The sequence below is a fragment of the Micromonospora sp. DT48 genome, from assembly GCF_049844495.1.
In the GTDB taxonomy this organism is placed as follows: Bacteria; Actinomycetota; Actinomycetes; order Mycobacteriales; family Micromonosporaceae; genus Micromonospora.
In genome coordinates, this window is sequence record NZ_JBNCLE010000010.1 from 111742 (window position 1) to 168988 (window position 57247).

Consider the following 57247-nt stretch of genomic DNA (forward strand, 5'->3'; position numbering starts at 1 on the left):
GCGGTGGGGGCTCGATCCCCACCCCCCCCCCCCCCACGCCCCGGCCGCCCCCCCAACCCCGGGGTGCATCATGCGTTTTGGGGGGGGAGCGCGCGCGACCCCCACCAAAACTTCTTGATCGACGGGTCGAGGGTCAGGCCAGCCGGGTGGCGCCGGGGGCGGGGGTGACGGTGGTGACGGTGGGTGGGGTGAAGGCGCGGGTGGCGTAGGCGGCGGTGACGGCCTCGCTCACCCGGTCGGACTGGTCTGCCTCGACCAGGGCCAGCACACAGCCGCCGAAGCCGCCGCCGGTCATCCGGGCACCCAGTGCCCCGGCGGCCAGCGCCGCCTCGACGGCGGTGTCCACCTCGGGGACGGTGATGGCGAAGTCGTCGCGCATGCAGGCGTGCGAGGCGGTGAGCAGCGGCCCGATCTGCCGGACCTGCCCGCCGCGCAGCAGCGCGACGGTGTCGAGTACCCGCTGGTTCTCGGTGACCACGTGGCGGACCCGGCGGCGGATTTCGTCGTCGGGCAGCCGGGCCAACGCGTCGTCGAGACCGGCGGCCGGCACGTCCCGCAGGGCGGGCACGCCGAGCAGGGCGGCTGCCTTCTCGCAGCTGGCGCGGCGGGCCGCGTACTCACCGTCGGCGTGCCGGTGCGGGGCACGACTGTCGATCACCAACATGGCGAGGCCGGCGCTGTCGAGGTCGAAGGGGATGTGTTCGACCTGTTCGGTGCGGCAGTCGAGGAAGAGCGCGTGCCCGCCGCGGCAGCGGATCACCGCCGACTGGTCCATGATGCCGGTGGGCGCGCCGACGTAGTGGTTCTCGGCGCGCTGGGCCAGCCGAGGCTGCCCCTCGGCGGGCAGCGTCAGCCCGCCCAGGTCGACCAGCGCGGCGAGCACCGCGGCCTCCAGCGCGGCGGAGGAGGAGAGCCCGGCACCGAGCGGCACGTCGGAGGCGACGGCCAGCGAGACGCCGGGCACCGGGTGACCCGCCTCCCGCAACGCCCACACCACCCCGGCGACGTACGCCGCCCAGCCGGCCACCCGGCCGGGGTTGGTCACCTCGTCGACGCCGAAGCTGACCGTCTCGCCGGTCAGCTCGGAGTAGACCCTCCAGCGTCCGGGCTGCTGCACGGTGGCCGCCACGACGGTCCGCAGCGGTAGCGCGAAGGGCAGCACGAACCCGTCGTTGTAGTCGGTGTGCTCGCCGATCAGGTTGACCCGGCCGGGAGCCGCCCAGCGGCCGGCGGGTGCCTCACCGTACGCGTGCTGGAAGCAGGCGGTGGCGCGCTCGGCCACCTCGTCGCGGCGCGCGGTCATCGACGGTCCAGGATCTCGGCCCGGTAGAACGCCCAGGCGTCGGTGACCATGTCGTGCAGGGTGGGCTTGCGCGGCTGCCATCCCAGCTCGGCACGGGCCAGGTCGGAGGAGGCGACCAGTTCGGCCGGATCGCCGTCGCGGCGGGGGGCCATCTCGACCGGTACCGGCTGCCCGGTGACCTCGCGGACGACCTCGACCACCTGCCGGTTGGTGAAACCGTTGCCGTTGCCGAGGTTGTAGATGCGGTGCTGTCCGGCGGTCGCCGCGTCGAGGGCCAGCAGGTGGGCCTGGGCGAGGTCGGAGACGTGGATGTAGTCCCGGACGCAGGTGCCGTCGACGGTGGGGTAGTCGTCGCCGAAGAGTTGCAGCTTGTCCCGCCGACCGGCGGCCACCTCCAACGCGATCGGGATGAGGTGGGTTTCCGGGTCGTGCCGTTCACCGAGGGCGACGTCACCGTCGAGGTGGGCACCGGCGACGTTGAAGTAGCGCAGCGAGACGGCGGCCAGACCGTGACCGATCGACTCCGAGGTGAGCGCCATGTCGGCGGCGAGCTTGGTCGCTCCGTACGTGTTGGTGGGTGCCTTGACGGCGGTCTCCGGGATGGGCAGCTCGGTGGGGTTGCCGTAGACGGCGGCGGTGGAGGAGAAGACCAGCCGGGGCACGCCCGCGGCACGCACCGCGTCGATCAGCGCCAGGGTCCCGACGGTGTTGTTGTGCCAGTACCGTTCGGGGGCGACCATCGACTCGCCGGCGGCGATCAGGGCGGCGAAGTGCAGCACCCCGTCGAAGCCGGCCTGTGGGGTGAGCACCTTGGCCGCGTCGTGGATGCCGACCTCGACGTGGGTGGCCTCGGGAGCCAGCGCGACCCGGTGACCGGTGCGCAGGTCGTCCAGCACGACCACCTCGTGCCCGGCGTCGAGCAGCATCCGGGTCACCACGCTGCCGATGAAACCGGCCCCGCCGGTGACGAGCAGTTTCACGTCGCTTCCTCCTACCTGGCCGGTGCGGACGCGGCCTCGTGGTGGTCACCCTACGGGGCGTGGCTGGCTACCATCACTGCATGCGGGCCTCGCGTCGGCGCACACCCCGGCGGCGTGGCCACGACCTGCACCGCCGTCAGCCGGGACCGGTGGCCCGAGCGGTGGCCCGGGTCGTGGTCCGGGTCGCCGACGGTGCCGTGCGGCTCGTCACCCATCTGCTCGGCGCGGGACCGGCCGCCGGTCGGGAGCGGATCAGTGAGGCGGAACTGCGCGACCTGGTCGCCGCCAACACCGTCCTCGATCCGGTGGGGCAACGCATCATCGACGACGTGTTGGCCGCCGGTGCGAGCCTAGTACGCGAGGTGATGATGCCCCGTACCGAGGTGGTCTTCCTCTCCGCGGCGCTGACCATCGCCGAGGCGGAACCGTTGGTGCGGGCGGGACCGCACACCCGCTATCCGGTGGTCGACGGCACCCACGACGACGTGGTCGGCGTCGTGCATCTGCGTGACCTGGTGCTCAATCCGGACCGGGAGCCGGGCACCACGGTCGGGCAGTTGGCCCGCGAGGTCAAGCGCCTGCCGGCGAGCAAGCGGGTGCTGGCCGCGTTGACCGAGATGCGCCGGGAGGGGCATCACCTGGCGGTGGTGGTCGACGAGTACGGCGGCACCGCCGGCATCGTCACCTGCGAGGACCTCATCGAGGAGTTGGTCGGCGAGATCCACGACGAGTACGCGGAGGCGCCCGAGCCCGCGTACACCGGGTTGCCGGCGGTGGTGGACGGTCGGCTCAACCTGGCCGACTTCGCCGACCGCACCGGTGTCTCTCTGCCGACCGGGCCGTACGAGACGGTGGGCGGGTTCGTGATGGCCGCGCTGGGGCGGCTGCCGGCGCCGGGCGACGAGATCCCGGTCGGTCCGGAGCCGGTGGGGGCACCGGCCGGTGGCTGGCTGCTGCGGGTGTTGACCCTGGAAGGCCGGCGGGTGGCCCGCCTCGCGGTCACCGTCGCGCGGCTGCCCGAACAGCGCCGTGAGCCGGTGGCGGCGGCGGACCGGAGCCGACCCGCCGGCCCGTCATGACGTACGCCGGGCGTAGCTGACAGAATTGTCGGCATGTCCGACGTTCCGGCCCGCCCCCGCGTCTTCTCCGGTATCCAGCCGACAGCCGACTCGTTCCATCTCGGCAACTATCTCGGCGCGGTGCGGCACTGGGTGGCGTTGCAGGAGTCGCACGACGCCTTCTACTGCGTGGTGGACCTGCACGCCATCACCGCCGGGCACGATCCGAAGGTGCTGGTCCAGCGTTCCCGGGTGGCCGCCGCGCAGTTGCTCGCGGTCGGGCTGGACCCGGAGCGTTGCACCCTGTTCGTGCAGTCCCAGGTGCCGGAGCACACCCAGTTGGCGTGGGTGCTCGGCTGCCTGACCGGGTTCGGCGAGGCCAGCCGGATGACCCAGTTCAAGGACAAGTCGCAGAAGCAGGGCAACGAGCGGTCCAGCGTCGGCCTGTTCACCTACCCGATCCTGCAGGCCGCCGACATCCTGCTCTACCAGGCCAACGCGGTACCGGTCGGTGAGGACCAGCGGCAGCACCTGGAGCTTTCCCGGGACCTGGCGCAGCGGTTCAACTCGCTGTTCGGTCGGACCTTCACCGTGCCGGAGCCGCACATCGTGAAGGCCACCGCGAAGATCACCGACTTGCAGGATCCGACCGCGAAGATGTCGAAGTCGTCCTCGTCGCCGGCCGGCATCGTCGACCTGCTGGAGGATCCGGCGCGTTCGGCGAAGAAGATCCGGTCGGCGGTGACCGACACCGGTCGGGAGATCGTCTTCGACGAGGCGACCAAGCCGGGGATCTCCAACCTGCTCACCATCTACTCGGCGTTGAGCGGGCGGGGCATCGACGACCTGGTCGTGGCGTACGTCGGCAAGGGTTACGGCGACCTGAAGAAGGACCTCGCCGAGGTGGTCCGGGAGTTCGTCAGCCCGATCCAGCAGCGCACCCGCTCGTACCTCGACGATCCCGCCCAGTTGGACAAGCTCCTCGCGGCCGGTGCGGAGAAGGCCCGCGCGGTGGCGGCGCCGACGCTGCGTACCGCGTACGAGCGGGTGGGCTTCTTCCCTCCGGTACGTGGTGAGTGACCGCTCGGTCGAGGGCGGCGGTGTGGGCAGGCGTCGATGGCCGAAGGGGTGGCGCGGAGCGTGGATCAGGGGCCCGGAGCACCGGTGGCCGGCGACAGCGTCCAGATCGGCATCGCGGTCGACATCCCGGAGCCGTGGGGCAGCCTGCTGACCCGGCGTCGGCTGGAGGCCGGTGACCAGAACACGGTGCCGGCTCACGTCACCCTGCTCGGGCCGACCGAGATTCCGGTGAGCGCGTTGCCGGCCGTGGAACGGCACCTCGTCCGGGTCGCCGCCGAGCACCTGCCGTTCACCCTGCACCTGCGGGGTACCGGCACGTTCCGGCCGGTGACCCAGGTGGTCTTCGTCACGGTCGCCGCCGGCATCAGCGAGTGCGAGCTGCTCGCCGCCGCCATCAACGCCGCTCCGCAGCTACGCCGGGAGCTTCGGTTCCCCTACCATCCACACGTCACGGTCGCCCAGGATGTCGCGCCGGAGGCGCTGGACCAGGTGTACGAGGACCTGGCGGACTTCTCCGCGATGTTCGAAGTGGATCACTTCACGCTCTTCTCGCACAGCGGACAGACCCGCTGGCAACCGCGCCGCGACTTCCGACTGGGCGGCTGAGCGTCGCCGTCGGCGGTGTCGGGTACCTCTGACACGCGACGACGGATCGGCGAGGATGACGACGTGAACGTTCTGGGTCGGGTCGAGGCGGCCGTCGACCGTCGGCTGACCGCCGTGCGTCGCCGCTCCCCGGCCTTCAGCCACCTGTGGCGTGCCGGGGTGCTCTACACCGATCTGCAGGGCGGTCGACTGGCTGCCGCCATCGCCTACTACGGCTTCTTCGCGGTCTTCGCGCTGGCCCTGGTCGCGTACGCGATCTTCGGCGCGATCCTGGAGGACAACGACGAGGTGAGCGCGGCGGCGGAGGAGTTCCTCGGCGAGAATCTGCCGTTCCTCGATCCGGCCCAGGTCGCCGACAGCAGCGGCACCGTCGGGCTGGTCGGCCTGTTGATCCTGGTGTTGACCGGGATCGGGTGGGTGGAGGCGATCCGGTCCTCGCAGCGGCTGATCCACGGGCTCAACCAGCATCCGGGCAACCTGGTGGTGCGCCGCCTGGTCGACCTGGGTGTGCTGGTGGTCGTCTTCGTGCTGCTCGGTCTCTCGGTGGCGGCCGTGGACGCCCTGGAGTCGTTGCTGCGGTTCCTGCTGCGCAGCACCGGTTCGTTCGCGCTCACCACGGTCAGCGCGGTGCTCAGCGTGCTGGTCAACGCGGTGTTGGCCACGCTGTTGCTGGTCGCGGTGCCCCGGGTGCGGATGAGCCGGTCCCGGCTGCGGCCGGTGGTGCTGATCGTCGCGGTCGGCATTACCCTGCTCAACACCGTCGGTCGTTTCTGGGTGGGTCGGGTCGAGCACAACCCGGCGTACACGGTGGTGGCGACCGCCGTCGGGCTGCTGGTCTACCTTTACCTGCTCAACCAACTGGTGCTGTTCGGTGCCGCGCTGGCGGCGACGAGCCGGCACGGCCGGACGGTGGACTTGGCGGTCCGTCCCCGGCCGACCGAGGTCGACGTGGACGCCGATCCGGGTGCGCCGGGTGGGGCGGGTTGACGCGGTGGGAGGGACAGGCGTGCAGATCTCGATCGACCCGGGTTCGTCGGTGCCGCCGTACGAGCAGGTGCGCGGGCAGCTCGCGGAGCTAATCGGGGATGGTCGACTGCCGGTGGGCGCGAAACTGCCCACCGTCCGGCAGTTCGCCGCCGACCTGGGCTTGGCGGTGAACACGGTGGCTCGCGCGTACCGCGAGTTGGAGGCGGCGGGTCTGCTGGAGACCCGTGGTCGGCACGGCACCTTCGTCGCGCCCGGCCGCGATGACGCGGTGGACCGGTTGCAGCGGCTGGCCGCCGGGTACGCGACCGAGGCGACTCGGTTGGGTGTTCCGACGGACCGGGCGCTGTCCCTGGTCCGGGCGGCCCTCGACGCGGCACGGCCGAGCTGAGAGCAGGCCCGCGCTTCTGGGCCGTCGGCAGGGCACCTCGACGGTGGGATGCGCGGGGAAGTCGCACCCGGGTCGGGCGGGAAACCACCATGATGGGCCCGTGGGGGCACTTGTGACGCTGGACCTGCCGGACGACTCGCCGATGCTGGACCTACCGTGGATCATCACGTTCGGTCCGCTCGACGACATCGACGAGTGGGAGGCGGTGGTCTGCGGCCCGTACGAGCGACCACACGCGTTGGCGTTGGCCGAGGCGGTGGTGGCCGAGGAACAGTTCATGGCGGTGGTGGAGCCGCTGGTGCCGGCGGTTTCGGTGGAGCAGATCCGCAGCGAGATCACCGCCGCGCAGTCCGCCGCCGCCGAGGCAGCCCGGATCGACCAGGCCGACCTGTACGGCGACGTCGAGGACGTCGTCGACGAGGAACTGACCGAACCCGACCACCCGGCGGAGCCGCTACTTGCGCCGAGCGAGGCCGAGCTACGCGCGGGCTTCCGCCGCGTGGCCGCCCGCCTGCCCGGCGCGACCGAGTGAGGACCACCCGGCGCGCGCCCGATCAGGTCACTGTTCGTGCGTCCAGGCGAGGGTGATGCGCAGCTGGCTGATTCGCCAGCCCGCCGAGGTACGCACGGCGGTGCAGGCCACGCGTACGCCACTGGTCTGGTGCGGTGGCGCGCCATCCCGGTAGCGGTAGACGAGCTGGTTGGCGCTCGCCTCGGCCTGCTCGCCGTTGACGTGCACGAGGACGTCGCCGTGCACATGCAGGGTTTGCTCGCCGGCAACCTGGCTGCGCTTCAGGTAGGAGGCCACCTCGTCGAGACCGTGCAGCTGGCCGCCTAGCGGGGAGTGCACCACGACGTCGGGGTGGTAAACGGTGTGGACGTCGTCGTAGCGGCCGTCGTCCAGCAGGTTGGCCAGCCGGGCGAACAGCTCGGCGATCTCGATGCGGTCAGTGGTCAGGGTGGCGGTGGACACCAGAGCCCTCCTTGATGGTGACTCCAACATTGGTGAAACCAACATAGCGGCAAATGTTGGAGAGGCCAACACATTAGGGTGGGTGTCATGGATGACGTTCCCCAGCGCTTGACGGTGAAGCCGAGTTGGCTGATCACCCAGCTTGCCGTGCACACCCGCCGGCTGGTGTCCGACGGCTTCGCGGCAGCGGGAGCGCGCGGCTACCACTACCGCATCCTGGCCGCCTTGCACGAGTTCGGGCCGTCAAGCCAGGCGTTGCTCGGCCGCCGCTGCCGCATCGACCGCAGCGACGTCGTCGCGGCCGTCAACGAACTGGTCGAGCTGGGCTTCGTCGACCGGATACCGGACCCGGAACACGGACGGCGCAACCGGGTGACCCTCACCGAAGCCGGTCTGCGGCAACTGCACCGCATCGACGGGGTGCTCGACCAGGTGCAGGACGAACTGCTCAAGACGCTGTCGGCGACCGAGCGGCAGACACTGAACAATTTGCTCAGCCGGGTGCTCGCCCAGCACGAACCGAGCTGACCACCGGTCGCCGCCGTGACTCGACGACACAGAGTGGCCGGTGCCCGGGGGATCGCCCCGGGCACCGGCCACCGTCGCACCCCCCACCACAGGGGTCTTGCTCAGCCGCCCGGCGGCGCGTAGCACGCCGGACGGCCGAGTCGATGGGTTTGTACCCGTTCAGGACCGCTCGAACCACACCGCCGCGTCCACCGGCAGCAGGTGCCCACCGTCGCGTTCGGTCAGCGTCGCGCTGGCGACGAGGGGAGTGCCGTACCCGTCGATCGCCACCGGCGCGTCGCTGATGTTCACCACGCAGGTCAACACGGTCTCGTCGGCCCGGCGCTCGAAGGCGAGCACTCCCGGACCGGTCTCCAACCAGGTGATGCCGCCGACACCGGCCAACGCCGGGTGCTGGCCGCGGATCCGCAGCGCCGCGCGGTACAGCTCCAGGGTGGAGCCGGGTGTGCCGGTCTGCGCGGCCACCGACAGGTCACGCCAGGTCGCCGGAGCGGGCAGCCAGCTCAGCTCGCTACCGGCCGGGCCGAAGCCGTACGGCGCCAGTTCGCCGCTCCACGGGATCGGCACCCGGCAGCCGTCCCGGCTCTCACCGGTACGCAGGAAGGCCGGGTCCTGGCGCAGCTCGTCGGGCAGGTCCAGCACCTCGGGCAGGCCCAGTTCCTCACCCTGGTAGAGGTAGGCGCAGCCGGGCAGGGCGAGCATCAGCAGCGCGGCGGCCCGGGCCCGGCGCAGCCCGATCTCCCCGTCGCCGTAGCGGGTGACGTGCCGTTGCCGGTCGTGGTTGGACAGCACCCAGGTGGTCGGTGCGCCGACGATCGTCGACTCGGCGAGCGCCGTGTCGATCACTTTGCGGAACGAGTCCGCCGACCAGGTGGCGTCGAGGAAGTCGAAGCTGAAAGCCTGGTGCAGCTCGTCCGGGCCGATGTAGCGGGCCAGTCGCTGCGGGGTCTCGGCCCACGCCTCGGCGACGGCCATCCGACCACCCGGGTAGCTGTCCAGGATGGGTCGCCAGGCGCGGTAGATCTCGTGCACCTCGTCCTGGTCGAAGTAGGGCAGCCGACCCTTGCCGAGCAGTTCGGACTGGCGTCGGCCGGTGGTCATCGAGCTGAATCCGACGTCCGGCAACCCTTCGGCCTTGATCATGCCGTGGGCCACGTCGATCCGGAATCCGTCGACGCCACGGTCCAACCAGAAGCGCAGGATGTCCTCGAACTCGGCGCGTACCTCGGGGTGTCGCCAGTTCAGGTCGGGCTGGGCCGGGTCGAACAGGTGCAGGTACCACTGACCGTCGGCAACCCGGGTCCAGGCCGGGCCGCCGAAGATGCTCTCCCAGTCGTTGGGGGGCAGTTCGCCGTCGTCGCCCTTGCCGTCGGCGAAGAGGTAGCGCGCCCGCTCCGGTGAGCCGGGGGCGGCGGCCAGTGCCGCAGTGAACCACGGGTGCTTGTCGGAGGTGTGGTTCGGCACGATGTCGACGATGATCCGCAGGCCGAGCGCGTGGGCGTCGGTGATCATCGCCTCGAAGTCGGCGAGGTTGCCGAACATCGGGTCCACGTCGCGGTAGTCGGCGACGTCGTAACCGCCGTCGACCATGGGCGAGGTGTAGAAGGGGGTCAGCCAGAGCGCGTCGACACCGAGGTCACGCAGGTACGGCAGGCGTGCCCGGATGCCCTGGAGGTCGCCGATGCCGTCGCCGTCGGAGTCGGCGAAGCTGCGGACGTAGACCTGGTAGACGACGGCGGACCGCCACCAGTCGGCGTCGGAGGTCAGCGGCGAGGGGGTGCTGACGGTCATCGGGTGTTCCCCGTTTCTGCTGTCGCGGGACGGCGGCAACCCGGCGCTGGTGAGGTGGGGACGCACGGGTGTCTGAGAAGGATGCCGGGCCAACTCTGCAAGAGTCAAGCATTTCTTGCGCAAGATGCGCCACAGGAGCCGTCCTCTGGCCCAGTCGGGCCGGTGCTGCTTCGGGCGGGCTACGCCGGGACCGCGATCGCCGGCGGGGCCGGCCGCTGCCGGCTGGGACCGCTCGGCGTACCGTCCTGCCGGGCCACCGCCGTCGACCCCCGCACCACCAGTTCCGGCCGGAACAGGTACTCCGAGTGTGGGGCGCCATGGCCGTTGATCTCGTCGACCAGGGCCCGCACCGCGGCGATCGCCATGGCGGCCACCGGCTGGCGCATGGTGGTCAGGGGCGGGTCGGTGAAGGCCATCAGCGGTGAGTCGTCGTAGCCGACCACCGAGAGGTCCTCCGGCACCGACATGCCCCGCTGTCGGGCGGCCCGGATGGCACCGAGGGCCATCAGGTCGGAGCCGCAGACGATGCCGGTGGCGCCGCGCTCGATCAACCGGGCCGCCGCCGCCTCCCCGCCTTCGACGCCGAACAGCGACAGCTCGGTCAGCTCGGCCAACTCGGGTTCGTCCACACCCGCGAGACGTTCCATCGCCGACTTGTATCCGCTGACCTTGCGCTGCACCGGCACGAAGCGGTCCGGTCCGGTGATCAGACCGATCCGGCGGTGGCCCAGAGCCACCAGGTGGGCCACCGCCAGTTCGGCGGCCTCCCGGTCGTCGCAGGAGACGAAGGGCGCGGGCAGGCCCGGCGCGTACCCGTTGATCATCACGATCGGCAGCGGGCGGGCGAGCAGGGTGCGGTACCGGTCGTGGTCGGCGGCGGTGTCGGCGTGCAGGCCGGAGACGAAGACGATGCCGGACACCTGTCGGTCCAACAGCATCTCGACGTACTCGTCCTCGCGTACGCCGCCGGGGGTCTGGGTGCACAGCACCGGGGTGTAGCCGGTGGGGGCCAGCGCCGACTCGATGATCTGGGCGAACGCCGGGAAGATCGGGTTGTCCAGCTCCGGAACCACCAGACCGACCAACCCGGCGCTGCGCTTGCGCAGTCGGGCGGGGCGCTCGTAGCCGAGCACGTCGAGGGCGGTCAGGACGGCCTGCCGGGTCTCGGGGGCCACGCCGGGGCGGTCGTTGAGCACCCGCGACACCGTGGCCTCACTGACGTCGGCCTGCTGGGCGATGTCGGACAGGCGAGCGCGCATGGCGGCACTGTAGCTCACCACCATCTTCTTGCGCAGTGGCCAGCAAGAAGTTGCAGGACCCGGCAGGGTGTGTCGAGGGCACGCCTCGCCAGCGCGGCAGCCGTGCCGTTAGGGCACGTTCGGTCCGCACATGCTGCGCTGATGGTGACCGATACGGCGAGTTCGGTCACCGGATTCTGTGGGCGAAATGCCCCGACGGCGGCCACTTGTCGGTAACCGGAGTTGCGGATGGGGCACGGTTGTTGCAGCGGTGTTCGCAAGGGGTTTCTAGTTTCGAAAGTTCTTGCTACTGTCCCGCCGTTACCCGGCAGGCAACCTAGGAGCGAACATGCGCCGCACAGCCAGGGGGATCGCCGTACTCGCCTCTGCCACTCTCGCCCTTTCCGTCGCCGCGTGCGGCGGCGAGGAGAAGGCGGCCGAGGGGCAGCCGGCGGTCGACCCCGCCTCCCTCACCGCAGAACTGACCTGGTGGGACACCTCGGACCCGAAGAACGAGGGCCCGGCGTTCCAGGAGCTGATCGCCAAGTTCAACCAGACCTACCCGAACGTCAAGATCAACTACCAGTCGGTCCCGTTCGGTGAGGCGCAGAACAAGTTCAAGACCGCCGCGCAGGCCAAGACCGGTGCCCCGGACATCCTGCGGGCCGAGGTCGCCTGGGTGCCCGAGTTCGCCTCGCTGGGTCACCTGTACGCGCTGGACGGCTCCGAGCTGCTCGCCGACGAGTCCGACTTCCTGGAGACCCCGCTCGCCTCCAACAAGTTCGACGGCAAGACCTACGGCGTTCCTCAGGTCACCGACAGCCTCGCGCTGATGTACAACAAGGAACTGCTGAACCGGGCCGGCATCAGCGAGCCGCCGAAGACCTGGGCCGAGCTGAAGACGGCGGCGAAGACCATCAAGGACAAGACCGACGCCGAGGGGCTCTACCTCAACCCGGCCGGCTACTTCCTGCTGCCCTTCATGTACGGCGAGGGCGGCGACCTGGTCGACGCCGCGAACAAGAAGATCATCATCAACTCGGAGCAGAACGCGGCCGGGCTGGCGATCGCCAAGGACCTGATCGACAGCGGGGCGGCTGCCAAGCCGTCCGCCAACGACGCCTACGGCACCATGATGACCCTCTTCAAGGAGAAGAAGGTCGCCATGATCATCAACGGGCCGTGGGAGGTCAACAACGTCCAGCAGGCACCGGACTTCGGCGGCCTGGAGAACCTGGGCATTGCGCCGGTGCCGGGCGGCTCGACCCGCGCCGGTGGTCCGGTCGGCGGCCACAACTACGTGATCTGGTCCGGCATGCCGCAGGAGAAGGTCGACGCCGCCGTCGCGTTCGTCAAGTTCATGAGCTCCGCCGAGTCGCAGGCGTTCCTGTCCGAGAAGCTCGGCCTGCTGCCGACCCGCAGCTCGGCGTACGACCTCGACGCGGTGAAGAACAACCCCACCGTCGCCGCCTTCCAGCCGGTGGTCGAGGCCGGCGTCGGTCGTCCGTGGATCCCCGAGGCCGGTCAGTTCTTCGGCCCGCTCGACCAGATGGCCACCGAGGTCCTGATCCAGAACAAGGACCCGAAGGCCGCGCTGGACACCGTCGCGAAGAAGTACAAGGCCGAGGTCGTTCCCTCCTACGAGAACTGACCTCAGCCGGATCTCTCGGCACCCGGCAGGGTCGCGTGACCGGCACCGGTCACCGGCCCTGCCGGACCTCCCCTCATGGAGCGCAGCTGATGACCACCGTGACAGCCGAACCGGCGCCCCCCTCGCCGCCGCCCGGCCGATCCGCTCGTCCCTCCCGGCTGCGCCGCAGCTGGGAGCAACACTGGTACGCCTGGGCGATGGTGCTGCCCGTCGTCATCGTCCTGGCAGTCCTGATCTTCTACCCGCTGGTCCGGGGGATCTGGATCTCCCTCACCAACCTCACCGAGGCCAACCAGGCCGCAGAGATCTGCACCAGGTCGATCACCGGTGGCGAGGTCTGTGCCGAGAACCCCAACCGGTGGGAGTTCGTCGGTCTCGACAACTACATCAACGTGCTCAGCGGCAATGTCGGCGACTTCTGGCAGTGGACCGGCATCACGCTGATCTGGACTCTCGGGTGCGTCGTGTTCCACTACGGTCTGGGCCTCGGCCTGGCCGTGATGCTCAACCGTCCGATGCGGGGTCGCGGTCTCTACCGGGTGCTGCTGGTCCTGCCCTGGGCGGTACCGGCCTTCGTCAGCGCCTTCGCCTGGAAGTTCATCTTCAACGAGCGCTTCGGCCTGGCGAACTCGCTGCTCACCTCGCTCGGCATCGACTCGGTCGACTGGTTCGCCAACCAGTGGACGTCGCTGCTCACCGCGATCATCACCAACATCTGGCTCGGCGTGCCGTTCATGATGGTCGCCCTGCTGGGCGGGATGCAGACGATTCCCGGCGAGTTGTACGAGGCCGCCGAGATCGACGGTGCCTCCGCGTGGCAGCGGTTCCGCAACATCACCCTGCCGGGACTGCGCCCGGTCAGCATGACGGTGATCCTGCTCGGCACGATCTGGACGTTCAACATGTTCCCGATCATCTTCCTGGTGACCGAGGGGCAGCCGGCGGGCGAGACCGAGATCCTGGTGACCGGTGCCTTCCGGGCGGCGTTCGAGGGCATCCGCAACTACTCGCTCGCGTCCACGTACGGCGTGCTGATCCTGTCGATCCTGCTGGTGTTCTCGCTGTTCTACCGGCGGGCGCTGCGCAAGCAAGGCGAGGTGTGGTGACATGAGCCAACTGACCACTCCCGCAGCGGCGGTTCCGGCCGCCCCGGCGAAGGTCGGCAACCGGCCCGGCCGCAGCCGGCGCAGCCCGGTGAAATCCCTGCTGCTGCACGGCACGCTGGTCATCGCCTCGCTGATCGCGCTCGGCCCGATCGTCTGGGTGCTGCTGGCCTCGTTCAAACCCGGGTACGCGGTGCAGAGCAGCGAGCTGACCCTGGTCAAGGACCCGACCCTGGCCAACTACAGCTACGTGCTGTTCGACACGAACTTCCCGAGGTGGCTGCTGAACTCGGTGATCGTGGCGGCGTTCACGATGCTGATCGGCATCTTCTTCTCGGCCACCACCGGATACGCGGTGTCCCGGTTCAACTTCCCCGGGCGTCGGCCGTTGATGATGACCTTCCTGATCACCCAGATGTTCCCGGCGGCCATCCTGATCGTGCCGATCTACACGATCATGGCCCGGCTCGGTCTGATCAACACGTTGCCGGCTCTGGTCATCGCGTACCTGACCATCGCGGTGCCGTTCTGCGCCTGGATGCTCAAGGGCTACTTCGACTCCATCCCCACCTCGCTGGACGAGGCGGCGGCGCTGGACGGCTGCGGTCCGTTCGCGATCTTCTGGCGGGTGGTGTTGCCACTGGCCCGACCGGCCATCGCGGTCACCGCCTTCTACACCTTCCTCACCGCCTGGGGCGAGGTGATGTACGCGTCGGCGTTCATCCAGACCGACGACACGTTCACCCTGGCGTACGGGCTCCAGCAGTTCGTGCCGCAGTTCAACCCGCAGTGGGAGTACCTGACGGCGGCGGCGGTCCTGGTGACCGTGCCGGCCGGTGTGGTGTTCATGATCGCTCAGCGGCACCTGGTCTCCGGGCTGACCGCCGGAGGCACCAAGGGCTGACCGGGCGTGATCGGCCGGTCGCCGGTGCCGGGAGCAGCCCGGATTTCCGGGGGCGCCTCTACTACAAAACGTCGTTGATAGGGCAGGATGGGTCGGGTGGAAGCACTTCGACTCATCCTCCTCTACGTCCATCTGATCGGGTTCGCGCTGCTGCTCGGTGGTGCGATCGCCCAATACCTCACCGGCAAGCTCCGGGTCAACGCCGCCATGCTCTGGGGGGCCGTGATCCAGGTGCTGAGCGGCATCGGGCTGAGCGCGCCGCTGCGCGACGGCGACGAGCCGGCGCCGGGGAAGCTTGTGACGAAGCTGGTGATCGCTCTGCTGATCTTCGTCATGGTCTTCTTCTCCCGTAAGCGCACTGAGGTCAACCGGGGGCACTTCCTCGCCATCGTGGGACTCACCCTGGTCAACGCGGCTGTGGCGGTCTTCTGGCGGTAGCGGGGCGGCCCACTGCGCCGACGGAGAAAACTCGCTTTTACGGCACACGCCCACCTGTCTACCGGCACCCTGAGTGACGGGGCCCACCCAAGCATTACGTAGGGGTAACAGGCCTCCAACAGTCCTGCACGATTGTCGGTCGGCAGGTGGGCGTGGGCGTACGCTCTCCTCCCGTAACGTGGGACGCCGGCGGCAAGGCGCAGGCCGGTTCAAGGGCTGCCACCGCGTAACCCGCGGTGTGCAATGGGAAGGAGACGTCTTGCGCTCGGTGCGTGGGATGCGGATCGCCTCGATCATCGCGGCGGGTGGGCTCGTACTGAGCGCCGCCGCCTGTGGCGAGGCTCCGGATGAGGACAACAACGCCGGTTCAGGCGAGAAGTACACCGCCTGCATGGTCACTGACGTCGGCGGCATCGACGACAAGTCGTTCAACGCCTCCGCCTGGAAGGGCCTAGAAGAGGCCAAGGCGGAGAACAGCAACATCGACATCAAGTACGTCGCGTCCAAGGCTGAGGCGGACTACGAGCCGAACCTCACCCAGTACGTCAACCAGGACTGCGACTTCATCCTGGCCGTCGGTGGGCTGATGCAGGACGCCACCAAGAAGATCGCCGAGGCGAACCCGGACCAGCAGTTCGGCATCGTCGACGCCAACCCGGGCGTGGCCAACGTCTACCCGATGGAGTTCGACACCGCCCAGGCCGGCTTCCTGGCCGGGTACGTCGCCGCCGGGATGAGCGAGAGCGGCAAGGTGGCGACCTACGGCGGCATGAAGATCCCGCCGGTGACCATCTTCATGGACGGCTTCGTCGACGGCGTGGCCTACTACAACGAGGCCAAGAGCGCGAGCGTCCAGGCCCTCGGTTGGAACAAGGAGACCCAGAACGGCTCCTTCACCAACGACTTCGTCAAGCAGGACGAGGGCAAGAAGGTCAGCGACGCGCTGGTCGCCCAGGGTGCGGACATCATCATGCCGGTCGCCGGCGGCGCCGGCCTCGGCACCACCGGTGCGGCCAAGGCCTCGGGTGGCAAGTACAACACCATCTGGGTGGACGTCGACGGCTGCGAGAGCACCCCGGACTGCCCGGCGATCATCACCACCGTGGTGAAGAACATCCCGGGTGCGGTCAAGGACGCCGTCCTCAAGGCCGCTGGCGGCGAGAAGCTCAACGCCGAGGAGGGCTTCGTCGGCACGCTGGCCAACGAGGGCGTCTCGCTGGCCCCGTACCACGACTTCGACAGCAAGGTTCCGGCCGAGCTGAAGGCCGAGGTCGACAAGCTGAAGGCGGACATCGCCGCCGGCACCGTCACGGTCACCTCGGCCGCCCAGCCGAAGTGACCCGGGTCGGCCGTCCCCGGTGAGACGATCACCGGGGGCGGCCGACGAGCAGAGCCACACAACGTTCCGGCCGCTGGGGCGCGGGGTTCACCCGCAGTGCCGCAGCGGCCGATCCGCGCCACCGGTTCGGCCGACGCCGTGCCGCTCGTCAGCAGCTACGCTGCACCATCGCTTCGCACTCCAGGAGGTTGCGCTGAGACTCGAACTGCGCGGCATCACCAAGCGGTTCGGTGATCTGGTCGCCAACGACCACATCGACCTCACGGTGGAGCCTGGAGAGATCCATGCCCTGCTCGGCGAGAACGGCGCCGGCAAGTCGACCCTGATGAACGTGCTCTACGGGCTCTACCAGCCCGACGAGGGCGAGATCCTGGTCGACGGCGAGCCGTTGAAGCTGCGCGGCCCCTCGGACGCGATCGCCGCCGGCATCGGCATGGTGCACCAACACTTCATGCTCGTGCCCGTTTTCACCGTCACCGAGAACATCATGCTCGGTGCCGAGCAGGTGCGCGGCGGCATCGCCGGCTTCCTGGACCGGCGTCGCGCCCGACGCGAGGTCGCCGAGGTCTCCGAGCGGTACAACCTGCGGGTCGACCCGGACGCGGTGATCGAGGACCTGCCGGTCGGCGTCCAGCAGCGGGTGGAGATCGTCAAGGCGCTCACCCGCGACGTGGACCTGCTCATCCTGGACGAGCCGACGGCGGTGCTCACCCCGCAGGAGACCGAGGAACTGCTCGCGGTGATGCGGTCGCTCAAGGCCGCCGGCAAGTCGATCGTCTTCATCACCCACAAGCTCGGCGAGGTCAAGGCGATCGCTGACCGGATCACCGTGATCAGGCGCGGAAAGACCGTGGGCACGGCCTCGCCGGAGGCCAGCCGGGACGAACTGGCCGCGTTGATGGTCGGCCGCACCGTCCGGCTCACCGTGGACAAGGCCCCGGCGACCCCGGGCGAGCCGGTCCTGGAGATCGCCGGCCTGGTCGTCGACGACGACCGTCAGGTTCGCGCGGTGGACGGCGTCGACCTGACGGTACGCGCGGGCGAGGTGCTCGGCGTCGCGGGCGTGCAGGGCAACGGCCAGACCGATCTGATCGAAGCGATCATGGGGTTGCGGCCGGTGCTCGCCGGCACGGTCACCCTGGACGGGCAGCGGATCGACGGCTGGTCGACCAAGAAGGTGCTCCGGGCGGGCGTCGGCTACGTGCCGGAGGACCGCAGCGTCGACGGGCTGGTCAAGGAGTTCAGCGTCGCCGAGAACCTGGTGCTGGACATGTACGACCGGCCGCCCTTCGGTCGCGGCCTGTCGCTGCGACCGGACGAGATCGGCAGGTCGGCGGCGGAACGGATCGAGCAGTTCGACGTACGGACCTCGTCGGCCGACGCGCCGGTCGGCACCCTCTCCGGCGGCAACCAGCAGAAGGTGATCGTGGCCCGGGAGCTCTCCCGGCCGCTGAAGCTCTTCATCGCCGCCCAACCGACCCGGGGGGTGGATGTCGGCTCGATCGAGTTCATCCACAGCCGGGTCATCCACGAGCGGGACATCGGCACCGCCGTGCTGGTGGTCTCCAGCGAGTTGGACGAGGTCATCGGGCTGGCCGACCGGGTCGCGGTGATGTACCGCGGGCGGATCATCGGCGTGGTCGGCCCGGACACCCCCCGTGAGGAGATCGGCCTGCTGATGGCCGGCATCACCCCGGACGCCACGGGCGGCTCCCCGGACGACGGGACCGTGCCGACGGCGACCACCGACCCGGACGTGGCGGCCACCGCCGACGCGGACGTGTCATCCGACGCCGGCACCCAGGCGATCACCGACCGGGACGTCACGGCCACCACCGATGGCGTGGCACCTGCCCCTGAGGGTAGCGAGGACAAGAAGGCATGAGCGAGCGCAATTCCCAGCCGAGTTCCCCGGACAAGGAACCGGCGAGTGAGGACCAGGCCGCCCGGAGCGCGCTCGGCAACACCGAACGCGCCGAGCCGGCCAACACACCCGGTGAACCGGAACCGCACCCCACGCTGGGGCGGCTGTTCCTGGAGAACCTCTGGGCCGCCAACACCTTCACGGTGACCCTGCTTTCGCTGGTGCTGGCGATGCTCGTGGGCGCCGTACTGATGATCATTTCTGATCCGGACGTGCTGGCCACCTACAGCTACATCACCGCCCGCCCGTCGGACGCGATCAACGCCAGTTGGACGCTGGTCAGCGAGGCGTACGCGAACCTGTTCAAGGGCTCGATCTTCGATCCGGCCGCGACCAACGCCGACGCGGCGCTCAGCCCGATCTCGGAGACCCTCACCTACACCGCTCCGCTGGTCTTCACCGGCCTGTCGGTGGCGCTGGCCTTCCGTGGCGGCCTGTTCAACATCGGCGCGCAGGGACAGGCGACGATGGGCGTCATCCTGGCCGCGCTGGCCGGCTTCCTGCTGCCGCTGCCGCCCGGACTGCACCTGCTGGTCGCGGTCTTGGCCGGTGCGCTCGGCGGCGCCATCTGGGGCTTCATCCCGGGCATCCTCAAGGCGCGGACCGGCGCCCACGAGGTGATCAACACGATCATGCTCAACTACATCGCGGTCTACTTCCTCACCTGGCTGATCGTGCAGAACGGGGTGCAGGACCCGAACCGCACCGACGCGATCAGCCGGGCCGTGGACAGCTCCGCCCAACTTCCCCGGATCTTCGGCGAGCCGCTGCGGGCGCACACCGGCATCGTGCTGGCCGTCCTGGCCACCTGGGCGGTCGCCTGGCTGCTCAACCGCTCGACGCTCGGCTTCGAGCTGCGGGCGGTGGGCGCCAACCCGGACGCCGCCCGCACCGCGGGCATGAGCGTCACCCGCACGTACGTGCTGATCATGGTTTTCGCCGGGGCGCTGGCCGGTCTCGGTGGCTCGCAGATGGTGCTCGGCACCACCGCCGCCGCGCTGACCCCCCTGGTGGTCGCCCAGATCGGCTTCGACGGCATCCTGGTCGCCCTGCTCGGCCGGGTGAAACCGTGGGGGGTGGCGCTGGCCGCGCTGCTGTTCGGCGCGTTGCAGGCGGGCGGCAACCGGATGCAGTCGTACTCGGGGATCTCGCTGGAGCTGGTCACCGTGCTCCAGGCCCTGATCGTCATCTTCATCGCCGCGCCGGCCCTGGTGAAGGCGATCTTCCAGCTCCGGGCCGCACGGGCCGCCCGGTTGCAGACGAGCCTCGCGAAGGGCTGGTGAGGCATGTCCACCACGGCTGTTCCCGACGTCGCGGTCGCGCCGGTCGACGAGGGCTTCTGGACCCGTACCCGCAAGGTCGGCCTGGTGCTGCTGGCGCTCGGGCTGCTGGCCACCGTGCTGTTCGGTGTGCTCGCCACCGGCGAGCAGGCCCGCTTCACGCTCAGTGAGGACGCCGCCGGTGCCGCGCTGGAGATCAACGGTACGGTCGGTGCGGTCCTCTTCGGCGTGATCGCGCTGGCCGCCGGTGGGGCGATGTTCGCCGGTCTGCCGAAGCGCTGGTTCGTCCCGGTGCTCGCCGTCGGTCTGATCGCCTTCGTGTTCTCCTTCCTGTGCTGGCAGGTCTCCGCCGCGCCGACCGGGCAGAACTTCATGCCGCTGGTCAACATCGTGCGGGGCACCTTCCTGCTCGCCCTGCCGCTGATCTTCGGTTCCCTCGCCGGGGTGCTCTGCGAGCGCTCCGGCGTGGTGAACGTGGCGATCGAGGGGCAGCTGCTGATGGGCGCGTTCAGCGGCGCGTTGTTCGGCAGCATCTCCGGCAGCGTCTGGGTCGGCCTGCTCGCCGCCGCCGTCGGCGGGTCGTTCATCTCGCTGCTGCTGGCCGTGTTCAGCATCCGGTACCTGGTCGACCAGGTGGTCATGGGCATCGTGCTGAACCTGCTGGCGGTCGGCATCACCGGCTTCCTCTACGAGCGGCTGATGCAGACCGACGCCGCCAAGTACAACAGCGCGCCGCGCTTCAGCAACTGGGAGATCCCGCTGTTGTCGGACATCCCGGTGCTCGGTCCGGCGCTGTTCCGGGGCAACATCTTCCTCTACCTGGCCCTGCTGCTGGTGCTCGTGATCCACATCGCGCTGTTCCGTACCCGGTGGGGGCTGCGGACCCGGTCGGTCGGTGAGCACCCGACGGCGGCGGACACCCTGGGTGTGAAGGTGCTCGGCCTGCGCTACCGCAACGTGATCATGGCCGGCGCGGTGGCCGGTATCGGTGGCGCCTCCTACACGCTGGCGCTCTTCTCGTTCACCAAGAACATGATCGGCGGTAAGGGCTTCATTGCCCTGGCCGCGCTGATCTTCGGCCGGTGGAGCCCGACCGGCGCGCTGCTCGCCGCGCTCTTCTTCGGCTTCGCCGACCAGTTGGCCACCTACCTGGGTGCGATCAACAGCATCATCCCCGGTCAGTTCCTGGCCATGCTGCCCTACCTGGCGACGATCCTGGCCGTGGCCGGGCTGGTCGGTCGGGTACGGGCTCCGGCCGCCGACGGCAAGCCGTACATCAAGGGCTGACCCAGGAGGCAGACCATGGAGATCGACTGGGAGCGGCTGCGGGCCGCGGCCACCGAGGTGATGCGACACGCGTACGTGCCGTACTCGAACTTTCCGGTCGGGGCGGCGGCGCTGGTCGACGACGGCCGGGTCGTGGTCGGCTGCAACGTGGAGAACGCCGCGTACGGTGTGGTGCTCTGCGCCGAGTGCGGGGTGGTCTCCTCGTTGCACGCCACCGGCGGCGGTCGGATCGTGGCGCTGTCCTGCGTCGACGCCACCGGCGAACCGCTGATGCCGTGCGGGCGCTGCCGGCAACTGCTGTGGGAGCAGGGCGGGCCGGAGTGCCTCGTCGAGGCCAAGGGCGGGCCGCTGCGGATGGCCGAACTGCTGCCGCACGCCTTCGACGTGGCCGACATCGAGGCGGTCACCGGGGAGCGGCCGGTGCCGGTGGTCCCCGACCGGCTCGCCGCCTGGCGGGGGCGGGGCACCGTCTTCGTGCACCCTGACCTCTCCGCCGGGCAGCAGGTCTGGACGGCCTACTGGGAACGATCCGCCGGTGACGACGCGGGTGCCGAGACCGGGGTGCTGGAGGAGGGCCCGAGCTGGGACGACCCGACGGAGGCGATCGGCTGGGGGTTGGCGCGTACGCCCCGGGTGGTGGTGGTCGACGCGTCCGGCACCATCTTCTGGGCCGGTGAGGGCGAGCCGCCGGCGGAGATTCCGGTTCGCTGGGGTTGAGCTTGTCGTTGGTTGGGCTTGGAGCCCGGGGCCGACCGTTCCCGGCTCCGGGCGGTCAGGCTTGATCCCTCCGCCGGGCACGGTCGGCCCCGGCCCGTCGTGGGTCACCAGCCGTGCGACGGTGACCACATGGTGGTCCCTCGGCGATCGATGCACATATCCGGTATGCCGGACGACTAGGGAAGATCTTCTGATGAGTGGGTTTGCGGCTGTTGATGTTATTCGGGTGAAGCGGGATGGGGGGGTGCTCTCCGACGCGCAGATCGACTGGGTGGTGGACGCGTACACCCGGGGGGTGGTGGCCGACGAGCAGATGTCGGCGCTGGCCATGGCGATCCTGCTGAACGGCATGACCGGGCCGGAGATCGCCCGCTGGACGGCCGCGATGATCGCCAGCGGTGAGCGGCTCGACCTGTCCGCGGTGACCCGGCCGACCGTCGACAAGCACTCCACCGGCGGGGTCGGTGACAAGATCACTCTGCCGCTCACCCCGTTGGTCGCGGCCTGCGGTGCCGCGGTGCCGCAGTTGTCCGGGCGCGGGCTCGGGCACACCGGCGGCACGCTGGACAAGCTGGAGTCGATCCCGGGCTGGCGGGCGGCGCTGACCAACGCGGAGTTCATCGCCCAACTGCGGGACGTCGGCGCGGTGATCTGCGCCGCCGGCTCGGGCCTCGCCCCGGCCGACCGTAAGCTGTACGCGCTGCGCGACGTCACCGCCACCGTCGAGGCCATCCCGCTGATCGCCAGCTCGATCATGAGCAAGAAGATCGCCGAGGGGACCGGCGCGCTGGTGCTGGACGTGAAGGTGGGCTCCGGCGCGTTCATGAAGTCGGTCGACGACGCCCGGGAACTGGCCCGGACCATGGTGGAACTCGGCGGCGCGCACGGTGTGAAGACCGTCGCCCTGCTCACCGACATGTCCACCCCGCTCGGGCGGGCCATCGGCAACGGCATCGAGGTGACCGAGTCGGTGGAGGTGCTCGCCGGTGGCGGACCGGCCGACGTGGTGGAACTGACCCTGGCGCTGGCCCGGGAGATGCTCGACGCGGCCGGGCTGCCCGATGCCGACCCCGCCGCCGCTCTCCGCGACGGGAAGGCGATGGACTCCTGGCGGTCGATGATCCGGGCCCAGGGTGGCGACCCGGACGCGCCGATGCCCGAGGCCGCCGAGATCGAGGTGGTCCGCGCTGACACGGACGGTCACGTCGCGGCGGTCGACGCGTACGCCATGGGGGTGGCGGCGTGGCGGCTCGGCGCGGGACGGGCGCGCAAGGAGGACCCGGTCAGCGTGCCAGCTGGCGTACTGCTGCACAAGCGTCCCGGTGATCCGGTGCGTGCCGGGGAGCCCCTCTACGAGCTGCGGGCCGAGCGGGCGGAGCTGATCCCGGCGGCGCTGGCCGAGGCGGCCCGTGCGGTGACGGTCGCCGCCCGGCCACCGGCCGTGACGCCGCTGGTGATCGAACGCATCGAGTGACGAAACCCTGGTCCGGGCCATGGTGCCGGAGCGTGAGGGCCGCTATTCTCGCAGGCCAGGGGGGACTGTCGGCGCCGAGACATCGTGATCAGACAGGATGTTGCCGTGATCGTGCCTGCCCCTGACCCCCGCGCGGTGCGTGAGGCGAGCCTGGAGGAACTGGCTCGGCTGCGGCTGCCCCTGCCGCCGCCGCAGTTTCCGCTGGTCTGGGAGCCGGGCGACAACATCGAGCTGCGGCCGACGGCGGAGATCGAGGCACGGATTGCCGTGCTGCACCTGATCCTGGCCCGGTGCTTCGGCATGCCGCCGCAGGCTGCGATGAGTTGGCTGCTCGCCTCGCACTTGGTGGAGATGGTCACCCCGCCGGAGTTCCAGTTCGTCACCGGAGCCAAGGGCGACCACCGCTCCTTCGTGCTGCACCACGACGCGCTGTTCTCGCTGGCCTGGGTGCTCGGTCTGACCAAGCAACTGGACCCCACCATGCCGACCGACGACCGGCTGGTGGAGCGGCTGCCGCACATCGCCGAGGGGGAGACCTTCCGGCAATGGCGCTCCCGCATCCTGGCCGCGCCACAGCATCCGGCGGACGCGGCCGCCCTGCTCGACCTGCACTACTGCCTGGACTGGTCGTACCTGGAGGTCAGTCGCGCCGGGCGGACGCTGCCGGGCCTGGTGGACGCCAACGCGATCGGGCAGCGGCGGTGGGCGTTGGAGTGGGCGGTGATCCTGCGCGGGCCCTACCATGACGAACCCCCCGGCTGGGAAGAGGTCGACCTCTCCACCTAGCTCCGACGGTAGGTGCCGAGCCGGACCGCCACGGTCACCCGGACCGGCTCGCCGAGGGCGTCGATCCGGGCGGCCAGCCCCGTCGGGTCGGTGTGCCAGGCGCTCGGACCCATCCCGACCAGGGTGGCCACCTCCGCGCCGGACAATGTCAGCTGCCGCCGGTGCACGGTCGTCGACTCCTCGGTGAAGTGACCGGCCAGGCTGGCGGCCACCCGGTCCGCCTTGGCCGGGTCGACCCGGAGCAGGCCGAGGGCGGCGACCAACTCGGTGAGATGGTCGGTGTCCGGGGTCACCACCAGCAGCCGTCCGGTCGGGGTGAGGACCCGGCGGAACTCGGCGCCGTTGCGGGGGGCGAAGACGTTCAGCACCAGCGTTGCCGAGGCGTCCGCCAGGGGAATTCGCTGCCAGGTGTCGGCCAACGCGGCGGTGATCCGAGGGTGGGCGCGAGCGGCTCGGCGGAGCGCGGGTTTGGCGATGTCCAGCGCGAGCCCGACCGCCTCGGGCACCGCCGCCAGCACCCCGGCGAGGTGCCGGCCGGTGCCCGCCCCCGCATCCACCACCAAGGGGTACGCGTCGGTGGGGGAGTCCGCGAGCGCGGTGACGGCGGCCTCGGCGAGGGCTGCGGAGATGACGTCGTAGTGACCGGCGGCGAGGAAATCCGACCGGGCGGCGACCATCTCGGCGGTGTCGCCACTGTGCGGGGCGCGGCCGGTGAGCAGGTTGACATAGCCCTGTCGGGCGACGTCGAAGCTGTGTCGGCGCGGGCAGCGCAATGCGTGGCTGGTGCCGACCGGAGCGACCGCGAGCCCTGCACCGCAGACCGGGCAGCGCAGCCGGTCGACCACCCGTGGGTCCGGTCCTGCTGGGTTCACCTGGCCATTGTCCCTACCGGTCCGGCACCGGCACAGCGGCGGGACTAGGGTCGAGCCATGACCACGAGTCTGCGGTACGAGGACATCGTCAGGGCGCCGAAAGCGCTGCTGCACGATCACCTGGACGGCGGCCTGCGCCCTGCGACGATCGTCGATCTGGCGGCGGAGGTCGGTCACGAACTACCCACCACCGACGCGGCGGAACTGGGGCGCTGGTTCGTGGCGGCGGCGGACTCGGGTTCGCTGGAGCGCTACCTGGAGACCTTCGCGCACACCGTCGCCGTCATGCAGACCGGTCCGGCACTGCGCCGGGTGGCCCGGGAGTGCGCCCTCGACCTGGCCGCCGACGGTGTGGTCTACGCCGAGGTGCGGTTCGCTCCGGAGCAGCACCTGGAGCGGGACCTCACCCTCGACGAGGTGGTCGAGGCGGTGCTGGCCGGTTTCGTGGAGGGCAGCACCCTCGCCGCCGAGGCGGGTACGCCGATCCGGGTCGGCACCCTGCTCACCGCGATGCGGCACGCGGCTCGGTCGCAGGAGATCGCCGAGTTGGCGGTACGACACCGTGACCACGGTGTGGTGGGCTTCGACATCGCCGGTGCGGAGGCGGGTTTCCCGCCCACCCGCCACCTGGACGCCTTCGAGTACCTCCAGCGGGAGAACTTCCACTTCACCATCCACGCCGGCGAGGCGTTCGGGCTGCCCTCCATCTGGCAGGCGATCCAGTGGTGCGGCGCCGACCGTCTCGGCCACGGCGTCCGCATCGTCGACGACATCACTCCCGGCCCGCAGCCGAAGCTCGGTCGGCTGGCCGCGTACGTGCGGGACAAGCGGATCCCGCTGGAGCTGTGCCCGTCGTCGAACGTGCAGACCGGCGCCGCCCCGTCCATCGCGGAGCATCCGATCGGGCTGCTGAGAGACCTGCGTTTCCGGGTGACCGTCAACACCGACAACCGGTTGATGAGCGGTACCTCGATGTCCCGGGAGATGGCCCTGCTGGTCGACGCCTTCGACTACGGCTGGCGGGAACTCCAGTGGTTCACGATCAACGCGATGAAGTCCGCCTTCATCCCGTTCGACGAGCGGCTGAAGATCATCGATGAAGTGATCAAACCGGCGTACGCGAAGCTGCTGGGCTGAGCGACTTCCGCGCCGATGGTCAGCCGACCCTCGGCGGATGGTCGGCGGCGAGCAAACCGGCGACCCGGCGCAGCACCTCGCGACCACGGGCGGCCTCCGCGCCGAGACCGGTCTGCCGACGCAACACGGCCGGCTCGGCGCGCAGCAGCGCCACTCCCCGGCGTACCAGCACCCGGGGGCCCTTGCGCTGTTCGGCGAGGTCCCGGGCCAGTCGCCTGAGGAAGGTCGCGCCTCGGGGCCGACGCAGCGCGTACGCCCCGGCGAGCAGGCCGCGTTGCCGACACTCCCCGACGATCTCGGCGGCAAAAATACCTTCAGCTACGAAAAGTGGCGAACCGGCCAGCTCGAAGCGCCGAGTGGCTACCCGTCGATCCTTATTGATGGCGTACACCGGCACCTCCGCGCGGCCGTGTCTGACCAATTGGTCAATAACGTCGACCGCCGCCCGGGCGTCCCACGAATCGGGCGACTCCCAGTCGATCTGACCGTTCCGCCTCGGTAACGTTGGGTCATCACCGTCCTTGTAGAAATCGTCCAAACAGAGCACCGGGAGACCGGTTTGTTGCGCTATGTACGACTTTCCGGAGCCGGAGGGGCCAGCGAGGAGGACGACTCGGTGCGGGGGGCTCATTACTTCGAGTAACTCCGAACAGACGGACCGCGATCAAATTGCATCAACATCTCATCACACCTCCGGCTGGGGCCAACCTGGGCTTTCTCTTTCCGTGGCGGCGTGATGGAATCTCGGATGGTCCGACCCGCCGGGTCGGCTGCTGGGCGTTGTCCGAGGGCAACGCGGACGCTGCAATCACGAGGGCGGTGACGTGAGCAAACGGCCGAAGACGGCAGGTTCCTTCCTGTCGCGTCTGCGCCGGCCGGCAGGTCGGCTCCGCGACATGCCGATCTGGTCCAAGCTCGGTCTCATCATGATCGTGCCGACCATCGCCACGGTCGTCGTGGGTACCAGCGGTCTGGTCGACCACCTGGACGCGCTCAACGACGCCAACCGGGCCGGCGACCTCGCCGAACTCATCGGCCACTCCGGTGCGCTGGTGGATGGTCTTCAGGACGAGCGGACCGCCGCCGTGCTGTTGCTCGGCCTGGATCCGCAACGGAGCACCGCCGCGCAGAAGGACACCGCCTCCACCCGCTACAACGAGGTCTCGGCAGGAGTGGACTCGGCCAAGGCCCCCTACTCCCGGCAGCGCTCCGACCTCACCGACCTGCCGGTCAGCCTGCAGACCCTGCTCGCCCAGATCGACGAACGCCTCGGCGACCTGCCGGGCACCCGCAGCCAGGTGCTCAACGGGAAGTTCCGAATCACCGACGCGCTCCAGTCCTACGACGAGCTGATCAACCAGCTCCTCGCGGTCCGGGACTCGGCCAGCCAGCTGGCCGGTGACAACGACCTGAGCGACCGCATGCGGGCCGCCGCCGCGGTGGCCCGGGAGAAGGAGTGGCTCTCCGTCCGCCGGGTGGTCGTGCACCGGGCACTCATCTCGGGCGGCATGAGTTCGACCCTGCGGACCGACTACATCTCCAGCGAGACGGGTCAGCAACAGGCGCAGCAGAGCTTCGACGCGGTGGCCACCGAGGCGGAGGCGGAGTTCCACGCCCAGACCATCGGCGGTGGCGACCGTCGGCAGGCGACGATCTACATCAGCCAGGTCAACGCCGACAACTCGCAGAACCTCGCCGGCATCTCGTTCACCCCGCAGCAGTGGGACGACGCGCTGGTCGCCAACGGCAAGCTGATCCGGTCGGTGGAGACGAAGTTCGACTCCGACGTGGCGGAACAGGCCGGCAAGCTCCGCTCCGAGGTGCAGCGCACCGTGTTCCTGGAGACCGGCCTGCTGCTCACCATGCTGCTGCTCGCCATCTTCCTGGCGTTCCTGGTGGCCCGTTCGATGGCCCGGTCGCTGCGTGAGCTGCGGCAGGGCGCGCTCTCCATCGCCCAGTACGGGCTGCCGCAGGCAGTGGCCAAGCTGCGCGACCCGCAGGTCACCGGGCAGCTCTCGCCGGTGCAGCTGGCCAACCAGATCGCCGAACCACTGCCGGTACGCAGCAAGGACGAGTTCGGTCAGGTGACCGAGGCGTTCAACGCGGTCCACCTGGAGGCGGTCCGCACCGCTGCCGAACAGGCCGCCCTGCGGTCGTCGGTCGCGACGATGTTCGTCAACCTCGCCCGTCGGTCCCAGATCCTGGTCGACCGGCTGATCGGTCACCTCGACCGGCTGGAGCGCGGCGAGGAGGACCCGGACCGGCTGGCCGAGCTGTTCCAGCTGGACCACCTCGCCACCCGAATGCGTCGTAACGACGAGAACCTGCTGGTTCTCGCCGGTGCCGACTCGACCCGTGTGCAACGTGAACCGGCCGCACTGATCGACGTGATGCGGGCCGCCCAGTCCGAGGTCGAGCACTACACCCGGATCGAGTTCGGGGTGATCGACCGGGACATCGAGGTCGCCGCGCACGCGGTCAACGACCTCGTCCACCTCGTCGCCGAGCTGTTCGACAACGCGACCGCCTTCTCCCCGCCGGACTCGCAGGTGCTGGTCGAGGCGCGTCGGGTCGGCGACCGTGCCTCGCTGTACGTGGAGGACCGCGGCATCGGCATCAGCGGCGAGCAACTGGCCGAGCTGAACGAGCGTCTTGCCACGCCGCCGCAGGTGGACGTCGCCGTCTCCCGGATGATGGGCCTGGTCGTGGTCGCCCGCCTGGCCTCCCGGCACGGCGTCAAGGTCGAGCTGCGACCCGGCAGCGACCGGGGCACCGTCGCCGAGGTCACCCTGCCGCCCACCGTGCTGGTGCCTCGGGCGCTGTCCGGTCGGGGGCAGCAGCCCGCCGCCTTGCCGGCCCCGGCCGGCCCCGCGTCCGGGCCGAACCCGGCGTTCGGTGCGCTGGCCGCGCTCGGCAACAGCGCACACCCGCCGGCGCCGCCCACCCCGCGCAACCCGGGTGGCTCCGGTAACCAGGTGACCCTCGGCGGCCGGCCCTTCGATCCGGCGAACCGTAACGGTTCCGGCACCCCGAGCTCGGTGGGCAGCGGAGGCAACCTGCCCGCCTGGTCCGACCTGACCGGAGCCAGCGGCACCACCGGTGGCAACGGCAACGGCTTCGCGCCGCTCACCTCGAACGGTCACCCGGTCGACCCGCTGCCGCAGCGCCGCTCCGGTGACGAGCCGGGCGGTCAGCCGCCGCACATTCCGCGCCAGCTGCCCAGCAGTCCCGAGTCCGGGCCGTACGCCCCGCCTACGGTGTCGGCTCCGCCGGTACCCCCGGTGTCGTCGCCCCCGGTGTCCGGTACGCCGTACTCGGCCCCGCCGGTCTCGGCGGCCCCGGTCTCCGGTCACCCGGTGTCGGCCTCGCCCGTCTCCGGCTCGCCGGTCTCGACGCCGCCCGGTGGACCGCTGCCGCAGCGGCCGGTCTCGGCGGCGCCCAGCGCCGCTGCCCCGGCACCACCGGCCTGGCCGCCGGTGGCCGGGGAACCCGCCGCACCGCCCGTGCCGGAGCGGTTGGCCGCCGCCCTGGACATGACCACCGAACTGCCTCGGGTGCCGCAGCAGGCCCCGGCCGCACGGCCGGCGCAGGCACCACCGGCGGCGCCCACGACGCCGCAGGCCCAGAACCGGCAGCGGTACGCCGATGAGACGATGGAGCTGCCGATTTTCCGGGAGCTGGAGTCGGCGTGGTTCCGTACCCGTCGTCCGGGCCCGGAGGAGTCGGCCGGTGCGCGTCAGGCGGCTACGGCCGGTGCGACGACTCAGCAGCTCTCCACGGTCGATGTCGGTAACCGGCCGGCCCAGCAGACCCAGACCGGGACGACAGGTAACGCACCGATGGCACAGACTCCGACGGGGGCGGGCGCGCCCGGCGGGAACGGCGCGGCAGCGAGCGGCGGATCCCGTCCCGGCGCTGCCGACAGCGCGCCCTCGCACCGTCCGACCCAACAGGAGAGCATCTGGCGGACTGCGGCCGACGACGGCTGGCGGGCGGCCAGCGCCGCCAGCCAGGCACCGGCGGCTGGCACCACCCAGACCGGGCTGCCGAAACGTACGCCGATGGCGCAGCTCGTGCCCGGGGCGGTGGAGAAGCCCACCACCTCGGTGCAGCGCCGGAACCCGGAATCGGTACGCGGTCTACTCTCCGCCTACCACCGGGGTGTCCAGCGGGGACGTAGTCACCCCTCGGACAGCAACCCGACCGGCCCGGAGGGAACTTCGGGCGGGCAGCAATCCTCGCAGTCTGGCTCTGGCCCGGTGGCCGGGAGCGGGCAGAAGGAGCAAGAAGGATGACTAGTACGCAGGATCTCGGTTGGCTGCTGGCCAACTTCGCCGATCGGGTACCCGGTGTCGCACATGCGGTCGCCGTCTCCGCGGACGGCCTGCTCCTGGCGTCGTCACGAGACCTCCCCCGGGATCGGGCGGACCAGCTGGCGGCGATCGCCTCCGGTCTGGTCAGCCTGACCCAGGGTGCGGCCCGTTGCTTCGAGGGAGGCGCTGTGCTGCAGACCGTGGTCGAGATGGACAATGGCTTCCTGTTCCTGATGTCGATTTCCGACGGATCGTCGTTCGCGGTGCTCGCCGCGCGTAGCTGCGACGTGGGACAGGTCGGTTACGAAATGGCCCTGCTCGTTGACCGGGTGGGCGACGCCCTGACCCCACAGCCGCGTACGGCTGTGGGGATGATGGGTTGATCGTCGCGCCAGCCGGTGGGGGCAGGCGGGGCGGCAACATTGCATACGACGGATAGCGCCGGTGCGAGCCGGTGCCGGGTACGAAGGAGGTGAGCGGCAACATGGCTGATCGTGACGAGCCGACCGGTGCGCTGGTCCGTCCATACGCCGTGACCCGCGGTCGTACCCGTCCTCGCCTCGACATCGCCATTGAGGCGTTGGTCGAGACGACGGTGCGCGGTCGGGCCGCTGCCACTGGCAATGGTGGCCAAGGCCGTGAGCACCAGTACATCGCCGCGCTGTGTGACGGACGCGTGCAGTCGCTCGCGGAGATCGCGGCGCGGATGCAGCTTCCGCTCGGCGTGGCCCGGGTGCTCATCGCCGACATGGCGACGGACGGCCTGGTCGCGGTCCACGAGCCGACCATCCTGGACGACTCGGACGACGCGGTGGGCACTGAATTGCTGGAGAGGGTGCTGAGTGGACTTCGCAGGCTCTGACATGTCGCACCGGCCGCCGGCCCCTAGCGGGCGCGTGACGTCGGCGAAGATCGTTATCGCCGGTGGATTCGGCGTCGGCAAGACGACGCTGGTCGGCTCGGTCTCGGAGATCACGCCGCTGACCACCGAGGCCATCATGACCTCCGCCGGAGTCGGCGTCGACGACACCCGGCAGGTGCCGGGCAAGACGACGACCACGGTGGCCATGGACTTCGGTCGTATCTCGATCGATCGTGACCTGATCCTGTACCTGTTCGGTACGCCGGGTCAGACCCGCTTCTGGTTCATGTGGGATGAGCTGGTGCGGGGCGCGATCGGCGCGGTCGTGCTGGTGGACACCCGCCGGCTGGCCGACTGCTTCGCGGCGATCGACTTCTTCGAGCACCGGCGGCTGCCGTACCTGGTCGCCATCAACTGCTTCGACGGGATGCAGTACCACGACCCGCAGGACGTTCGGGAGGCGCTCGCCATCTCCAGCGACGTGCCGGTGGTGGCCTGCGACGCCCGGAACCGGGAGTCGACGAAGCACGTGCTGATCTCGCTGGTCGAGTACGTGCTCACGATGCGCCGCTCCCGGGCCGTCGCTCCCGCCTGACGATCGCGCACCAACGCCCGGCGACGGTCACCGCCGTCACCGGGCGCTGGTGGGCGACCTGATGTGATGTGTCGACGGTGGGCACCCTCGGGTGCCCACCGTGGTCAGCTGAGGCGGTTCCAGGCGCCGGCGTCGACCCGGTACACCCCGAGAGAGTGGCGGTCCATGCCGCTGTGCCGGATGGGCGTGAAGGAGTACAACCCGGCCAGCCCGTCGGTGACCTGATTCTGCAGGTAGGCCCGGAGCCGTCCACGGTCCACACTGTCGGCCAACCGGGCCGCCGTGCTGATCAGCAGGAGCGCGTCCGAGGCGTACGGAGCGAAGCCACGGTAGGCCCCGTGGGCGCGGATGTACGACGCGACCAGATCGCGGTAGGCACGGCCGGCGGCGCTGCTGTTGGCGATGGTGGAGCCGCCCAGCGACGAGGGGTGGACCGCGTAGGCACCCTCGACCGCGGAGAGGTTGCGGCTGTCCAGCGTCTCGTCGGCCACCGCCCCGGCGTCGAAGAACAGTTCACCGTCGTGTCCGGCGGCCCGCAGCGCCCGTGCGGCGGCACCGGAGGTGGGCGCGGTGGCCCAGACCACCACACCGTCCGAGCGGGCCGCGACGGCCTGTTCAGCGGCGCGGGCGAGGCCGGCATTGCCGGCGGGCAGTCGTACGGTGCGAGCCAGCCCGACCTCTGCGGTGCGCAACGCGCCCCTCATCGCCCGTACGCCCGAGTCGCCGTGCAGTCCCTCCTCGGCCAGCACCGTCACCCGGCGCAGCCCCTCGGCGCTGATCAGTTGGGCGAGCCGCCGGGCCACGTCTCCGGCGTCCGGGGTGACCTTGTAGATGAAGGCCCGCTGGGCCAGGGGCACGGCGATGGAGTCACCGAACGCCAGTGACACGAACGGCAGCCGGAGCTTCTGCGCCACCCCGATGACCGGCATCGAGGTCTCCGCCAGGGTGGCACCGAGCAGGGCGTGCACGTCGTCTCGCTGGCCCAGTTCGGTCGCCTGCTGGGCGGCCAGCCGGGGATCGCTGCGGTTGTCCAGCACCTCCACGCGTACCGTCCGGCGGAGGTTGCCGACCGCCACGCCCTTCTCGTTGAGGGACGCCACGGTGATGGCCAGCGCCCGTTCCTGAAGCACGCCCAGTGCCGCGCCGGGGCCGGTCAGTTCCAGAGTGGCACCGATGACCAGCTCGTGGCCGGGGGTCGGCCGGGTGACGGCGTTCTCCCGGTCTCCGTCGCGCCCGCAGGCGCTCAGGAGGAGCGAGCCCGCCGCAGCGGCCAGTACGCCGCGCCGGGTGATCACGGATGGGCCGGTTGCCGGTGTCGCCATGAGTCGCCTTCCCGCCCGGCGACCTGCCGCCGGATGTTCCGCGGGTATGCTCCCGGCCCTGCCGACCCGGCGTCAAATTATCCGGGTGTGGAAAGAAACACGCAGGTGAAGGGCATGATGGCGGGGGTGGTGGGCGCGCTGCCCGCACCCCCGGCCCGGCGTCGTGCCAGCCTCAGGAGCGGTACCCGGCGGAGCGGTACTCGTACTCCCGATCGTCGTCGCGGTCACCGGTGTCGCGGGTGAAGTCCCAGCCGCCGGCGGATTCCCGGCCGGGACGCCCACCGACCGCGAACCCGCCGATCTCCTGCCCCCGGCGCCAGCCGCGGAAGTAGCCGGTGGTGTTCTCGGCCAGGCTCGCCGCGTCCCGCACGATGCGCAGCGGACGCTCCTCGCGCAGCGGCGAGCCGGGCACCAGGTTGGCCTGCGGTACGCGCTTGGGCAGCCCGGCGTGCGTCTCGGCACCGACCGCCGGACGGGCCGCCTGCTCGGCGGCCTGCCATCCGCTGTCGGCCGTGGTCGACCAGTCCAGGTCGGCCTCTTCGCCGTGCCCCACGAACCAGGCGGAACGGGCCTGCGCGAAGATCAGCAGGTCACCGTCGCCCTCGTCGGAGACCGGTGGCTGCCGGTGCTCGACCGGCGGCGCGGGCGTACGGCGGGCGGGTGGGAGGTCCAGACGTTCGGGTGCCCGGTCGTCGCGTTCCGAGCTGCCGCGGTCGACGAGCCGCAGCGGCGGCGTCTCCGGCTGTGGTTCGGTGCCGTTGCGCAGCGCCCGGTCGGCCAGCGGGGGCGGCTCGACCAGCCGCAGCACGGGCGGCTCCGGCGGGAGATCGTCGGCGAGCCACGGCGGCGTGACCCGGCGTTCGGCAGTGTGGTCGGCTGGCTTCTCGGGGGTGCTGCGCCGATCCCCGTCGTCGTACGAGCCGACGACGGGGTTACGGGGGGAGGTGTCGGCCGGGTCCTCCGGGTTGTTGACCAGCGGCCAGTTCGAGCGGGACCCGGGGGGAGCGGTCTTCTCCTGCTCCGGGCGGGGCGTCGGAACCGGAACGCTGAGATCGGTGGCGCTGAAGCCGCCGGTCGGTGCCGGCGGTTCGCCGTTGGTCTTCGGCCGGGGCGGGATGACGGTCCGTTGACGCTCGGCCCGCGCGCTGTTGATCGCAGCGGTGGTCAGGGTGGGCCGGAACGGTTCGCCGGCCTCGGCGGGCGGGATGTTCCCGCGCTGCGCCGGTGCGATCGGGGTGATGCCGGGCGGCGGCGGGGGCGGCGAGGAGATCGGCCGGTTGGCCGGACCGTCCCCACGGGAGGGTGACTCGGCGCGGGACGGCAGCGCGGGTGGGCCGGCAACGGCGGCCGGGGTCACCGGTGCGGGCGCGACCGGTGGCGGAGCGACAGGTGCGGGTGCCACCGGCGGCGGCCCGAGCGGACGCGGGGAGGGCGGTTGGCCACTGCCCGGCACCGGCTCCGGCCGGCTCCGGCGGCCACCGGTCGGCTCGGGCCCGTTGGGGCGCACCGACCGTAGCCCGGAGGGGTTGCCGGGGGTGTTGGTGGACAGCTCGCCGACCTGCTCGCCGCGTCGCATCGCGGCACGGCGACCGGATGCCGCCGTCGGCCCGGCGGTGCGGGCACGCAACGCGCCGACGAGCGCCTCGCAGCCCGCGTCGCAGGCCCGCACCGAGGCGACCGCCTGCCGGATGGTCTCCGCGGCGGCGGAGGTGAGGGCCCGGTTGACCGTGGCCCGGCGGGGGGTCTCGGAGATGGCCACCCGCAGCGCGGTGACCGCCTCGTCGATCGCCTCGGCGTCCCCGGCGCCTTCGGCGGTGAGCTGCGCGGTGACGGCATCGGCGGTGACCGCGATGTCGCGGTTACGACCGGCCGCGTCGGTGAGCATGCCCGGCTCGGGAAGCGCGTCCAGCACGGCCAGCGGAATCGTGTCGGCGGGGTCGGGGTAGGCGCGCAACGCGGCCGGGTAGAGCTCCCGGAGCACCTCGCGCAGCGCGACGGCGGCGGAGTGCCGACCGTTGGCCATCGCGGCGTGCGCGGCGAGGATCTGCTTGTACCCGGCGAGGTCACGGGGGGCCGGCAGGGTCACCGCGGACAGTGCCCCGGCCTGGAGTGCGCGGGCGAGACCGATGGCCCGCCGCACAGCCGGTGGCGACTGCATCTCCTCCAGCGAGTCGTCGTCGGCGAACCGCTCGGCGAAGTCGTCGACGGAGTCGTCGTCGGCGATCGCCAGTGGACGGCCGGCGGCGCTGAGCAGAGACGCGATGGTGTGATCGTCACTGTCGGCGGCGATCGCCGCACCGCTCGGCCCGCCTGAGCGTTCCACGAGCAGCGTGACCAGCCGGGCGTAGCCCGTCGGGTCGTCGCCGATCTCGCAGACATGCAGCAGACGGCCTGCGTCGTCGACCACAGCGGACGTCAGCGCCGATCCGGTCGAGACCGGTCGGTCGGCCGGGTCCGCCGAGGTCAGACCGCAGTACACGCGCACGAGCGCCACGGCGTCGTCCTCCTCCCGGGACACAGGGCTTTCTCTGCCAGAGACTGATGCTCCCTGGTGCGGGTCAGTCGCGCCAGTCCACGACCGCAGAGATCTTCCCGACAATGGTCCGCCAACCCAGACTTGCGGTTTGTGCCCCGATTTTCTTCAGCCTACGCCGTCCCATGAAGCCGCCGATGCCGCCACCGATCGACGCGCGCAGCGCCTCGTCCAGGTCGTCGAGGCTGGAGCCGGCGGAGAGCATGTGCAACACCGCAGGCAACCGCAGGGCGTACGACAGGTCGCGGGCCACCTCGCCGGCCTCGATGAGCAGCTTCGGATCCCAGGTGTCGTGCCCGCCGCGGAGGTTCTCCACGACGAGGTCCAGCTCGTAGACGTCATCGTCCAGCGGCACGATGTCGGCTGGTTCCACCCGTTCGGACAGTTCATTCCAGCTGTCCAGCTGAGACAGGTCGTTGGGGGCGCCGGAACGGATGAAGGTCACCAGCGACTCGGGCGTCTTGAACAGCAGCAGCCGGCCCCGGTGGGTCAGGAAGATCGGCACTTCCTCGTCGCCCGCCTCGTCGTCGGCGGCCTCGTCGGCGTCGTCCTTGGCGGTCTCGTCGTCCTCGGTGGCGTCGTCGCCGCGCTGCGCCCGCTTTTCCTCGTCCTCGCTCTCGGCGAACTCCCGGGCGACGTCCTCGTCGAGGATGACGACGTCACCCTCGTCGTCGTCCTCGACCGGGTCGACCTGCCGCCGGGCGAGGAAGGGGTCGTCGGCGTCGCGTTCGGCCACGTCGGTCGGAGTCAGTTCCCGGGCCGGCCGGTACGCCCGCAGGGTGAAGCCGGTGCCGGAGGGCAGGGCGATCTCCACCGGGTCGATCCGCAGCTCGTCCCAGAGCGCGCGGTTCGCGGTCTGCGCCGCGTCGTCGGCGGCGTCGGCCGGCTCGGTGACGTCCGGCTCGCTGGTGCCGGTCGTGTCATCGAGCTCGGGCTCGTCGGCATCCGGCCGTTGGGGCGACTGGCGGGCCACGGTGACCTCCGTGTGCGTCGGGCTACCACCCCCCGGCGCTGGTGCCGGTGAGTGACTCTGGGCACATACCCTAGTTGGCTGCGCTGGGTAACCGCTGGCCGCACCCCGGTGGCCCGTCACGCGGATAACAAGTAGCGTGTCTACGCATGAACGCCCAGGCGCTGCACGGACACCTCGACGCCCTGCTCCTGGCGGTGCTGGAGCGGGGAGCCCTGCACGGCTACGCCATCATCGAGGCGCTGCGGGCACGCAGTGACGGTCGTCTCGATCTGCCCACCGGCACCGTGTACCCGGCACTGCGACGTCTGGAGCGAGCGGGTCACGTGGTCAGCGCGTGGAGCACCGTCAACGGGCGGGAGCGGAGGACCTACGAGTTGACCGACGTCGGTCGGCGGGCGCTGGCCGACCAGCGGTCGGGGTGGCGCGAGTTCAGTTCGACCGTCGGCCGCTTCCTCGACCCGGGCACCACACCCGCCCCGCTCTGAGCGTCAGCGGGTGGCCAGCAGCCAGGTGCGGGCGGCGCTGCCCAGCCAGATGTGGGCGGCGGTGGCGACGGCCAGTCCGAGGAGCATCGGTGGCCAGGTCAGGGCCGCGTCCCACAGCAGAAGCGACCAGGCGAACAGCCCGGCCCCGGCGACCGCGCCCAGCACGGCGGTCCCGGTGAGCGCGACACCGGTGCCGCGCGCCAGGGCGGTCAGAGCCGGACGCGCCGAGCGGGCCGTCGCCGTGACCAGCGCCAACCCGGCCAGCCCGAGCAGGAACGCCCCGGCCCAGATCCACTCCAACGACTGCGCCAGCAGCAGGTAACCGGAGGGTGGGGGCGGGCCGCTGCTCCAACTCGCCCCGTGCCAGGTCAGGTCACCGGCGATCGAGGCGGTCGCGGCGAACGCGACCACCCGCAGGGACAGCCCGCGCAGCGCGGCCACCGCGAGTTCGGCCTGGTAGGCGGGGGCCAGCTGATCCGGCGTACCGAAATCGACCACCGCCTGCCGCGACGCCTCACCCGCCGACAGGCCGCTGTCCCGGTACGCCTCGACGGCATCGAGCAGCCCGTGTCGAGCCTCGGTCACCAGGTCGGCCCGGAGCCGACGCGGTCCACGAAGCCGGACGGCGAGCTGCCGCAGGTGCTCCTCGACCAACACGTCGTCCCTGACCGGCATGTCCCCAACCCTGCCATGCCGGCGGAGAGCCCGGCTTCGGGGATATCCCGGAGACGGCCCCGACAGGTCAGCTCGACACGGCCAGGTAACCGTGCTCGGCGGCCTGCTGCAACACCCACTGATCGCGGTACCAGCCGGGTGTCGCCACGAGGTCCACGTGCCGACCCCGCTGCACGACCCGGCCGGCGTCCAGCACCACGATCTCGTCGAGCGTGGCGAGCCCGCTGAGCCGGTGGGTGATCACCAACACCGAGTGCTGCCCGGGAGTCGCCGTCAACGCGCTGGCCAGCACCTGATCGGCGGCGAGCGGATCGAGGCCCTCGGTGGGCTCGTCGAGCACCAGCACGCCGGGCGCGGCGAGCAGGGCACGGGCCAGGGCGAGTCGCTGCCGTTGGCCACCGGAGAGCTGCCCGCCCTCCTCGCCGACCACCGTGTCCCAGCCGTCCGGCTGGGCCCGGACCCAGTCCGCCAACCCGGCGGCGGTGGCGGCGGCGAACAGCGCGTCCTCGTCCGCCTCCGGTCGGCCGAGCAGCATGTTCTCCCGAACGGTGGCGTGGAAGACGTACGCCTCGGCGAGCAGCCCGCCGACGAGGTGGGGCAGTTCCTCGGGCGGGTACGCCGACACGTCCCGCCCGTCCAGGGTGACCCGACCGGCGGTGGGCGTCACCGCACCGGTCAGCACGGCGGCCAGGGTGCTCTTGCCCGCGCCGCTCGGGCCGACGACGGCGACCCGGCGTCCGGGTGGCAGGTCGAGGTCGAATCCGTCGAGCGCCGCGGGAGCACCGCTGCGGTACCGGACGGTCACCGCCTCGAACCGGACCATCGGAGCCGGAGCGGTGTGCTGCGGCCCGACGGACGTCTCGGCGGTCGTGGGTGGGACGGCCTCGGCGGCCGGTAGCCCGGTCTGGGGGCCGGTGTCGTCGGCGGTCAGGAGTTGGGCGACGCGCGCCAGGCCGGACCGCAGCCCGGTCCACTGGCGGGCAGCGCCGACCAGCGCGAGGGCGATCTCCACGGCGGCCAGGGTGCCGACTGCCAGGACACCCACCAGCACCCCGTCGACTCCGGCGTTGAGGGCCACGAAGACCACCGTGCCGGCGGTGAGCCCGGCGACCAGCACCCCGACCGCGTCGACGGCGAAGCCGAGCGCCGCGAGCCGTCGCTCCAGCCGAGCCAACCGGCGGGCCCGTCGGTCGGCCGCCGCCAGCGCCTGTGCGGTCGCGCCGAAGGCGGCCAGGTCGGCCGCACCATGGGTCAGGTCGATCGCGTCGGTGGCGAGCGCACCGCGCAGTGGAGCCACCTCGGCAGCGGCCCGTCGGGTCAGCGCGGTCGCCAGCGCCGGCAGGGCCACGGCGGCGACCAGCAGCCCGGCGGCGAGGGCGAGGGCGGCCGGCAGCGAGACCAGCGCGGTCAGCCCGACGGCCAGTACGCTCACCAGCCCGGCGGCGGTCGCCGGCACGACCACCCGCAGCAGCAGGTCCTGCACCGCGTCCACGTCCGAGACCAACCGGCTCAGCGCGTCCCCGCTGCGCGGCGGGTCACCGCGTCGGGCCGCCAGGGTGCCGAAGACCCGGGCTCGGACATCGGTGACCAGGCGCAGCACCGCGTCGTGCCCGGCCAGGCGTTCGGTGTAGCGCAGGACGCCCCGGCCCACCGCCAACGCCCGTACCGCCACGATCGCGACGGTGAGCCGATCCAGCGGGGGTTGCCCGGCGGCGGTCATCAGCAGCCAGGTCGCGGTCGCCATCAGGGCCAGCCCGGCGAACTCGGTGGCCGAGGCGAGCAGCCCGGCGCCGATCAGGCGCGTCAGGTACGGCCGGGCCAGCCGCAACACGGTCAGCTCGGGTGGGCGTACGCCGCTCATCGCCGCACCTCGCGCCGCTCGGGGTCACGACGAGGCACCACCGCACCTCGCTCACTCATTGGCGCTCCCGACGGGTGCCGGAGTCAGTTCGGTGACCCGCCCGTCCTCGACCCGCAGGATGCGGTCGACGTCGGTGAGCAGTGCGGGTCGGTGGGCCACCAGGAGTGCGGTACGGCCGGCGACCAGCTGCCGGGTGGCGGACAGCACCGCTGCCTCGGCGGCGGTGTCGAGCCGCGCGGTCGGCTCGTCGAGCAGGACCACCGGCGCGTCCCGCAGGAATGCCCGCGCCAGCGCCACCCGTTGCCGTTGCCCGCTGGACAGGCCGTGCCCCCGCTCGCCGAGCGTGGTCTCCAGACCGTCGGGCAGGGCGGCGACCACCTCGTCCAGCGCGGCGGCACGGATCGCGGCGGCGAGGGCGGCAGGGGTGGCATCGGGAGCGCCGAGCCGGATGTTGTCGGCCAGCGACGCGGCGAACAGGTGGGCCCGCTGCGGCACCCAGGCCACCTCCCGCCGCCAGGCGTCCAGGTCGGCGTCGGCCAGGTCGACCCCGCCGACGGTGACCCGACCCTCGGTCGGGCTGACGAAGCCGAGAAGCACGTTGAGCAGCGTGCTCTTACCGGTGCCGCTCGGTCCGATGATCGCGATGCGCTCGCCGGGGCGGATGGTCAGTGACACGTCGCGCAGCGCGACGGTGCGCTCGTAGGCGACGGTCACCGACTCGAAACGGATCTCGGCGCGTCCGTCCGGTCGCGGGCCCGCCTCGCCCGCGACGCCCTGCGAGGCGAGGTCCGCCGCCGCGCCCGTCGACGGCGGGGGCGCCGAACCGGAGAGGGTGAGCGCCTCGTCCAACGCGGTGAGCCCTTCCATGCTGGCGTGGAAGCGGCTGCCGGCCGCCCGCAACGGCAGGTACGCCTCCGGGGTCAGCAGCAGCACCAGCAGCGCGGTCTGCAACGCCAACCCGCCGTCGAGCAACCGGATGCCGACCGGGACGGCGACCAGGGCCACCGAGAGGGTGGCGACGAGTTCCAGCACCAGCGCGGAGAGGAAGGCGATCCGCAGCGTCTTCATGGTGGCGGTCCGGTGGCCGTCGGCCATCCGTCGTACCGCGTCGGTCTGCGCCCGCGCCCGGCCGAACGCCCGCAGCGTGGGCAGACCGGCGACCATGTCCAGGAAGTGCCCGCCGAGGAGGGACAGCCGCCGCCACTGACGGTCGGTGGCTGCCTGGGCCTGCCAACCGAGCAGCGCCCCGAAGATCGGGATGAGGGGCAGCGTCAACGCGATGATCACCGCCGAGCTCCAGTCGGCGAGGAAGATCCGGCCGAGCACCGCCACCGGCACGGTGACGCTGAGCACGAGCTGCGGCAGGTATCCGGTGAAGTAGGCGTCGAGCGCGTCCAGGCCCCGACCCGCGAGGGTGGCCAGCTGCCCGGCCCGCTGACCGGCGACCCAGCCGGGCCCGTGCCGGGCGACCGCGCCCAGCAGCTCGCTCCGCAGGGCCGCCTTGACCGTGGCGGCCGCCCGCGCGGACACCGCGCCCTGGGCCCAGAGCACCAGCGCGCGGGCCGCGACGGCGATCAGCAGACCGGCCAGCGCGGCTCGGTCCAGCCGCCCGGTGAAGGCCGTGGCCAGCAGCGCGGCCAGCGCGGTGGCCTGCGCCACGACCAGGCCGGCGGCGAGCACGCCGAGCAGCGTGAGCAGGACGAGGTCACGGCGGGCAGCGGGAACCCGACGCAGCAGCCGCGGGTCGAAGGGGCGGCGGTTCACCAGTACACCGGTGCCCTGCCGTCGATCCGTCCCCGAAAAATCCACCAGCACATTGCCTGGAAGCCTAGTAGGGCCGGCAGCAGCGGCACCGCCAGCCAACCCAGCAGGCGTAGCGTCGGCGCGCTGGCAGCCGCGTCGGTCACGGTCAGTGACGCGTGCGGTTCCACCGTCGACACCAGCACGTACGGCCAGAGGGTCGCCCCGACCAGCAGCACCGGCAGGGCCAGGGCCGCCGAGGTGGCCGCGAAAGCCACACCGGGCCGGCGTCGCCCGAGCGCCACCCACGCCGTGAGCAGGGCCACCACCAGCAACACCGCCAGCAGTACGCCGACCATCGGGCGCTGCGCGGCAGCGCGTACCCGGTCGGAGAAGACACCGACGAGCACGGCCGCGCCGACCGCGACCAGCGCGGTGCGGAGCAGGCGGCGGGCCAGTGGCCGGAGCCGATCGCCCTCGACGGCGGGCAGCCGGAGCGTGAGGAAAGTCGCACCGTGCGCCACGGTCAGCGCCAGGACGGCCAGCCCGGCGGCGGCGGCGAACGGAGTGAACAGGTGCGTCACTCCGGCGACGTGTCCGTCGGCGTGCAGCGGCACGCCCTGAAGCAACCCGGCGAGCACCACCCCCCAGCCGAGTGCGGCGAGCAGGCTGCCGACGACGATCACCCGGTCCCATGTGGTGCGGGCCCGCATGCTCTCCGGACGGCTGCGCAACTGCACCCCGGCGGTCACCAGGATCACCCCGGCGAGCGCGGTGAGCACCGCCGGGTAGCTGCCGGCGAGCAGTTCCCCCTCCAGCACGGGGAACGCGCCGAACAGGATGCCGGCGGACGCCACCAGCCACACCTCGTTGCCGAGGAAGAACGGCCCGACCGCGTTGAGGGCGGCACGTCGGCGTGACGCGTCGGCGCGCCGGGCGAGCAGCAGGCCGACGCCGTAGTCGTAGCCGCCGAGCACCAGGTAGCCGGCGAAGAAGAGACCGAGCAGGGCATACCAGGCGAGTTCCATCTCCGGCTCCTCAGGCGAAAGCGGGTTCGGGGCGGGCGTCGTCGGCGGGCGGCTGGGCCGGTGGGCGGCCGAGAGCGGGGTCGGCGGCGCCCCGGGCGGCGTGCCGGGCGAGCAGCACCCAGTTGGTGACGGCGAGCGTGCCGAGCAGCAGGGTGAAGCCGATCAGCGAGGTGCCCATCAACCAGGGGCTGATCGGCGAGACCGCCTGGTCCACCGGCAGCAACCCGTACGCCACCCAGGGCTGGCGGCCGACCTCGCGGGCGATCCAGCCGAGGATCAGCGCCACGAACGGCAGGGGCAGGGCGAGCATCAGCAGCCAGAGCGGGAACCGGAGGCGGATGATCCAGTCCCGCCAGAGCAGTGGGACGAACAGCCAGAGCAGGCCGAGGGCGAACCCGATGAGGATCATGAAGCCGAGCCCGAAGCTGGACAGCACGGGAGGCAGGTAGTCGCCCGGACCGAAGCGGGCGGTCCACTCGGCGACCAACTCCTCGGCATGCGGGCTGGTGGCGCCGAACTTGGTCGGCTGCGCGCCGCCCACCGGGGCGAACTGGGCGAAGCCGAACCCCTGCACGAGGGTGATCGCCAGTGCGGCGGTGACCACACCGATCCGCAGCGAGCTGCGGAACAGCGCGAAATCGGGGGTACGGCGGTGCAGGTGCCAGGCGCTGATCGCCGCCACCAGCAGGCCACCGGTGAGCAGGGCGGCCGACACCACGTGCCCGAGCGCCGTCCACAGGGTCGGATTGGTCAGCAGCGCGGAGAAGTCGGTCAGGTGGGCGACGCCGTCGCGTACCTCGTAGCCGACCGGGTTCTGCAGCCAGGAGTTGGCCACCATGATCCAGAACGCCGAGGCGTACGCGGTGATCGCGACCCCGTAGAGCAGGGCGAGGTGAACACCGCGACGCAGCCGGTGCCAACCGAAGATCCACATGCCGAGGAAGGTCGACTCCAGGAAGAAGGCGACCAGCGTCTCGATCGCCAGCGGGGCGCCGAAGACGTTCCCGACGTAGCGCGACAACCCGCTCCAGTTGAGCCCGAACTGGAACTCCATCACGATGCCCGTCGCGATGCCGAGCACGTAGTTGATCACGTAGAGCTGGCCCCAGAAGCGGGTCATCCGCTCCCAGCGGTGGTTTCCGGTGACCACCCAGGCGGTCTGCATCCCGACGAGCAGCGTGACCAGGCCGAGCGTGACGGCCACGAAGAGGAAGTGGACCGAGGCGGTCGTGGCGAACTGCAGGCGAGCGAGGAGCAGGGTGTCCATGGCGGCCTCTCCCGAGACGGTGATCAATTCAGATAGGGAGACTACACGTAGAGACGCTACATATAGGTCCGGGAAGTGGCTGGAGCGGCAGGATCAGGGTCAGTTCAGGGTTGTCAGCTGAGGAACAGCAGGATCGGCAGCGCGGCGACGTGCACGGTCACGGTCAGGGCGACGGCACCGAGCAGGCGCGGTGGGCGCTCGGCGACCAGCAACCGCTGCACCCGTACGTCCAGGTCCCGGTCGCCGATGCCGAGCGTGCCGGCCGGGGTGATCTGGTGCCCGGCGGCGGCGAACCGGCGCAACGCACCGGCCAGCGGAGCTTCCGCGTGCACCTGCCGGGCCTTGTCGTCGGCGCGCATCTCGACCAGCAGAGACACCCGCTCGTGTGCCTCGCGGACCCAACGGAACCACGGCAGCGCTCGGCGGAGCGCGGTGAACGGCAGCAGCACCAGGTCGTGCCGCTCCTGCGCGTGCGCCCGCTCGTGGGTCAGCACCGCCTCCAGTTCCGCCCGGTCCAGCAGGCTGAGGGTGCCGGCAGTGACCACCACCCGGGGCTTCACCCCCGGCAGGCAGTACGCGGCCGTGCCCGGGTGGTCGAGCACCAGCGCGCCGGGCACGGTCGGATCCCGTCGGGCGACCAGGGTGAGCAGGTCCCGGTGTCGGCGCTGGGCGCGTACCGCGCCGTGGACGCTGCGTACCGTCGTGGTCAGCAGCACCGCCCCGATGCCGAAACCGACGCCGACCAGCCCGAGGTGCACGGGGCCGAGGTCGGCGGGCAGGACGCCGTGCCGGAGATCGTCCGCCAGCGCGAGCAGGGCCCGGCCGGTGCCCTGCTGGTACGGGCCGAGACCCAACGCGATCGGGATGCCGATCGCGGAGAGACCGGCCCCCAGGCCGATCGCCTGCCAGCAGACGATCGCCACCCGAGGGCTGCGCCATGTCCAGGTGGAACGGGCCAGCACCTGGGCGATCAGCCAGCACGCCACCATCGAGCCGGCGAAGTGCAGGGAGTACGCCACGATGCCGTCCCTACCGCTCCACGGCCTCGTCGGCCCGGCCGGCACGCGATGCCCGGTCGGTCGGCGGGGACTCGACCCGGTCGGTGAGCCCACCACCGGGGCCCTCCGTCGGCCCGGACGGTGCCATCCCGGCCTCCGCCGAGAGTGCGGCACGCAGCACGTCGGCCTCGGTGCCGGTGACCGAGCGGGCGAACCGGACCAGCGCCGCGTCCCGACTGCCGCCCAGGTCGAGCGCGTCGAGCATGAGTTGGGCGATGTACGCCTCGCGGCTGGCCGAGGCGCGGTAACGCCACGCTCGGCCCTCCCGTCGGCGCTGCACCATGTCCTTACCGGCCAGCCGGTCCAGCACGGTCATCACCGTCGTGTACGCCAACTCCCGCCCGTCCAGGGCGTCGGCCACCTCGCGCACGGTGATCCCATCCGACGTGGCGGGAACGGAGTCCCACAGCACGTCCATCACCGCACGCTCAAGATCCCCCAGCCGAGTCACCCCTGAATCCTACCCCCCGTAGTAGAACCACCCCCAACCCGGCTGAGGCAGCAACATCGGCGATGTTGCTGCCTCGACACCCACTCGACCCAGCAACTTCCGAGAAGTTGTCCGGATCTTGCGGGGGGTCAGGCGCCCTTGGGGTGCCAGACGGTCTTCGTCTCCAGCAGGGCGGTCATGCGGGTCAGGCCGGGGTCGGCCGACCAGTCGTGATCCGTCGGCACCGGGCGGAGCACCCGCTTGAGGTTCTCCGCCGCCTTGACCTCGAGGTCGGCGGCGACCTCCGGGTCGGTCACCCCGGTCAGGTCGATGGCATTGACGTCCATGTGGGCGGCCAGCGTCGGCACGGTCTCCGACAGGCGACCGGTGAGGATGTTGACCACCCCGCCCGGCAGGTCCGAGGTGGCCAGCACCTCGGCCAGGGTCACCGCGGCCAAGGGTGCCGACGGAGAGGCGGCCACCACCACCGTGTTGCCGGTGACGATCGCCGGCGCGATCACGCTGACCAGCCCGAGCAGCGCCGGTGTCTCGGGGGCCACCACCGCCACCACGCCCGTCGGCTCGGGCGACGACAGGTTGAAGTACGGCCCGGCGACCGGGTTCGCGCCGCCGTACACCTGGGGGAGCTTGTCCGACCAGCCCGCGTACCAGACCCAGCGGTCGGTCGCCGCGTCCACCTCGTCGGCCGGTACGCCGAGCCCGACGAACTGCTCGCGTCGGCCTTCCAACATCTCCGCGACCCGGTAGAGGATCTGCCCACGGTTGTACGCGGTGGCCCCGGCCCAGCCCTTCACGGCCGCCCGGGCGGCCACCACGGCGTCCCGCGCGTCCTTGCGCGAGGCCAGCGACACGTTGGAGTCCTGCACGAGATACGACCGTCCCGACTCGCTGCGCGGGAACTTCCCGCCGATGAAGAGTTTGTACGTCTTGCGTACCGCGACGCGCTCAGACATTGAGGTACGCCTCCAGCCCGTGCCGGCCGCCCTCGCGACCGTAGCCCGACTCCTTGTAGCCGCCGAACGGCGAGGTCGGGTCGAACTTGTTGAACGTGTTGGCCCAGACCACACCGGCGCGCAGCCGGTCGGCCATCCACAGGATCCGGGAACCCTTCTCGGTCCAGATCCCGGCGGACAGCCCGTACGGCGTGTTGTTGGCCTTCTCCACCGCCTCGGCCGGGGTGCGGAAGGTCAGCACGGACAGCACCGGGCCGAAGATCTCCTCGCGGGCGATCCGGTGCGCCTGGGTGACCCCGGTGAAGATGGTCGGCGCGAACCAGAAGCCACGGTCGGGCAGTTCGCACGGCGGCGACCAGCGCTCGGCGCCCTCGGCCGACCCGGCGTCGGACAGCTCCTTGATCCGGGCCAGCTGGGCCGCCGAGTTGATCGCACCGATGTCGGTGTTCTTGTCCAGCGGGTCACCGACCCGCAGCTGGGCCATCCGCCGCTTGAGGGACTCCAGCACCCGGTCGGCGACGGACTCCTGGATCAGCAGTCGGGAACCGGCGCAGCAGACGTGCCCCTGGTTGAAGAAGATGCCGTTGACGATGCCCTCGACCGCCTGGTCGACCGGGGCGTCGTCGAACACGATGTTGGCGGCCTTGCCGCCGAGTTCCAGGGTGAGCTTCTTGCGGCTGCCGGCGACCGCTCGGGCGATGGCCCGGCCGACGTCGGTCGAGCCGGTGAAGGCGACCTTGTCCACGCCGTCGTGCTCGACCAGCGCCCGGCCGGTCTCACCGGCCCCGGTGACGATGTTGACCACACCGGCCGGCAGGTCGGCCTGCTGGCAGATCTCGGCGAAGAGCAGCGCGGTCAGCGGCGTGGTCTCGGCCGGCTTCAACACCACCGTGTTGCCGGCGGCCAGCGCCGGGGCGATCTTCCAGGCCAGCATCAGCAGCGGGAAGTTCCACGGGATGACCTGACCGGCGACGCCGATCGGCTTCGGGTCGGGGCCGAACCCCGCGTGCGGCAGCTTGTCGGCCCAACCGGCGTAGTAGAAGAAGTGCGCGGCGACCAGCGGCAGGTCGACGTCGCGGGACTCCTTGATCGGCTTGCCGTTGTCGAGGGACTCCAGCACGGCGAGTTCGCGCGAGCGTTCCTGGATGATCCGGGCGATGCGGAACAGGTACTTGGCCCGGTCCCGGTCCGGCATCGGACCCCAGACCTTCTCGTACGCCCGGCGGGCCGCCCGGACGGCGCGGTCCACGTCCTGCGCGCCACCCTCGGCGACCTCGGCCAGCACCTCCTCGGAGGCCGGGTTGATCGACTTGAAACCGGCCCCGTCGGCCGGGTCGACGAACTTCCCGTCGATGAAGAGCCCGTACGAGGGCTTGAGGTCTACCACCGAGCGCGACTCGGGGGCGGGTGCGTATTCGAACATCGCGGTCAGTCCAGGGTGAAGTAGTCGGGGCCGGCGTACACGCCGGTCGTCAGCTTGGTGCGCTGCATGAGCAGGTCGTTCAGCAGGCTGGACGCGCCGAAGCGGAACCAGTCCGGGTGCAGCCAGTCCGGGCCGACGACCTCGTTGACCATGACCAGGTACTTGATCGCGTCCTTGGTGGTTCGGATGCCGCCGGCCGGCTTCACGCCGACCTGCCGCCCGGTGGCGGCCCGGAAGTCGCGTACCGCCTCCAACATCACCAGGGTCACCGGCAACGTGGCGGCGACCGGGACCTTGCCGGTGGAGGTCTTGATGAAGTCGCCGCCCGCGAGCATCGCCAACCAGGAGGCACGGCGGACGTTGTCGTAGGTGGCCAGCTCGCCGGTCTCCAGGATCACCTTGAGGTGCGCGTCCCCGCAGGCCTGCTTGGTGGCGACGATCTCGTCGTACACCTCCGAGTAGCGGCCGGCCAGGAAGGCGCCCCGGTTGATGACCATGTCGATCTCGTCGGCTCCCGCCTCGACGGCGGCGCGGGTGTCGGCGAGTTTGATCTCCAGCGGCGCCTGGCCCGACGGGAACGACGTGGCCACGCTGGCCAGGTGCACGGCGCTGCCACGCAACACGTCGGCCACGTGGGGGACCATCGAGGGGTAGACGCAGACCGCGCCGACGTGCGGGCAGGACGGGTCGGCCGGGTCGGGCCGCAGTGCCTTGGCGGCGAGCGCCCGCACCTTGCCCGGCGTGTCCGCGCCTTCCAACGTCGTCAGGTCGACCATGCTGATGGCGAGGTCGATCGCCTGGGCCTTGGCGGTGGTCTTGATGGATCGGGTGCCGAGTTGGGCTGCCCGCTGCTCCGCGCCGACCTGGTCCACGCCCGGTAGGCCGTGCAGGAAGGTCCGCAGAGCGGTTTCGGATCGTCCCAGCTCGGAGAGGTCCGAGCGGGCCGACGTCGCTGTCGCCGTCATGCCTGGAAGTCTACGCAGGTTCACGCCGCGTGATCTTGGTCACCGCAGGCTCGGGTGCTCAGGGGTGAACGACATCGCTGGTCGCGCCGGGGTCGGCAAGCTGCCACCCGGAGGCAGGTAGGTTGACCGATCGTGGACGTACTCGTCATTGACCACCCGCTCGCCCAGTCCAGGCTGACCGCCATGCGGGACGAACGCACCGATTCCTCCTCGTTCCGGGCCGCGCTGCACGAACTCACCACCATGCTGGTGTACGAGGCGGCGCGCTCCTTCCCAGTGGAGACGTACCCGGTGCAGACGCCGGTGACCGCCACCGACGGCACCCGGCTGGCCAACCCGCCGCTGCTGGTGCCGGTGCTGCGGGCGGGCCTCGGCATGGCCGACGCCGCGCTGGGGCTGCTGCCCGAGTCCTCGATGGGCTTCGTCGGGCTCGCCCGCGACGAGGAGACATTCGAGCCGCGCGCCTACATGGAGTCGCTGCCCCGGGACCTCTCCGGCCTGCCGGTGCTGGTCCTCGACCCGATGCTGGCTACCGGTGGCTCGCTGGAGCACTGCTGTCGGCTGCTCGCCGAGCGCGGCTGCACCGACATCACCGTGCTCTGCGTGCTCGCCGCACCGGCCGGCATCGAGCGGCTGGAGCGTTCCGGGCTGCCGCTGCGCCTGGTCACCGCCGCCATCGACGACGGCCTCAACGACAGCATGTTCATCGTGCCGGGCCTCGGTGACGCCGGTGACCGGCAGTTCGGCGGCATGCCCCGCTTCTGAGCGCGGTTTGTGCTGCGGGTGGTGGTGTCCAGCGGCTAGCGTCTCGGGCCATGACTGGTGTTCCGCTCGCCGAGGAACTACTCCTGCTCGCGTACGACGACGAGACCGGTAAGGCGACCCTGCCGCGGATCAGTCTCGACCTGGGGATGGCCGCCGCCGTCCTGATCGAGTTGGCCCTGGCGGGTCGGATCGCGTACGTCGACGGGGCCCTGCGGGCGGTGGATCCGACGCCGACCGGGGAGCCGGTCGTCGACGCGGTGCTGGCGAAGATCGCGGCGGACCCGCCACACAGCCCCTCGTCCTGGGTGCAGCGACTACGCCACGGCCTCCGCGACAGGATCCTCGGCGACCTCTGCGAGCAGGGTGTCGTCCGTGACGTCGACGAGACGGAGTTGGGCTTCATCCACGTGCACCGGTACCCGGTGGTGGACCCGTCGGTGGAGGAGGAGACCCGGCAGCGGCTCGCCGTGGCGCTCACCGGTGCCCCTCCGGACGAGCGCACCGCCGCTCTCGCGACCCTGGTCGCCGTGCTCCGGATGGAGTCGGCGCTCGGCGTCACCGGCGAGGACGCCGACGCCGCCCGCGACCGGCTGGAGGAGATCGCCAGCGGGGCCGGCTTCTCCGGCCAGGTCAGCCTGGACGACTCGGTGGTCCGTCCCTCGGTCGCCCTGGTGGTGGCCGCGCTGGGCCGCGCCGTCGAACACGCCCTGGGCCCCCGCCCCTGATCCACCCGCACCTCTGCTCCCGCCCCGTTGATCGGCTGGGCGGTGTTAGTAGGGGGCCCTTCCTATACCGCAGGCGTTAACAAGGTGCCCTTCCTTACATGCCGAGGGCGGCGGCGGTTTCGGTGCGGAGCGCCGAAACCGCCGCCGCCGCGCGGGTGCGGGCCGCGACGATGTCACCGTCGGCGACCGGCTCCACCACTTCGAGGTACGCCTTGAGCTTCGGTTCAGTGCCGGACGGCCGGATCACCACCCGTGCCGTCTCGGTACGCAGGATCACCACGTCCGCCTCGGGCAGCAGGTCCTGTGCCTCGGTGACCGGCTGACCGAGCAGGCTGCCCGGGGTGGCCGCGCGGATCCGGGCCATCGCGTCGGCGATCAGGCGCAGGTCGTCGACGCGTACCGAGAGCTGGTCGGTGTGGTGCACGCCGAACTCGGCGGCCAGCTCGTCCAGCCGGTCGGTGAGCGTGCGGCCCGCTGCCCTGAGGCCGGCGGCCAGCTCGGCCACGGTCAGCGCGGCGGTGATGCCGTCCTTGTCGCGTACGTGGTCCGGGGCGACGCAGTAGCCGAGCGCCTCCTCGTAGCCGAACACCAGCGGCGTGGATCCGTCCCCGGCCCGCACGATCCACTTGAACCCGGTGAGCGTCTCCCCGTACGGCAGGCCACGCGCGGCGCACATCGCCCGCAGCAGTGACGAGGAGACGATGGTGGTGGCGTAGAGGCCACGCACGCCGCGCCGCATCAGGTGGTCGGCGAGCAGCACACCCACCTCGTCCCCGCGCAGCATCCGCCAACCCGGACCGTCCTGCACCGCGACGGCACAGCGGTCGGCGTCGGGGTCGTTGGCGATGGCCAGGCCCGCTCCGGTGCGTTCGGCGAGCGCGACCAGCCGGTCCACCGCGCCCGGCTCCTCCGGGTTGGGGAAGCTGACCGTCGGGAAGTCCGGATCCGGTTCGGCCTGGTCGGGTACCACGCCGGGCACCGGAAAACCGGCGGCGGCGAAGGCGGCGGTCAGCACCGTCGCCCCGACGCCGTGCAGCGGGGTGTACGCCACGGTCAGGTCCCGGGGGCCACCCGGTGCCACCACTTCCTTCGCCCGGGTCACGTACGCGGCGACCAGATCGTCACCGAGCACCTGGCCGGCGGGGCCGAGCGGGACCTGCGCCAGCGGGCCGACCGCGCGGATGGCGGCCTCGATACCGGCGTCGGCCGGCGGCACGATCTGCGCCCCGGCGCCCAGCTCTCCGCCCAGCTCGGCACCGAGGTAGACCTTGTAGCCGTTGTCCTGCGGCGGGTTGTGACTGGCGGTCACCATCACCCCGGCCACGGCCGACAGGTGTCGCACCGCGTAGGCCAACACCGGGGTGGGCAGCGGGCGGGGCAGCAGCAGGGCAGGGCGTCCCGCCCCGGTGGCCACCTGGGCGGTGCGTTCGGCGAACTCGCGGGAGCCGCGCCGGGCGTCGTACCCGATCACCAGCGGGCCGGTGCCACCCTGGGCGGCGAGCCACGCGATCAGCCCGGCGGCGGCCTGGGTGACCACCGCGAGGTTCATGCCGTTGGGGCCGGCACGCAGCGGCCCGCGCAGCCCGGCGGTGCCGAAGGTCAGCGGCCCGGCGAACCGGTCCGCCAGCTCCGCCGCGCTCTCCGGCAGCCGGTCGAGCACCGCCCGCAGCTCCGCCCGGCTGGCCGGGTCAGGGTCGTCGGCGAGCCAGCGTTCGGCCCGCTCGCGGATGGTGTCAAGGTCAGTGTGCTCCGCCGCCATGCCTCTTGATAGCACGGCGGCGGATCACCACGGGCGTGCGCCCCGACTCAGCCGGCCGCCGTGAGCTGGAACGACTTGAGCATCTCCGCGTAGATCGGCTTGCTCTCCTCGAAGCGGGCGTCGGTCGAGGTCAGGTAGAACGAGTAGATCCGGCCGTCGTGGGCTACGCCGTGCCAGATGCCGTGCCGCATGGTGTCACCCTCGCCACAGGTGTACTCGAACTCGGCCGACGGCTTGCCGACCAGCTCCTTCTCGGCCATGGCGAGTTGGGTGTACGGCTTGGCGCACGACTTCGACTTGGTCCTGAGCCCGTTCTCCGCGATCTCCGCCCAGCGGCTCGACGTGCCGCTGAACGGCTCGTTGAGGATCCGCACCCGACGGCCGCTGTCCTCCGGGTCGGTGTAGTCGATGTAGACGGCACCGGCGGGCGCGGCCCGCTTCCAGCCCTTGGGCACCATCATCCGCACCCCGCGCGCCGAGTGCTCCTGCATCTCAAGGCTCGGCCCCTCCTCGGCCGAGTTGGACGGCTCGGCGATCGGTGGGGTGGGTGTCTCGTCGCCACCGCTGGCGAAGGCCACGATGCCGAGCAGCAGGAGCACCGCGAGGCCACCGGCCGCCGCGAGCTGGGCCTTGCGCGGCCAGCCCTTCACGGTGTCGATCGCCCGGACCCCGGCGGCCTTCGCCCGGTCGACCGGGCTGCCGCCGTTGGCGGCGGGGGTCGGGGTGCCGTACGGCTGGTGGGGTGCGGCCGGCCACTGGGCTCCGCCGTAACCGCCGCCGATCCGCTGCGTCGCCTCGGGCTGGGAGCCGTAGCCACCGAGCTGCTGAGTGGCGTCAGGGCTGGCACCGTAGCCGCCGACCCGCTGGGTGGCGTCGGGCTGGGAGCCGTAGCCGAACACCTCCGGTCCGACCCGTTGGGTGCTGTCCGCGTCGATGCGCTGCGTCGCCTCGGAGCCGCCGTAGGTGCGCCCTGCGGGCGGGGACGCCGCAGCGCCACGCTGTGCCGGTCGGGCCAGGGCGTCGGCGCTGGTGTCCTCCATCGCGGTGGCACCGGCGACAGCGGTCTGGCTGGGGCGCTCGCCTCGGCGTAGCGCGGCCAGCCGGTCGGTCAGCGACTCGCCGGGGCCGAGCATGGCCCGGCCGCCGATCTGGCCGGACGGGGTCGGCGCCGCCGGGGCAGCCGGCGCGCTGATCGGTGTGGGCTGTGGCACCGGCATCACGGAGTACTGGTCGGTCATCGAGTTGACCCCGGCAGAGCTGCTGCTCAGCGGGCCGGCCAGCAGCTCGCGCAGCATGGCGCGGGCGGTGTGCACGTCGAGTCGACGGGCCGGGTCCTTCTCCAGCAGACCCATCAGCACGCGGGTGAGCGGGCCGCTGCGCTGTGGTGGGGCGGGCGGATCCTCGACCACGGCGTGCATGGTCTCGATCGGGTCGCCCCGGTCGAACGGCGGCCGGCCCTCCACGGCGGTGTACAGCGTCACGCCGAGGGAGAACAGGTCACTGGGCGGGCCGAACTCCTGCCCCATGGCCCGCTCGGGCGAGATGAAGTGCGGTGAGCCCAGCACCATCCCGGGGGTGGTGAGCTGCACGTCGGTGGGCATCCGGGCGACCCCGAAGTCGGTCAGCACGCAGCGACCGTCCGAGCAGATCAGCACGTTGGCCGGCTTGACGTCGCGGTGCAGCACCCCGATCGCGTGCGCCACCTCAAGCGCGCCGAGCAGCGCAATGCCGATCTTGGCAACCACGCGCTGGGCGATCGGCCCGTCCTCGATGACCATGTCGGCGAGGCTGCGAGCGTCCAGCAGCTCCATCACGATCCACGGCCGACCGGCCTCGGTGACCACGTCGTACACCTGGACCACCGCAGGGTGGGCGATGGCGGCGGCGGCCCGGGCCTCCCGCAGGGTGCGTTCGTACATCGCGTCGCGGTCGCTCGGTGCCAGGCCGGGAGGAAGGACGACCTCCTTGACCGCGACGTCGCGGCGCAGAAGTGTGTCTGTGGCCCGCCAGACCGTACCCATGCCGCCGTTGCCCACCGCGGAGCGCAGCGAGTACCGCTCACCGATGACGGTGCCGGGTGTCGCGCGTCCGTTGGTGGGAGTGCTGACTGGTCCGCCGCTCCACGTCGGGATCTGAGTCACAGAAAAGCCACCGGGGGAAGTCGAGAGGGCTGGGACACAACCCCCCTATCTTGCTGGTTCAGACGCCCGATGCGAAAGCCGGCGCGGCGGACGTTTCAGTTACTCGACGGTACGTGAGCAGACACTCACCTGTTGTCGCGGCAGGTGAGATGGTGTGCGCTATCCCTCACCCGACGCCCGGCCCGCGCGTCCTACCATCCGGTGATGAGCGAACGGCGGTCAAGCGAGTCCGGTTTCCCGATCAAGGGCGTCTACACGCCCGCCGATCTACCTGACGACCTGGACTCCCGGCTCGGCGCGCCGGGCGAGTTCCCGTACACCCGTGGGGTCTACCCCACCATGTACACCTCCCGTCCGTGGACCATGCGCCAGTACGCGGGCTTCGGTACCGCCACCGAGTCCAACGCGCGCTACCACCAGTTGTTGCGGGCCGGCACGATGGGCCTGTCGGTCGCCTTCGACCTGCCCACCCAGATGGGGTACGACTCCGACGACCCGATCGCGCACGGCGAGGTGGGCAAGGTCGGGGTGGCCATCGACTCCATCGAGGACATGCGGCTGCTGTTCGACGGCATCCCGCTGGACAAGGTCTCCACCTCGATGACGATCAACGCGCCCGGCTCGGTGCTGCTGCTGCTCTACCAACTCGTCGCCGAGGAGAACGGGGTGCCGGGTTCGGCGCTCAACGGCACCATCCAGAACGACATCCTCAAGGAGTACATCGCCCGGGGGACGTACATCTTCCCGCCGAAGCCCTCGCTGCGGCTGGTCGCCGACACCTTCGGCTACTGCCGTACCGAGGTGCCGAAGTGGAACACCATCTCCATCTCCGGCTACCACATGGCCGAGGCCGGTGCCTCGCCCGTGCAGGAGATCGCGTTCACGCTGGCCAACGGCGTGGAGTACGTCCGGGCGGCGATCGACGCCGGGCTGGCCGTGGACGACTTCGCCCCCCGCCTGTCGTTCTTCTTCGTCGCCCGCACCACCCTGCTCGAAGAGGTGGCGAAGTTCCGGGCGGCCCGGCGGATCTGGGCCCGCCTCATGCGCGACGAGTTCGGGGCGAAGAACCCGAAGTCGATGATGTTGCGCTTCCACACCCAGACCGCGGGTGTGCAGTTGACCGCCCAGCAGCCCGAGGTGAACCTGGTCCGGGTCGCCGTGCAGGGGCTCGGCGCGGTGCTCGGCGGCACCCAGTCGCTGCACACCAACAGCTTCGACGAGGCGATCGCGCTGCCCACCGAGAAGGCGGCCCGGCTGGCGCTGCGTACCCAGCAGGTGCTGGCGTACGAGACGGATCTCACCGCCACGGTCGACCCGTTCGCCGGCTCGTACGTGGTGGAGGCGATGACCGCCGAGATCGAGGCGGCAGCCGACGCGCTGATGGCTCGGGTCTTCGAGCACGGGTCGGCGGTGGACGCGATCGAGGCGGGCTTCCAGAAGCGCGAGATCGAGCAGTCCGCGTACCGGATCGCACAGGAGATCGACTCGGGTGAGCGGGTGGTGGTCGGGCTCAACCGGTTCACCATCGACGCCGAGGAGCCGTACGAGCCGCTGCGGGTCGACCCGGCGATCGAGGCGGCGCAGGCGGAGCGGCTGGCGAAGCTGCGGGCCGAGCGTGACTCGGCGGCGGTGGAACGGGCCCTGGCCGAGCTGCGGGAGACCGCCTCGGGCACCGGGAACGTGCTGCACCCGATGAAGACGGCACTGCGCGAGCGGGCCACCGTCGGCGAGGTGTGTGGGGCGTTGCGCGAGGTGTGGGGCCGCTACCAGCCCACCGACCGATTCTGACCTCGACCACCGATCGTTTCGCCCCCGCGAAGCGTCGGTGGTTGGGTGGTTCGTCGCTCAGCGTGTCGGATGGCCCGGTCCCGGGTACTCCTCCTCCGATGATCAGACGGACGCACATGGTGTGCGGTCGAAGGGCCTGTGCGCATGTGAACGTTCGCGGGTGCCCGTTGCCGGGAGTGGTCGGGTAATTGTCGTAACGTCAGTTCACTGGCGCGACTAATGCGACAATTCGGAACGAGGACGATAGTTCCGAAGAGATTCTCGGCACCGTAGGCGCGATTACGCGTTGTAGGAGGTGAGGGGTGGATGACGGCGTTCGACCGCGATCTACCTGCTGTACCGCTCACCTGCGGACGCTCTCAGCAGGGCATACGTGACGCTGCGCGGTCTGATCATCACCGGAACGAGGTTGCGCAGAGTCACCGTCGGGGGTCTACGCTGTCTGCTGTTCCCGATGATCCATCCATTTCTAGTGATCGAAGAGAATTCGACGTGACGAGTGCGTTGACGATGCCGTCCGGTCACCATCTGGCGCCGTCCTGGCCGGATGCGCCGACCGGTACCCAGCCCCTGCCCTTCGAGTTGGATCACCTGCTCGCCCTCCGGGTACCGGGACTGATCGCCACACGCCGTCACATTCACTCGCACCCGGAGCTGTCCGGCACGGAGTTCGAGACCGCCGCCCTGATCGCGCGGGAACTCTCCCTGGCCGGGTTGCAGCCGCGACTGCTGCCCAAGGGCAACGGGGTGATCTGCGACATCGACGGCCGACCGGACGGTCCCGTGATCGCGCTGCGCGCCGACATCGACGCGCTGCCGCTGACCGACGTCAAGGACGTGCCGTACCGCTCCACCGTCGACGGGGTCTGCCACGCCTGCGGGCACGACGTGCACACCACGATCATGTTGGGCGTCGGCATGTTGCTCGCGCAGCTGGCCGACCTGGGCGAGCTGCCCGGCCGGGTCCGGCTGATCTTCCAGCCCGCCGAGGAGATCCTGCCCTGCGGCTCGCTGGAGGTGATCGAGGCCGGCGGCCTCGACGACGTGGTGCAGATCTTCGCGCTGCACTGCGACCCGAACCTGCCGGTCGGTCGGGTGGGCCTGCGGGTCGGCCCGATCACCGCCGCCGCCGACAACGTCACCGTGCGGCTCACCGGGCCGGGCGGCCACACCGCCCGCCCGCACCTGACGGTGGACCTGGTCGACGCGCTCGGCCGGCTGATCACCGAGGTTCCGGCCCTGGTCAGCCGTCGGGTGCCGGCGAATAGCGGTCTGTTGCTGGTCTTCGGTCACGCCTCAGCCGGCACCCGGTACAACGTCATCCCGTCCGAGGCGTCCGCCTCCGGCACGCTGCGGGTGATGGACCGCGACGCCTGGGAACAGGCTCCCAAGATCGTGTCGCAGGTGGTCCGGGACGTGATCGCACCGACCGGTGCCACCGTCGACCTGGAGTACCTGCGTGGTCGTCCGCCGGTCTGCAACGACGCGCGGGCGATCGGGGTACTGAACGCGGCCACCGCCGCCGCGCTCGGCCCGGAGGGCGTCGCGGAGACCCCGCAGAGCATGGGCGGTGAGGACTTCTCCTGGTACCTGGAGTACGTCCCCGGCGCTCTCGCCCGACTCGGGGTCGGCCGCTCCGGGCCGAACGTCGACCTGCACCGGGCGTCGTTCGATGTGGACGAACGAGCCATCCCGGTGGGCGTACGAGTCATGGTGCAGAC

Annotated in this window: 51 protein-coding genes (2 of these 51 running past the window's edge); 28 read left to right on the top strand and 23 right to left on the bottom strand. The window is 71.1% G+C overall.

Annotated features, from left to right (window positions below; genetic code table 11):
* Nucleotides 1-133: 133 nt before the first annotated feature.
* Together galK and galE are read right to left on the bottom strand one after the other, a co-directional pair.
* Complete coding sequence (galK, locus tag ACLQ2S_RS13900; RefSeq protein ID WP_155215188.1) at nt 134-1303, bottom strand: galactokinase; 1170 nt, start codon at nt 1301-1303, stop codon at nt 134-136.
* A complete protein-coding gene (gene galE, locus ACLQ2S_RS13905; RefSeq protein ID WP_309222716.1) occupies nt 1300-2283 on the bottom strand; it encodes a UDP-glucose 4-epimerase GalE in 984 nt (327 codons plus the stop codon). The genes galK and galE overlap by 4 nt, the downstream gene beginning before the upstream one ends.
* An 80-nt stretch (nt 2284-2363) precedes the next feature.
* Here galE and ACLQ2S_RS13910 point away from each other — a divergent pair, with 80 nt between their 5' ends.
* From ACLQ2S_RS13910 to ACLQ2S_RS13935, 6 genes are all read left to right on the top strand, one after another.
* On the top strand, nt 2364-3362 hold the full coding sequence (locus ACLQ2S_RS13910) for a hemolysin family protein (RefSeq protein WP_155215187.1): 999 nt from the start codon (nt 2364-2366) through the stop codon (nt 3360-3362).
* 33 nt (nt 3363-3395) lie between these two features.
* The gene (trpS, locus tag ACLQ2S_RS13915; protein WP_155215186.1) at nt 3396-4421 is read left to right on the top strand and encodes a tryptophan--tRNA ligase; all 1026 of its coding nucleotides are present in this window, start codon (nt 3396-3398) and stop codon (nt 4419-4421) included.
* A gap of 36 nt (nt 4422-4457) precedes the next feature.
* A complete protein-coding gene (locus tag ACLQ2S_RS13920; RefSeq protein ID WP_155215185.1) occupies nt 4458-5027 on the top strand; it encodes a 2'-5' RNA ligase family protein in 570 nt (189 codons plus the stop codon).
* A gap of 63 nt (nt 5028-5090) precedes the next feature.
* Nucleotides 5091-6014, top strand: coding sequence for a YhjD/YihY/BrkB family envelope integrity protein (locus ACLQ2S_RS13925; protein WP_309222715.1), 924 nt, complete (start codon nt 5091-5093; stop codon nt 6012-6014).
* A 19-nt stretch (nt 6015-6033) separates the two neighbouring features.
* Nucleotides 6034-6402, top strand: a complete 369-nt coding sequence (locus tag ACLQ2S_RS13930) for a GntR family transcriptional regulator (RefSeq protein ID WP_309222714.1) — start codon at nt 6034-6036, stop codon at nt 6400-6402.
* Nucleotides 6403-6502: 100 nt separating this feature from the next.
* Nucleotides 6503-6934: a hypothetical protein gene (locus ACLQ2S_RS13935; RefSeq protein WP_309222713.1), complete on the top strand. Its 432-nt coding sequence runs from the start codon at nt 6503-6505 to the stop codon at nt 6932-6934.
* 27 nt (nt 6935-6961) lie between these two features.
* Here the strand turns inward: ACLQ2S_RS13935 and ACLQ2S_RS13940 are convergent, their stop codons facing one another.
* Complete coding sequence (locus ACLQ2S_RS13940) at nt 6962-7375, bottom strand: nuclear transport factor 2 family protein (protein WP_425701816.1); 414 nt, start codon at nt 7373-7375, stop codon at nt 6962-6964.
* 87 nt (nt 7376-7462) lie between these two features.
* Between ACLQ2S_RS13940 and ACLQ2S_RS13945 the strand changes: the two genes are divergently transcribed.
* Entirely contained in the window at nt 7463-7903 is a 441-nt protein-coding gene (locus tag ACLQ2S_RS13945; RefSeq protein WP_425701817.1) for a MarR family winged helix-turn-helix transcriptional regulator, read from the top strand.
* Between the two features lie 159 nt (nt 7904-8062).
* Here the strand turns inward: ACLQ2S_RS13945 and ACLQ2S_RS13950 are convergent, their stop codons facing one another.
* Both ACLQ2S_RS13950 and ACLQ2S_RS13955 read right to left on the bottom strand, forming a co-directional pair.
* Nucleotides 8063-9694, bottom strand: coding sequence for a glycoside hydrolase family 13 protein (locus tag ACLQ2S_RS13950; protein ID WP_155215183.1), 1632 nt, complete (start codon nt 9692-9694; stop codon nt 8063-8065).
* A gap of 179 nt (nt 9695-9873) precedes the next feature.
* A complete protein-coding gene (locus ACLQ2S_RS13955) occupies nt 9874-10953 on the bottom strand; it encodes a LacI family DNA-binding transcriptional regulator (protein WP_155215182.1) in 1080 nt (359 codons plus the stop codon).
* A gap of 328 nt (nt 10954-11281) precedes the next feature.
* On the opposite strand from ACLQ2S_RS13955, the gene ACLQ2S_RS13960 reads away from it, so the two are divergent.
* The 11 genes from ACLQ2S_RS13960 to ACLQ2S_RS14010 all read left to right on the top strand — a co-directional run bounded on the left by ACLQ2S_RS13960 (nt 11282) and on the right by ACLQ2S_RS14010 (nt 23835).
* Nucleotides 11282-12583, top strand: a complete 1302-nt coding sequence (locus ACLQ2S_RS13960) for an extracellular solute-binding protein (protein WP_155215181.1) — start codon at nt 11282-11284, stop codon at nt 12581-12583.
* Nucleotides 12584-12672: 89 nt separating this feature from the next.
* On the top strand, nt 12673-13689 hold the full coding sequence (locus tag ACLQ2S_RS13965) for a carbohydrate ABC transporter permease (protein WP_155215180.1): 1017 nt from the start codon (nt 12673-12675) through the stop codon (nt 13687-13689).
* 1 nt (nt 13690) lies between these two features.
* Nucleotides 13691-14590 (top strand): sugar ABC transporter permease, encoded by a 900-nt coding sequence (locus tag ACLQ2S_RS13970; RefSeq protein WP_155215179.1) that lies wholly within the window; start codon nt 13691-13693, stop codon nt 14588-14590.
* 96 nt (nt 14591-14686) lie between these two features.
* On the top strand, nt 14687-15028 hold the full coding sequence (locus tag ACLQ2S_RS13975; protein ID WP_309222711.1) for a hypothetical protein: 342 nt from the start codon (nt 14687-14689) through the stop codon (nt 15026-15028).
* Between the two features lie 277 nt (nt 15029-15305).
* A complete protein-coding gene (locus tag ACLQ2S_RS13980) occupies nt 15306-16367 on the top strand; it encodes a BMP family lipoprotein (protein WP_155215393.1) in 1062 nt (353 codons plus the stop codon).
* A 19-nt stretch (nt 16368-16386) separates the two neighbouring features.
* The gene (locus ACLQ2S_RS13985) at nt 16387-18252 is read left to right on the top strand and encodes an ABC transporter ATP-binding protein (protein ID WP_425701818.1); all 1866 of its coding nucleotides are present in this window, start codon (nt 16387-16389) and stop codon (nt 18250-18252) included.
* Entirely contained in the window at nt 18249-19574 is a 1326-nt protein-coding gene (locus ACLQ2S_RS13990) for an ABC transporter permease (protein WP_155215177.1), read from the top strand. Before ACLQ2S_RS13985 ends, ACLQ2S_RS13990 begins: the two co-directional genes overlap by 4 nt.
* A 3-nt stretch (nt 19575-19577) precedes the next feature.
* Nucleotides 19578-20858 (top strand): ABC transporter permease, encoded by a 1281-nt coding sequence (locus ACLQ2S_RS13995; RefSeq protein WP_425701819.1) that lies wholly within the window; start codon nt 19578-19580, stop codon nt 20856-20858.
* Between the two features lie 15 nt (nt 20859-20873).
* Entirely contained in the window at nt 20874-21575 is a 702-nt protein-coding gene (locus tag ACLQ2S_RS14000) for a cytidine deaminase (protein ID WP_155215175.1), read from the top strand.
* A 193-nt stretch (nt 21576-21768) separates the two neighbouring features.
* Nucleotides 21769-23049: a thymidine phosphorylase gene (locus ACLQ2S_RS14005; protein WP_155215174.1), complete on the top strand. Its 1281-nt coding sequence runs from the start codon at nt 21769-21771 to the stop codon at nt 23047-23049.
* Nucleotides 23050-23154: 105 nt separating this feature from the next.
* Nucleotides 23155-23835 carry a DUF4272 domain-containing protein gene (locus tag ACLQ2S_RS14010; protein WP_309222710.1) on the top strand — a complete coding sequence of 227 codons (681 nt, stop codon included), beginning with the start codon at nt 23155-23157 and terminating at the stop codon, nt 23833-23835.
* Here the strand turns inward: ACLQ2S_RS14010 and ACLQ2S_RS14015 are convergent.
* The gene (locus ACLQ2S_RS14015) at nt 23832-24707 is read right to left on the bottom strand and encodes a putative RNA methyltransferase (protein ID WP_309222709.1); all 876 of its coding nucleotides are present in this window, start codon (nt 24705-24707) and stop codon (nt 23832-23834) included. The genes ACLQ2S_RS14010 and ACLQ2S_RS14015 overlap by 4 nt on opposite strands.
* A 57-nt stretch (nt 24708-24764) precedes the next feature.
* Between ACLQ2S_RS14015 and ACLQ2S_RS14020 the strand changes: the two genes are divergently transcribed.
* Entirely contained in the window at nt 24765-25844 is a 1080-nt protein-coding gene (locus ACLQ2S_RS14020; protein WP_155215173.1) for an adenosine deaminase, read from the top strand.
* A gap of 19 nt (nt 25845-25863) precedes the next feature.
* On the opposite strand, the gene ACLQ2S_RS14025 is transcribed toward ACLQ2S_RS14020, so the two are convergent.
* Entirely contained in the window at nt 25864-26235 is a 372-nt protein-coding gene (locus tag ACLQ2S_RS14025; protein ID WP_230462279.1) for a hypothetical protein, read from the bottom strand.
* Nucleotides 26236-26668: 433 nt separating this feature from the next.
* On the opposite strand from ACLQ2S_RS14025, the gene ACLQ2S_RS14030 reads away from it, so the two are divergent.
* The 4 genes from ACLQ2S_RS14030 (at nt 26669) to ACLQ2S_RS14045 (ending at nt 31614) form a co-directional block, all read left to right on the top strand.
* On the top strand, nt 26669-30139 hold the full coding sequence (locus tag ACLQ2S_RS14030; protein WP_425701820.1) for a sensor histidine kinase: 3471 nt from the start codon (nt 26669-26671) through the stop codon (nt 30137-30139).
* Nucleotides 30136-30540, top strand: coding sequence for a roadblock/LC7 domain-containing protein (locus tag ACLQ2S_RS14035; RefSeq protein WP_013731521.1), 405 nt, complete (start codon nt 30136-30138; stop codon nt 30538-30540). Before ACLQ2S_RS14030 ends, ACLQ2S_RS14035 begins: the two co-directional genes overlap by 4 nt.
* Before the next feature lie 101 nt (nt 30541-30641).
* Complete coding sequence (locus tag ACLQ2S_RS14040) at nt 30642-31019, top strand: DUF742 domain-containing protein (RefSeq protein WP_155215170.1); 378 nt, start codon at nt 30642-30644, stop codon at nt 31017-31019.
* Nucleotide 31020: 1 nt separating this feature from the next.
* Nucleotides 31021-31614, top strand: coding sequence for a GTP-binding protein (locus ACLQ2S_RS14045; protein ID WP_155215169.1), 594 nt, complete (start codon nt 31021-31023; stop codon nt 31612-31614).
* A 104-nt stretch (nt 31615-31718) separates the two neighbouring features.
* Here the strand turns inward: ACLQ2S_RS14045 and ACLQ2S_RS14050 are convergent, their stop codons facing one another.
* From ACLQ2S_RS14050 to ACLQ2S_RS14060, 3 genes are all read right to left on the bottom strand, one after another.
* Nucleotides 31719-32936 carry an ABC transporter substrate-binding protein gene (locus tag ACLQ2S_RS14050; RefSeq protein ID WP_155215168.1) on the bottom strand — a complete coding sequence of 406 codons (1218 nt, stop codon included), beginning with the start codon at nt 32934-32936 and terminating at the stop codon, nt 31719-31721.
* Nucleotides 32937-33108: 172 nt separating this feature from the next.
* Nucleotides 33109-35454, bottom strand: a complete 2346-nt coding sequence (locus tag ACLQ2S_RS14055; protein WP_425701821.1) for a transposase — start codon at nt 35452-35454, stop codon at nt 33109-33111.
* Nucleotides 35455-35494: 40 nt separating this feature from the next.
* A complete protein-coding gene (locus tag ACLQ2S_RS14060; protein ID WP_425701822.1) occupies nt 35495-36442 on the bottom strand; it encodes a DNA primase in 948 nt (315 codons plus the stop codon).
* Nucleotides 36443-36588: 146 nt separating this feature from the next.
* On the opposite strand from ACLQ2S_RS14060, the gene ACLQ2S_RS14065 reads away from it, so the two are divergent.
* Nucleotides 36589-36927, top strand: a complete 339-nt coding sequence (locus ACLQ2S_RS14065) for a PadR family transcriptional regulator (RefSeq protein WP_155215167.1) — start codon at nt 36589-36591, stop codon at nt 36925-36927.
* Nucleotides 36928-36930: 3 nt separating this feature from the next.
* On the opposite strand, the gene ACLQ2S_RS14070 is transcribed toward ACLQ2S_RS14065, so the two are convergent.
* The 10 genes from ACLQ2S_RS14070 to deoC form a co-directional block, all read right to left on the bottom strand.
* On the bottom strand, nt 36931-37602 hold the full coding sequence (locus ACLQ2S_RS14070) for a permease prefix domain 1-containing protein (RefSeq protein ID WP_425701823.1): 672 nt from the start codon (nt 37600-37602) through the stop codon (nt 36931-36933).
* Between the two features lie 67 nt (nt 37603-37669).
* Nucleotides 37670-39463 carry a thiol reductant ABC exporter subunit CydC gene (cydC, locus tag ACLQ2S_RS14075; protein WP_425701824.1) on the bottom strand — a complete coding sequence of 598 codons (1794 nt, stop codon included), beginning with the start codon at nt 39461-39463 and terminating at the stop codon, nt 37670-37672.
* A gap of 51 nt (nt 39464-39514) precedes the next feature.
* Complete coding sequence (gene cydD, locus ACLQ2S_RS14080; protein WP_425701825.1) at nt 39515-41227, bottom strand: thiol reductant ABC exporter subunit CydD; 1713 nt, start codon at nt 41225-41227, stop codon at nt 39515-39517.
* Nucleotides 41224-42231: a cytochrome d ubiquinol oxidase subunit II gene (cydB, locus tag ACLQ2S_RS14085; protein WP_425701826.1), complete on the bottom strand. Its 1008-nt coding sequence runs from the start codon at nt 42229-42231 to the stop codon at nt 41224-41226. Before cydB ends, cydD begins: the two co-directional genes overlap by 4 nt.
* A gap of 10 nt (nt 42232-42241) precedes the next feature.
* Nucleotides 42242-43498 carry a cytochrome ubiquinol oxidase subunit I gene (locus tag ACLQ2S_RS14090; protein ID WP_155215163.1) on the bottom strand — a complete coding sequence of 419 codons (1257 nt, stop codon included), beginning with the start codon at nt 43496-43498 and terminating at the stop codon, nt 42242-42244.
* A gap of 113 nt (nt 43499-43611) precedes the next feature.
* A complete protein-coding gene (locus tag ACLQ2S_RS14095; RefSeq protein WP_309222704.1) occupies nt 43612-44517 on the bottom strand; it encodes a M56 family metallopeptidase in 906 nt (301 codons plus the stop codon).
* 10 nt (nt 44518-44527) lie between these two features.
* Complete coding sequence (locus tag ACLQ2S_RS14100; RefSeq protein WP_309222703.1) at nt 44528-45007, bottom strand: BlaI/MecI/CopY family transcriptional regulator; 480 nt, start codon at nt 45005-45007, stop codon at nt 44528-44530.
* A gap of 128 nt (nt 45008-45135) precedes the next feature.
* Nucleotides 45136-45960 (bottom strand): aldehyde dehydrogenase family protein, encoded by an 825-nt coding sequence (locus tag ACLQ2S_RS14105; RefSeq protein ID WP_155215162.1) that lies wholly within the window; start codon nt 45958-45960, stop codon nt 45136-45138.
* Complete coding sequence (locus ACLQ2S_RS14110) at nt 45953-47383, bottom strand: aldehyde dehydrogenase family protein (protein WP_425701827.1); 1431 nt, start codon at nt 47381-47383, stop codon at nt 45953-45955. The genes ACLQ2S_RS14105 and ACLQ2S_RS14110 overlap by 8 nt, the downstream gene beginning before the upstream one ends.
* A gap of 5 nt (nt 47384-47388) precedes the next feature.
* Entirely contained in the window at nt 47389-48348 is a 960-nt protein-coding gene (deoC, locus tag ACLQ2S_RS14115; protein ID WP_155215160.1) for a deoxyribose-phosphate aldolase, read from the bottom strand.
* Nucleotides 48349-48480: 132 nt separating this feature from the next.
* On the opposite strand from deoC, the gene upp reads away from it, so the two are divergent.
* Both upp and ACLQ2S_RS14125 read left to right on the top strand, forming a co-directional pair.
* Nucleotides 48481-49113, top strand: a complete 633-nt coding sequence (gene upp, locus ACLQ2S_RS14120; protein ID WP_309222702.1) for a uracil phosphoribosyltransferase — start codon at nt 48481-48483, stop codon at nt 49111-49113.
* A gap of 50 nt (nt 49114-49163) precedes the next feature.
* Nucleotides 49164-49838, top strand: coding sequence for a GOLPH3/VPS74 family protein (locus ACLQ2S_RS14125; RefSeq protein WP_155215159.1), 675 nt, complete (start codon nt 49164-49166; stop codon nt 49836-49838).
* A 94-nt stretch (nt 49839-49932) separates the two neighbouring features.
* On the opposite strand, the gene ACLQ2S_RS14130 is transcribed toward ACLQ2S_RS14125, so the two are convergent.
* Together ACLQ2S_RS14130 and ACLQ2S_RS14135 are read right to left on the bottom strand one after the other, a co-directional pair.
* Nucleotides 49933-51597, bottom strand: a complete 1665-nt coding sequence (locus ACLQ2S_RS14130; RefSeq protein ID WP_155215158.1) for a phospho-sugar mutase — start codon at nt 51595-51597, stop codon at nt 49933-49935.
* A 47-nt stretch (nt 51598-51644) separates the two neighbouring features.
* Entirely contained in the window at nt 51645-53738 is a 2094-nt protein-coding gene (locus tag ACLQ2S_RS14135; RefSeq protein ID WP_425701828.1) for a serine/threonine-protein kinase, read from the bottom strand.
* Between the two features lie 204 nt (nt 53739-53942).
* Between ACLQ2S_RS14135 and ACLQ2S_RS14140 the strand changes: the two genes are divergently transcribed.
* Both ACLQ2S_RS14140 and ACLQ2S_RS14145 read left to right on the top strand, forming a co-directional pair.
* On the top strand, nt 53943-55526 hold the full coding sequence (locus ACLQ2S_RS14140; protein WP_155215157.1) for an acyl-CoA mutase large subunit family protein: 1584 nt from the start codon (nt 53943-53945) through the stop codon (nt 55524-55526).
* 492 nt (nt 55527-56018) lie between these two features.
* Nucleotides 56019-57247: the 5' portion of an amidohydrolase gene (locus tag ACLQ2S_RS14145; RefSeq protein ID WP_309222700.1), read on the top strand. Its footprint extends 31 nt past the window's final position; the window shows 1229 of its 1260 coding nt (coding positions 1-1229); its start codon is at nt 56019-56021; its stop codon lies beyond the right edge, outside the window.
* On the bottom strand, nt 57235-57247 hold the final stretch of the coding sequence (locus tag ACLQ2S_RS14150) for a DUF4349 domain-containing protein (RefSeq protein WP_425701829.1). The gene runs 959 nt beyond the window's last position; 13 of the gene's 972 nt are visible here — the last part of the coding sequence; its start codon lies beyond the right edge, outside the window; the stop codon is at nt 57235-57237. The two genes, ACLQ2S_RS14145 and ACLQ2S_RS14150, sit on opposite strands and share 44 nt — an antisense overlap.

Bases quoted from the DNA above. Each gene is read 5' to 3' on its own strand.
- ACLQ2S_RS14065 (WP_155215167.1), top strand. From the start codon at position 36,589: ATGAACGCCCAGGCGCTGCACGGACACCTCGACGCCCTGCTCCTGGCG.
- ACLQ2S_RS14110 (WP_425701827.1), bottom strand. From the start codon at position 47,383: ATGTTCGAATACGCACCCGCCCCCGAGTCGCGCTCGGTGGTAGACCTC.
- ACLQ2S_RS14070 (WP_425701823.1), bottom strand. From the start codon at position 37,602: ATGCCGGTCAGGGACGACGTGTTGGTCGAGGAGCACCTGCGGCAGCTC.
- ACLQ2S_RS13950 (WP_155215183.1), bottom strand. From the start codon at position 9,694: ATGACCGTCAGCACCCCCTCGCCGCTGACCTCCGACGCCGACTGGTGG.
- trpS (WP_155215186.1), top strand. From the start codon at position 3,396: ATGTCCGACGTTCCGGCCCGCCCCCGCGTCTTCTCCGGTATCCAGCCG.
- ACLQ2S_RS13910 (WP_155215187.1), top strand. From the start codon at position 2,364: ATGCGGGCCTCGCGTCGGCGCACACCCCGGCGGCGTGGCCACGACCTG.
- ACLQ2S_RS13990 (WP_155215177.1), top strand. From the start codon at position 18,249: ATGAGCGAGCGCAATTCCCAGCCGAGTTCCCCGGACAAGGAACCGGCG.
- ACLQ2S_RS14020 (WP_155215173.1), top strand. From the start codon at position 24,765: ATGACCACGAGTCTGCGGTACGAGGACATCGTCAGGGCGCCGAAAGCG.
- ACLQ2S_RS13995 (WP_425701819.1), top strand. From the start codon at position 19,578: ATGTCCACCACGGCTGTTCCCGACGTCGCGGTCGCGCCGGTCGACGAG.
- cydC (WP_425701824.1), bottom strand. From the start codon at position 39,463: ATGAGCGGCGTACGCCCACCCGAGCTGACCGTGTTGCGGCTGGCCCGG.
- ACLQ2S_RS13970 (WP_155215179.1), top strand. From the start codon at position 13,691: ATGAGCCAACTGACCACTCCCGCAGCGGCGGTTCCGGCCGCCCCGGCG.
- deoC (WP_155215160.1), bottom strand. From the start codon at position 48,348: ATGACGGCGACAGCGACGTCGGCCCGCTCGGACCTCTCCGAGCTGGGA.
- ACLQ2S_RS14105 (WP_155215162.1), bottom strand. From the start codon at position 45,960: ATGTCTGAGCGCGTCGCGGTACGCAAGACGTACAAACTCTTCATCGGC.
- ACLQ2S_RS14140 (WP_155215157.1), top strand. From the start codon at position 53,943: ATGAGCGAACGGCGGTCAAGCGAGTCCGGTTTCCCGATCAAGGGCGTC.
- galK (WP_155215188.1), bottom strand. From the start codon at position 1,303: ATGACCGCGCGCCGCGACGAGGTGGCCGAGCGCGCCACCGCCTGCTTC.
- ACLQ2S_RS13955 (WP_155215182.1), bottom strand. From the start codon at position 10,953: ATGCGCGCTCGCCTGTCCGACATCGCCCAGCAGGCCGACGTCAGTGAG.
- ACLQ2S_RS13920 (WP_155215185.1), top strand. From the start codon at position 4,458: ATGGCCGAAGGGGTGGCGCGGAGCGTGGATCAGGGGCCCGGAGCACCG.
- ACLQ2S_RS14045 (WP_155215169.1), top strand. From the start codon at position 31,021: ATGTCGCACCGGCCGCCGGCCCCTAGCGGGCGCGTGACGTCGGCGAAG.
- ACLQ2S_RS13965 (WP_155215180.1), top strand. From the start codon at position 12,673: ATGACCACCGTGACAGCCGAACCGGCGCCCCCCTCGCCGCCGCCCGGC.
- ACLQ2S_RS14125 (WP_155215159.1), top strand. From the start codon at position 49,164: ATGACTGGTGTTCCGCTCGCCGAGGAACTACTCCTGCTCGCGTACGAC.
- ACLQ2S_RS14005 (WP_155215174.1), top strand. From the start codon at position 21,769: ATGAGTGGGTTTGCGGCTGTTGATGTTATTCGGGTGAAGCGGGATGGG.
- cydB (WP_425701826.1), bottom strand. From the start codon at position 42,231: ATGGAACTCGCCTGGTATGCCCTGCTCGGTCTCTTCTTCGCCGGCTAC.
- ACLQ2S_RS13980 (WP_155215393.1), top strand. From the start codon at position 15,306: ATGCGGATCGCCTCGATCATCGCGGCGGGTGGGCTCGTACTGAGCGCC.
- ACLQ2S_RS14000 (WP_155215175.1), top strand. From the start codon at position 20,874: ATGGAGATCGACTGGGAGCGGCTGCGGGCCGCGGCCACCGAGGTGATG.
- ACLQ2S_RS13960 (WP_155215181.1), top strand. From the start codon at position 11,282: ATGCGCCGCACAGCCAGGGGGATCGCCGTACTCGCCTCTGCCACTCTC.
- ACLQ2S_RS14035 (WP_013731521.1), top strand. From the start codon at position 30,136: ATGACTAGTACGCAGGATCTCGGTTGGCTGCTGGCCAACTTCGCCGAT.
- ACLQ2S_RS14130 (WP_155215158.1), bottom strand. From the start codon at position 51,597: ATGGCGGCGGAGCACACTGACCTTGACACCATCCGCGAGCGGGCCGAA.
- ACLQ2S_RS14090 (WP_155215163.1), bottom strand. From the start codon at position 43,498: ATGGACACCCTGCTCCTCGCTCGCCTGCAGTTCGCCACGACCGCCTCG.
- ACLQ2S_RS14040 (WP_155215170.1), top strand. From the start codon at position 30,642: ATGGCTGATCGTGACGAGCCGACCGGTGCGCTGGTCCGTCCATACGCC.
- ACLQ2S_RS13945 (WP_425701817.1), top strand. From the start codon at position 7,463: ATGGATGACGTTCCCCAGCGCTTGACGGTGAAGCCGAGTTGGCTGATC.
- ACLQ2S_RS14050 (WP_155215168.1), bottom strand. From the start codon at position 32,936: ATGGCGACACCGGCAACCGGCCCATCCGTGATCACCCGGCGCGGCGTA.